The organism is Flavobacterium coralii (genome assembly GCF_019891545.1).
GTDB classification, from domain to species: domain Bacteria; phylum Bacteroidota; class Bacteroidia; order Flavobacteriales; family Flavobacteriaceae; genus Flavobacterium; species Flavobacterium coralii.
The window spans coordinates 1-57671 of record NZ_JAHDIU010000010.1 but is presented as its reverse complement, the minus strand read 5'-3'; the positions used below and the strand labels follow the sequence as shown (position 1 = coordinate 57671).

General features: G+C 43.1%; 56 protein-coding genes and 2 tRNA genes (1 of these 58 running past the window's edge). 39 read left to right on the top strand and 19 right to left on the bottom strand.

The window, feature by feature from the left end; genetic code table 11:
• From KJK34_RS13240 to KJK34_RS13225, 4 genes are all read left to right on the top strand, one after another.
• Positions 1-214, top strand: partial view of a BlaI/MecI/CopY family transcriptional regulator gene (locus KJK34_RS13240; RefSeq protein ID WP_223054372.1) — the 3' portion only. It extends 158 nt beyond the left edge of the window; the window shows 214 of its 372 coding nt (coding positions 159-372); its start codon lies beyond the left edge, outside the window; the stop codon is at positions 212-214.
• Positions 211-1890, top strand: coding sequence for a M56 family metallopeptidase (locus tag KJK34_RS13235; RefSeq protein WP_223054371.1), 1680 nt, complete (start codon positions 211-213; stop codon positions 1888-1890). The genes KJK34_RS13240 and KJK34_RS13235 overlap by 4 nt, the downstream gene beginning before the upstream one ends.
• A 118-nt stretch (positions 1891-2008) precedes the next feature.
• Positions 2009-3109, top strand: a complete 1101-nt coding sequence (locus KJK34_RS13230) for a DUF4407 domain-containing protein (RefSeq protein WP_223054370.1) — start codon at positions 2009-2011, stop codon at positions 3107-3109.
• Positions 3110-3160: 51 nt separating this feature from the next.
• The gene (locus KJK34_RS13225) at positions 3161-4024 is read left to right on the top strand and encodes a phosphatase PAP2 family protein (RefSeq protein ID WP_223054369.1); all 864 of its coding nucleotides are present in this window, start codon (positions 3161-3163) and stop codon (positions 4022-4024) included.
• 1 nt (position 4025) lies between these two features.
• Here KJK34_RS13225 and KJK34_RS13220 read toward each other — a convergent pair whose 3' ends face one another.
• Genes KJK34_RS13220 through ruvC form a run of 5 tightly spaced genes read right to left on the bottom strand, consistent with a single transcriptional unit; the run spans position 4026 to position 7288 of the window.
• The gene (locus KJK34_RS13220) at positions 4026-4388 is read right to left on the bottom strand and encodes an MmcQ/YjbR family DNA-binding protein (protein ID WP_223054368.1); all 363 of its coding nucleotides are present in this window, start codon (positions 4386-4388) and stop codon (positions 4026-4028) included.
• A gap of 6 nt (positions 4389-4394) precedes the next feature.
• Positions 4395-4757, bottom strand: a complete 363-nt coding sequence (locus tag KJK34_RS13215) for a DUF4260 domain-containing protein (RefSeq protein ID WP_223054367.1) — start codon at positions 4755-4757, stop codon at positions 4395-4397.
• Positions 4754-5518: a cyclase family protein gene (locus KJK34_RS13210; RefSeq protein WP_223054366.1), complete on the bottom strand. Its 765-nt coding sequence runs from the start codon at positions 5516-5518 to the stop codon at positions 4754-4756. The genes KJK34_RS13215 and KJK34_RS13210 overlap by 4 nt, the downstream gene beginning before the upstream one ends.
• A gap of 20 nt (positions 5519-5538) precedes the next feature.
• Positions 5539-6711: a radical SAM family heme chaperone HemW gene (gene hemW, locus KJK34_RS13205; RefSeq protein ID WP_223054365.1), complete on the bottom strand. Its 1173-nt coding sequence runs from the start codon at positions 6709-6711 to the stop codon at positions 5539-5541.
• Positions 6701-7288, bottom strand: coding sequence for a crossover junction endodeoxyribonuclease RuvC (gene ruvC, locus KJK34_RS13200; protein ID WP_223054364.1), 588 nt, complete (start codon positions 7286-7288; stop codon positions 6701-6703). The genes hemW and ruvC overlap by 11 nt, the downstream gene beginning before the upstream one ends.
• Positions 7289-7311: 23 nt before the next feature.
• Here ruvC and KJK34_RS13195 point away from each other — a divergent pair, with 23 nt between their 5' ends.
• Positions 7312-8253: a lysylphosphatidylglycerol synthase domain-containing protein gene (locus KJK34_RS13195; protein WP_223054363.1), complete on the top strand. Its 942-nt coding sequence runs from the start codon at positions 7312-7314 to the stop codon at positions 8251-8253.
• Here the strand turns inward: KJK34_RS13195 and KJK34_RS13190 are convergent.
• The 4 genes from KJK34_RS13190 to KJK34_RS13175 form a co-directional block, all read right to left on the bottom strand.
• Positions 8240-8716, bottom strand: coding sequence for a hypothetical protein (locus KJK34_RS13190; protein ID WP_223054362.1), 477 nt, complete (start codon positions 8714-8716; stop codon positions 8240-8242). The genes KJK34_RS13195 and KJK34_RS13190 overlap by 14 nt on opposite strands.
• A 258-nt stretch (positions 8717-8974) precedes the next feature.
• Positions 8975-9051, bottom strand: a tRNA-Asp gene (locus KJK34_RS13185).
• A gap of 120 nt (positions 9052-9171) precedes the next feature.
• Entirely contained in the window at positions 9172-10098 is a 927-nt protein-coding gene (locus KJK34_RS13180) for a DUF58 domain-containing protein (protein ID WP_223054361.1), read from the bottom strand.
• Between the two features lie 40 nt (positions 10099-10138).
• On the bottom strand, positions 10139-10933 hold the full coding sequence (locus KJK34_RS13175) for a DUF2797 domain-containing protein (RefSeq protein WP_223054360.1): 795 nt from the start codon (positions 10931-10933) through the stop codon (positions 10139-10141).
• 41 nt (positions 10934-10974) lie between these two features.
• Here KJK34_RS13175 and KJK34_RS13170 point away from each other — a divergent pair, with 41 nt between their 5' ends.
• The gene (locus KJK34_RS13170) at positions 10975-12504 is read left to right on the top strand and encodes a GH3 auxin-responsive promoter family protein (protein ID WP_223054359.1); all 1530 of its coding nucleotides are present in this window, start codon (positions 10975-10977) and stop codon (positions 12502-12504) included.
• A 46-nt stretch (positions 12505-12550) separates the two neighbouring features.
• Positions 12551-12742: a hypothetical protein gene (locus KJK34_RS13165; RefSeq protein ID WP_223054358.1), complete on the top strand. Its 192-nt coding sequence runs from the start codon at positions 12551-12553 to the stop codon at positions 12740-12742.
• Between the two features lie 47 nt (positions 12743-12789).
• On the opposite strand, the gene clpX is transcribed toward KJK34_RS13165, so the two are convergent.
• From clpX to KJK34_RS13135, 6 genes are all read right to left on the bottom strand, one after another.
• Positions 12790-14022: an ATP-dependent Clp protease ATP-binding subunit ClpX gene (clpX, locus tag KJK34_RS13160; RefSeq protein WP_223054357.1), complete on the bottom strand. Its 1233-nt coding sequence runs from the start codon at positions 14020-14022 to the stop codon at positions 12790-12792.
• Positions 14023-14100: 78 nt separating this feature from the next.
• On the bottom strand, positions 14101-14775 hold the full coding sequence (clpP, locus tag KJK34_RS13155; protein WP_223054356.1) for an ATP-dependent Clp endopeptidase proteolytic subunit ClpP: 675 nt from the start codon (positions 14773-14775) through the stop codon (positions 14101-14103).
• Positions 14776-14875: 100 nt separating this feature from the next.
• On the bottom strand, positions 14876-16201 hold the full coding sequence (gene tig / locus KJK34_RS13150) for a trigger factor (RefSeq protein WP_223054355.1): 1326 nt from the start codon (positions 16199-16201) through the stop codon (positions 14876-14878).
• 110 nt (positions 16202-16311) lie between these two features.
• Positions 16312-16659, bottom strand: a complete 348-nt coding sequence (locus tag KJK34_RS13145) for a phage holin family protein (protein ID WP_223054354.1) — start codon at positions 16657-16659, stop codon at positions 16312-16314.
• Between the two features lie 76 nt (positions 16660-16735).
• Positions 16736-18313 carry an SGNH/GDSL hydrolase family protein gene (locus KJK34_RS13140; protein WP_223054353.1) on the bottom strand — a complete coding sequence of 526 codons (1578 nt, stop codon included), beginning with the start codon at positions 18311-18313 and terminating at the stop codon, positions 16736-16738.
• 12 nt (positions 18314-18325) lie between these two features.
• Positions 18326-19576 carry an OmpP1/FadL family transporter gene (locus tag KJK34_RS13135; RefSeq protein WP_223054352.1) on the bottom strand — a complete coding sequence of 417 codons (1251 nt, stop codon included), beginning with the start codon at positions 19574-19576 and terminating at the stop codon, positions 18326-18328.
• A gap of 290 nt (positions 19577-19866) precedes the next feature.
• Between KJK34_RS13135 and KJK34_RS13130 the strand changes: the two genes are divergently transcribed.
• Positions 19867-21450, top strand: coding sequence for an AsmA family protein (locus KJK34_RS13130; protein WP_223054351.1), 1584 nt, complete (start codon positions 19867-19869; stop codon positions 21448-21450).
• Between the two features lie 69 nt (positions 21451-21519).
• Here the strand turns inward: KJK34_RS13130 and KJK34_RS13125 are convergent, their stop codons facing one another.
• Positions 21520-22533 (bottom strand): hypothetical protein, encoded by a 1014-nt coding sequence (locus KJK34_RS13125; RefSeq protein ID WP_223054350.1) that lies wholly within the window; start codon positions 22531-22533, stop codon positions 21520-21522.
• A gap of 371 nt (positions 22534-22904) precedes the next feature.
• Here KJK34_RS13125 and KJK34_RS13120 point away from each other — a divergent pair, with 371 nt between their 5' ends.
• The 22 genes from KJK34_RS13120 (at position 22905) to KJK34_RS13015 (ending at position 43736) form a co-directional block, all read left to right on the top strand.
• A complete protein-coding gene (locus KJK34_RS13120; RefSeq protein ID WP_223054349.1) occupies positions 22905-23099 on the top strand; it encodes a cold-shock protein in 195 nt (64 codons plus the stop codon).
• Between the two features lie 291 nt (positions 23100-23390).
• Positions 23391-23756 carry an NADH-quinone oxidoreductase subunit A gene (locus KJK34_RS13115; protein WP_223054348.1) on the top strand — a complete coding sequence of 122 codons (366 nt, stop codon included), beginning with the start codon at positions 23391-23393 and terminating at the stop codon, positions 23754-23756.
• A gap of 66 nt (positions 23757-23822) precedes the next feature.
• On the top strand, positions 23823-24374 hold the full coding sequence (locus KJK34_RS13110) for an NADH-quinone oxidoreductase subunit B (RefSeq protein ID WP_223054347.1): 552 nt from the start codon (positions 23823-23825) through the stop codon (positions 24372-24374).
• A gap of 7 nt (positions 24375-24381) precedes the next feature.
• Entirely contained in the window at positions 24382-24903 is a 522-nt protein-coding gene (locus KJK34_RS13105; RefSeq protein WP_223054346.1) for an NADH-quinone oxidoreductase subunit C, read from the top strand.
• A 28-nt stretch (positions 24904-24931) separates the two neighbouring features.
• Positions 24932-26167 carry an NADH-quinone oxidoreductase subunit D gene (locus tag KJK34_RS13100; protein WP_223054345.1) on the top strand — a complete coding sequence of 412 codons (1236 nt, stop codon included), beginning with the start codon at positions 24932-24934 and terminating at the stop codon, positions 26165-26167.
• A gap of 136 nt (positions 26168-26303) precedes the next feature.
• Positions 26304-26846, top strand: a complete 543-nt coding sequence (locus tag KJK34_RS13095) for an NADH-quinone oxidoreductase subunit NuoE family protein (protein WP_223054344.1) — start codon at positions 26304-26306, stop codon at positions 26844-26846.
• A 2-nt stretch (positions 26847-26848) separates the two neighbouring features.
• Complete coding sequence (gene nuoF / locus KJK34_RS13090) at positions 26849-28216, top strand: NADH-quinone oxidoreductase subunit NuoF (protein ID WP_223054343.1); 1368 nt, start codon at positions 26849-26851, stop codon at positions 28214-28216.
• 124 nt (positions 28217-28340) lie between these two features.
• On the top strand, positions 28341-29384 hold the full coding sequence (locus KJK34_RS13085; protein WP_223054342.1) for an NADH-quinone oxidoreductase subunit G: 1044 nt from the start codon (positions 28341-28343) through the stop codon (positions 29382-29384).
• Between the two features lie 2 nt (positions 29385-29386).
• Positions 29387-30418 carry an NADH-quinone oxidoreductase subunit NuoH gene (gene nuoH / locus KJK34_RS13080; RefSeq protein WP_223054341.1) on the top strand — a complete coding sequence of 344 codons (1032 nt, stop codon included), beginning with the start codon at positions 29387-29389 and terminating at the stop codon, positions 30416-30418.
• Positions 30419-30470: 52 nt separating this feature from the next.
• Positions 30471-31016: an NADH-quinone oxidoreductase subunit NuoI gene (gene nuoI, locus KJK34_RS13075; protein ID WP_223054340.1), complete on the top strand. Its 546-nt coding sequence runs from the start codon at positions 30471-30473 to the stop codon at positions 31014-31016.
• A gap of 1 nt (position 31017) precedes the next feature.
• Complete coding sequence (locus KJK34_RS13070; RefSeq protein WP_223054339.1) at positions 31018-31524, top strand: NADH-quinone oxidoreductase subunit J family protein; 507 nt, start codon at positions 31018-31020, stop codon at positions 31522-31524.
• Position 31525: 1 nt separating this feature from the next.
• Entirely contained in the window at positions 31526-31846 is a 321-nt protein-coding gene (gene nuoK, locus KJK34_RS13065) for an NADH-quinone oxidoreductase subunit NuoK (RefSeq protein WP_223054338.1), read from the top strand.
• Between the two features lie 6 nt (positions 31847-31852).
• Positions 31853-33733 carry an NADH-quinone oxidoreductase subunit L gene (nuoL, locus tag KJK34_RS13060; protein WP_223054337.1) on the top strand — a complete coding sequence of 627 codons (1881 nt, stop codon included), beginning with the start codon at positions 31853-31855 and terminating at the stop codon, positions 33731-33733.
• Between the two features lie 10 nt (positions 33734-33743).
• Positions 33744-35186: a complex I subunit 4 family protein gene (locus tag KJK34_RS13055; protein WP_223054336.1), complete on the top strand. Its 1443-nt coding sequence runs from the start codon at positions 33744-33746 to the stop codon at positions 35184-35186.
• A gap of 13 nt (positions 35187-35199) precedes the next feature.
• On the top strand, positions 35200-36600 hold the full coding sequence (locus tag KJK34_RS13050) for an NADH-quinone oxidoreductase subunit N (RefSeq protein ID WP_223054335.1): 1401 nt from the start codon (positions 35200-35202) through the stop codon (positions 36598-36600).
• Positions 36601-36781: 181 nt separating this feature from the next.
• Positions 36782-38053: a Y-family DNA polymerase gene (locus KJK34_RS13045; protein WP_223054334.1), complete on the top strand. Its 1272-nt coding sequence runs from the start codon at positions 36782-36784 to the stop codon at positions 38051-38053.
• On the top strand, positions 38044-38490 hold the full coding sequence (locus tag KJK34_RS13040; protein WP_223054333.1) for a LexA family protein: 447 nt from the start codon (positions 38044-38046) through the stop codon (positions 38488-38490). Before KJK34_RS13045 ends, KJK34_RS13040 begins: the two co-directional genes overlap by 10 nt.
• A gap of 103 nt (positions 38491-38593) precedes the next feature.
• Positions 38594-39040 carry a KTSC domain-containing protein gene (locus KJK34_RS13035; protein ID WP_223054332.1) on the top strand — a complete coding sequence of 149 codons (447 nt, stop codon included), beginning with the start codon at positions 38594-38596 and terminating at the stop codon, positions 39038-39040.
• 125 nt (positions 39041-39165) lie between these two features.
• Positions 39166-40176: a putative phage abortive infection protein gene (locus tag KJK34_RS13030; protein WP_223054331.1), complete on the top strand. Its 1011-nt coding sequence runs from the start codon at positions 39166-39168 to the stop codon at positions 40174-40176.
• A gap of 81 nt (positions 40177-40257) precedes the next feature.
• Positions 40258-40743 carry a biotin/lipoyl-containing protein gene (locus KJK34_RS13025; RefSeq protein ID WP_223054330.1) on the top strand — a complete coding sequence of 162 codons (486 nt, stop codon included), beginning with the start codon at positions 40258-40260 and terminating at the stop codon, positions 40741-40743.
• A gap of 4 nt (positions 40744-40747) precedes the next feature.
• Positions 40748-42190, top strand: a complete 1443-nt coding sequence (gene accC / locus KJK34_RS13020; RefSeq protein WP_223054329.1) for an acetyl-CoA carboxylase biotin carboxylase subunit — start codon at positions 40748-40750, stop codon at positions 42188-42190.
• A gap of 4 nt (positions 42191-42194) precedes the next feature.
• Positions 42195-43736 carry an acyl-CoA carboxylase subunit beta gene (locus tag KJK34_RS13015; protein ID WP_223054328.1) on the top strand — a complete coding sequence of 514 codons (1542 nt, stop codon included), beginning with the start codon at positions 42195-42197 and terminating at the stop codon, positions 43734-43736.
• Between the two features lie 37 nt (positions 43737-43773).
• On the opposite strand, the gene KJK34_RS13010 is transcribed toward KJK34_RS13015, so the two are convergent.
• Positions 43774-43853, bottom strand: a tRNA-Leu gene (locus KJK34_RS13010).
• 149 nt (positions 43854-44002) lie between these two features.
• Between KJK34_RS13010 and KJK34_RS13005 the strand changes: the two genes are divergently transcribed.
• From KJK34_RS13005 to pth, 3 genes are all read left to right on the top strand, one after another.
• Entirely contained in the window at positions 44003-44944 is a 942-nt protein-coding gene (locus tag KJK34_RS13005) for a ribose-phosphate pyrophosphokinase (protein ID WP_223054327.1), read from the top strand.
• A gap of 31 nt (positions 44945-44975) precedes the next feature.
• On the top strand, positions 44976-45590 hold the full coding sequence (locus KJK34_RS13000) for a 50S ribosomal protein L25/general stress protein Ctc (RefSeq protein WP_223054326.1): 615 nt from the start codon (positions 44976-44978) through the stop codon (positions 45588-45590).
• A gap of 125 nt (positions 45591-45715) precedes the next feature.
• Complete coding sequence (gene pth / locus KJK34_RS12995) at positions 45716-46336, top strand: aminoacyl-tRNA hydrolase (protein ID WP_223054325.1); 621 nt, start codon at positions 45716-45718, stop codon at positions 46334-46336.
• 70 nt (positions 46337-46406) lie between these two features.
• Here pth and KJK34_RS12990 read toward each other — a convergent pair whose 3' ends face one another.
• Entirely contained in the window at positions 46407-49652 is a 3246-nt protein-coding gene (locus tag KJK34_RS12990; protein WP_223054324.1) for a reprolysin-like metallopeptidase, read from the bottom strand.
• 143 nt (positions 49653-49795) lie between these two features.
• On the opposite strand from KJK34_RS12990, the gene KJK34_RS12985 reads away from it, so the two are divergent.
• Positions 49796-50296, top strand: coding sequence for a hypothetical protein (locus KJK34_RS12985; RefSeq protein ID WP_223054323.1), 501 nt, complete (start codon positions 49796-49798; stop codon positions 50294-50296).
• A gap of 46 nt (positions 50297-50342) precedes the next feature.
• On the opposite strand, the gene KJK34_RS12980 is transcribed toward KJK34_RS12985, so the two are convergent.
• Complete coding sequence (locus tag KJK34_RS12980; protein WP_223054322.1) at positions 50343-53003, bottom strand: zinc-dependent metalloprotease family protein; 2661 nt, start codon at positions 53001-53003, stop codon at positions 50343-50345.
• Positions 53004-53240: 237 nt separating this feature from the next.
• On the opposite strand from KJK34_RS12980, the gene KJK34_RS12975 reads away from it, so the two are divergent.
• From KJK34_RS12975 to KJK34_RS12955, 5 genes are all read left to right on the top strand, one after another.
• Positions 53241-54173 (top strand): bifunctional riboflavin kinase/FAD synthetase, encoded by a 933-nt coding sequence (locus KJK34_RS12975; protein ID WP_223054321.1) that lies wholly within the window; start codon positions 53241-53243, stop codon positions 54171-54173.
• Complete coding sequence (locus KJK34_RS12970; protein WP_223054320.1) at positions 54173-55495, top strand: HTTM domain-containing protein; 1323 nt, start codon at positions 54173-54175, stop codon at positions 55493-55495. The genes KJK34_RS12975 and KJK34_RS12970 overlap by 1 nt, the downstream gene beginning before the upstream one ends.
• 186 nt (positions 55496-55681) lie before the next feature.
• Positions 55682-56158: a hypothetical protein gene (locus KJK34_RS12965; RefSeq protein ID WP_223054319.1), complete on the top strand. Its 477-nt coding sequence runs from the start codon at positions 55682-55684 to the stop codon at positions 56156-56158.
• 61 nt (positions 56159-56219) lie between these two features.
• Positions 56220-57302 (top strand): biotin synthase BioB, encoded by a 1083-nt coding sequence (gene bioB, locus KJK34_RS12960; RefSeq protein ID WP_223054318.1) that lies wholly within the window; start codon positions 56220-56222, stop codon positions 57300-57302.
• 169 nt (positions 57303-57471) lie between these two features.
• The coding region (locus KJK34_RS12955) for a type IX secretion system membrane protein PorP/SprF (RefSeq protein WP_223054317.1) at positions 57472-57671 on the top strand (200 nt) is incomplete at its 3' end.

The window sequence follows — 57671 nt, the reverse complement described above, 5'->3', positions numbered from 1 at the left end:
ATATACCGAGTATGGTAAAAGCCGTGAATATTACCCGTTGGTAAAAAAATCTGATTACTTCAGCAAGCAGGTAAACGGAATGATTAAAAGCTTCTTTAATAACTCTGCCGCACAGTTTGCTTCTTTCTTTACCAAAGAAACCAACCTTTCGGCACAGGAACTTGAAGAACTCCGCAGTGTGATAGACAGAGAACTGGAAAAGAAAAAACAATGACAGCTTACATAATTAAATCGGCAATAAGCCTGCTGGTATTGCTTGTACTGTACCACCTGGCGCTTGAGCGTGAAAAGATGCACCGGTTCAATCGCTTTTACCTGTTGTTTGCGCTTGCCTTTTCGCTGGTACTGCCATTGATAACCATTCCCGTTTATGTAGAGGCAGAGGCTATTCCTGTTAGTTTTCAGGATGCAGGAACTACAGCCGCTATAGTATCCCCACAAGAACAACCGGAGGAAAGCATGCTCCCACTACTAATTATAATTGCTTATCTTTCTATAACACTTATTTTCTTTATCAGGTTTGCTATCAACATAAACAGCTTCCTCAGAAAAATCAGGAAGAATACCAAAATACCATTTGGTGCCGCAAAACTGGTGTTACTTAATGAAAGGGTACTGCCGCATACGTTTTTAAATTACATTTTTGTGAGCCGCGAAGAATATGAGAACGGACTTATAGAAGAAGAACTCTACACCCATGAGCTTACCCACGTAAGGCAACGCCATACACTTGATATATTATTCATTGAACTGCTTAAAACCATTTTTTGGTTCAATCCATTATTCTACCTCTACGGGCGATCCATCCGGCTAAATCATGAATTCCTTGCAGATGAGCAGGTAGTACACACTACCAGTAACGCTGCTTATTACCAAAACCTGTTGCTTCAAAAAGCATCGGGAGCCACGCTTGCACTGGCAAGCAACCTCAACTTTTCTATAACTAAAAAACGATTACAGATGATGACAAAAACCACAAACAAAACAAAAGCTTATGTACTTAAAGCAGGACTTGCACCAGTAGTAGCACTCATGCTTGGGCTTATGTGTACCGAAGAAGTTATTGCACAGCAAAAGCTTGCCGATATACCTTCTAAACAGGTAAGGAGCATTGAAGTGAAAAGCATTACACAAAAGGAACACGACTCTATTAAAAAGGCCAACCCGGGTAAGTACGACGGCAATTATAAAGAGTTTGGCATTGTTACAGTAAAATATACCGATGATAACAACAGGCATGTAACTATTAAAGATGTTGTGAAGAAAGATGCTGCTGCAAAACCGCAGCTATCTGAAGTATTCATTAAGGAGATTAAAGATATAGCCCCGGAAAGAATAAGGAAAATTGAAAATGAAATGGTAAGCGAAGTAGAAATGAAGCAGCTTAACGAAAAAAAATCCGGTATTGCAGACTGGGATCCTGATGCAAAGTACCGGAAGCTTACTGTTACCTATGTGGACGAAAATGGCAAAGAAGCTAAAAAAATTGATTATATAAAAGAAAAGCCGGGTGTTAACCCGACAAGTATAAGCGGTAATATCACTTCTAAAATGGGAAATGAGGATAACCTTATATATAAGGGAAATGAAGTTACCATACAACCCAATTTTGAAGGTAAAGGGCTTGCCGGGTTTTATGAGTTCATAAATAAAAACCTGATGTTACCAAAACTGCCTGATGGTACCCATCGTATTTATGTGAGCTTTGTTGTAGAAGTTGACGGCAGTGTATCCGATATAAAAATAATGCGCTCTCCCAACGAAGAGCTTAGTGCAAACGTAATATCGGTTATCAAACAAACAGGCGGAAAATGGATACCCGGCGAAGTTAAAGAAAAACCGGTGCGGGTAGGCTTTAACCTCCCAATTTCAATAAACATTAAGAACTAAAACTCAATCCGCCCCTTGTGGCGGATTTTTTTGTTAAACACAATTATATCAAACAATTACAACATCAACAGTAAAAACGCGTTATATTTGTGGTAATCATCAATCAAAATCAATCATCATGCTTAAGCGTTTTTTTATTACCTGCTCCGGTGCAGATAAAGCCATCATTGAAGGCTGCTCTGACGGAGAACAAAACAAATATGCCGGTATTGGCGCTACTGTTTTCTTTACAGCATTAATGGCATGGCTTGCCGCCTCTTATGCACTCTACACGGTTTTTGACAATGTTTATACCGCAGCCTTTTTCGGGTTGCTGTGGGGGCTCCTCATTTTTAATCTCGACAGGTTTATCGTTTCCACGATCAGGAAGCGTGAACGCTTTGGCCAGGAACTGCTTCAGGCTACTCCGCGTATTATCCTTGCGGTTATCATTGCCATTGTAATTTCCAAGCCTCTAGAAATAAAAATTTTCCAGAAAGAAATTGACACCGTATTACTGAAGGAAAAAAATGAACTGGCAATGGCAAATAAAAAGCAGGTTTCTGATTATTATGCCGGAGATTTAAATCGAAACAAAGCCACCATTGACAGCCTTAAGGCTGAAATAGCCAATAAGGAAAAAGAAGTAAACAGCCTGTATACTACTTATATTACCGAAGCCGAAGGCACAAAAGGCACCATGAAGCTGGGCAAAGGGCCTGTTTATAAAGAAAAGCGCGAAAAGCACGATGTTGCATTGGCGCAGCTTGACACACTACGCAAAAACAATCTTGCTAAAATAGCCGCTAAAGAAAAAGAAGCTGCAACACTTGAAGCGGGGCTGAACAAAAAAATTGACGAAACACAACCTGTTATAGATAATTTTGACGGGCTTATGGCGCGGATAAATGCACTTAACAAGCTGCCTTTCCTTCCATCATTCTTTATCATGCTGCTGTTCCTCGCCATAGAAACTTCGCCTATAATAGCTAAGTTGCTGTCGCCTAAGAGTGAATATGACTTTAAGCTGGAAGATGCGGAAACAGCCCTTAAAACCAACCTGCTGCAAAACACTTACCAACGCGAGCTGATGCGTACTACAGATGCAGGCATTTATGACGATGTTTACGCCGAAATAAGGCAGGATAGGGAATTGTACAATTACAAGAAAGATAAAGCAAAAGAGCTGCTGCAAATGCAGGCGGATGCTTTTTCTGAAAAGCAGAAAAGCGTAATGTAATTTCAATATAGGTTTTTGTCGTATATTTACTACACGATAAAGGCTTTTATAATGAACAGATATATACTTAAAACAATTACAGCAGGGGCAACCCTGCTTTTTTCAGTTTTTAGCGCAGCTGCACAGGACACGATTAGAGTAGCAGACAGTATCAGTAACAAAACTACTATATGGCAACGTTTAAAGCAGGATGCTTTTTACATGGGTGGCGGTGTTATACATGTTTATACCGGCCCTTTGCGCTGGAAGAAAGATGACCTGGCAACCATAGGCGGCTTTGCAGCGGGAAGCGCCATTCTTTTTGCTTCTGACAGGGAAACAAGCAGCTTTATGAGAAGGCAGAAAGAAGATATGCCCGAAACACTTAACGATATTGGCTGGTCTATGGGAAGCCCTGGCTACAATTATGCCATAACAGGTTCGGTATATCTTTTTGGGGTTATAACTGATAATGAAAAGTTCAGGAAAACAGGTGTATTGCTTTTCTCTTCTGCAGTAACATCAGGCGTTATGCAGACAGCTATAAAAAATATAGCAGGAAGGTCAAGGCCGGACAAAGAGCGTGGCCCTTTTCATTTTAGCCCATTCTCCAGCAATGCAGGCGACCATTCCTTTCCTTCGGGCCATGCCATGCTCAGCTTTACGACAGCCTATGCTATTGGTAAGCAGTTTAAAAACCCGTGGGTTAAGGCGGGCATTTATACAGTAGGGCTTATAACACCTGCTTCAAGGGTATGGAACGGCGCGCATTGGCTTTCTGATGTTGGCGTGGGCATGGGCTTAAGCGTACTTGTAGTGGAAAGTATAGACAAATACTTAAAGGCAAAAGAAACCTACACCCCTGACGACAAGAAAAAAGTATCCTGGAACCTTACTTTTGGTAATGAAAGTATAGGTGTCGTAGGGACATTTTAAATCAGCTCCCAATCTCTGCCTGTAGCTTTTTGGTAAGGCTGACAAAAACCAAATCATAGGAGTGTTTTATAAGTTCTTTCAGTAAAGCAGATGGAATATCACTGTTTACGACAACCGTGTTCCAGTGCACCTTGCTCATGTGATAACCCGGGTTAATGCCTTCATATTCGGCGCGAAGCTCAAGTGCACGTTCGGGTTCGCATTTCAGGTTAACCGAAGGGTTATTATTTTCCCAACCTGTTAAAGATGTAAGCGCAAACATTTTACCGCCCACTTTAAAGACAAGTGTGTCTTCATCAAAAGGAAAATGCTCTGTAACGCCTTTCATGGAAAGGCAGTAATCATAAAAATTTTGAATATCCATGATATATTATTTTTCAGGCTGCTTATCCAGATTACCTAAATGGGTAAATTTGAAACCCTGCTCGTATTTTAATCCATAACCGGCAAACCTGTCCATTCGGGAATGGGAGAACAGTATTATGCCTGTTAACATAAAGATTTGATTATCGAGATAAACCCCTGCTAAATATATAGCAATGGCTACACCTGTATGATGAAAAAGGTTATAGCCCCACGCGCCTGCTTTGTTACCAAAAGCATAACCAAGCATACCAAGATCAGGGGTAAGTATGAGAGCCAAAAACCACCACCACTCAAAATCGAGCAGGCTGAAAATGTAAATTCCCAAACCGAATAGCGCTAATTCTTCAAGTTTTAATAATGTTTTCATTCTATTGCATATAAAACAGGTTTACTTGGCGAAGCGTCATTCACAAACGAAGCTATCTGCAGGTTAAGCAGGTAAGCACCATCCGTAACCGAATCAGGCACAAATACCATTTCGGTAATCGTGGCATCATGCCGCGCACCGGCATTAAGTTCATCAACATCTTTTACGTTCCAGAATGCTTTATGGGCAAGCAGCCTGCCTTCATCCTTTTCCTTGTCAACGCTTGGCAGGTCAATTAAAAGGTGCTTTATTCCCAAACTTCTTATATAGTCCGCAGCGGCCTCTTCAAGATACGGCGGATTGGTATGGCTATAATTTTTGTGTAGCTTGGCTGCATCATTGGGCAACGTACGGATTATAATCGCTTCAGGCTTTTTACCGTTCAGTGCCTGCTCAATCTGTATTTTGGTTATAACATAATCTTCTCCCTGCTCCTCGGGTGATACCGAAACAAGCTCAGCTATATAAAAAAATCTCTTCAGCGCTTCATTTATGCTGTAAAAGTTTTTTGTTATATGCCCCAGGCATTCGGTATGTGTCCCGTGCCCGTGGGGGTTAAAGAAGATATTATTAAAGTTGGTGGTTGCCCCTTCGCTGACTTTGCCTGTCCAGTCACCCATCTTAACAGGCTCTATTATGGGTTTATCTATATACCATGCCAGAGGATTATTTTCTGTTGAAGAAAGTGGTATAGAAATATCTAAAGGCTCTGAAAGGTTAACTGTAAAGGATGTACCGTTACAGGATATAGTTGCTGTCATGTAATTACCGGATTGTATTGCTACTTCAAATTTATGAAAAACAGGTCGCTGGCAATGCCATCGGTAAGAAATTTACCCTTGCGCGTGGCTTTTAAGGTATCGCCTTCTAGCATCAGCAATTTCTCATTCAAGTAAGGTGCTGCCTGTTGTAAAAGGTATTTATGATAGTTGCCACCAAAATCTTTTTCAACCTTTTGTAAAGAAACACCCCAAATGGTGCGCAGCCCCGTCATTATATACTCGTTATACCTGTCGTTACGGCCAAGGGTTTCGCGTTCTAAAGGCAGTTCACTGTTTTCTAAAGACTTTATATATAAGGCATTGTTGGCAATGTTCCAGCTACGGGTGCTGCCATCATAGCTATGTGCCGAAGGACCTATACCCAGGTATTTTTTACCGAGCCAATAGGCCGTGTTGTTTTGCGAAAAGAACCCCGGTTTACCGAAATTAGAAAGTTCATAATGTATAAAACCGTTTTCCTGAAGCCTGTCGGCAAGCAGCAGGAACTGCTCTTGTGCCGCCTCATCGCTTGGCGGTGCTATTATACCTTTTTTCACGAAAGTATGCAGTGCTGTTTTTGGTTCCACCGTAAGAGCATAGCTCGATATATGCGGCACGCCGAATGCCAGTGCCTTATCAACGTTAGTGAGCCAGCGCTCATTGCTCATGCCCGGTATACCGTAAATAAGGTCGATAGAAATGTTGCCAAAATATTTTGTGGCTTCGGCAATGCAAACTGCCGCCTGCTCAGCGTTATGTGCCCGGTTCATGAGCCGGAGGTCTTCCTCATAAAAGGATTGTATGCCAATGCTCAGCCTGTTTACAGGTGTTGTTGCAAGCGCTTTTATACGTCCGGCAGATAAATCGTCAGGGTTGGCCTCAAGAGTTATTTCCGGAGTATCGGTAACTTTGAAAGAGCTATATACCGTATCAATCAAAAAAATTATTTCTGCATCAGAAAGTACCGAAGGCGTACCTCCGCCAAAATAAATGGTTTGAATGGCAACATCGCCCAACTCATTTTTACGCAGGGCTATTTCCTTAGCCAGCGCCGCTACCATTTCTTCCCGCTTTTTAAGCGAGGTAGAGAAATGGAAATCGCAATAATAGCAGGCCTGCCTGCAAAATGGTATATGGATATAGATACCCGCAGTTTCGGTATCAGTATGTATATATGAGCTTTTAGCCTCCATTTTTTAAACTGCCTTTTACCGAAGGGGCTACTACCCTGCCTTCGTTTTGCTTTATAAAAGCATCCCAGCCACTATAACTTTTACCTGACACTTTTTTACCTGAATTAAAAAAATGGCAAACCGCTGCGGCAAGTCCGTCAGTACTATCCAGGTTTTTGGGCAACTCACCTATATTCAGTAATTGCTGCAGCATTTTCGCTACCTGCTCTTTGCTTGCATTACCGTTACCTGTAATTGCCATTTTTATCTTCTTAGGCTCATATTCGGTTATCGGTATCTGGCGCGAAAGCCCTGCTGCCATAGCCACGCCCTGTGCCCTGCCCAGCTTGAGCATACTCTGAACATTTTTCCCGAAAAAAGGCGCTTCAATTGCTATTTCGTCCGGGTGGTGGGTATCTATAAGTTCTATGGTGCGTTCAAAAATTATTTTCAGCTTTACGTAATGGTCATCATACTTGCCCAACTGCAGTTCGTTGAGCTGCAAAAAGCGCATGGTTTTGTTTTCCACCTTTATAAGGCCAAAGCCCATAATGGTAGTGCCGGGGTCAATTCCTAATATAATACGCTCGTGTGCCAATTTAATTTCTTTATTTTGCAACCATGCTGTCACGCAAAGCTAAACAATTACTTACGGTTATTATCAAAATTTTGGTAGTGGGCGGCGCATTTTATTTTATTTACAATCGCCTTACCGGAGAGGATAGTCCCGATTGGGAACAGTTCAGTACCGTACTGACGCAGAAAAAGCCGATTGGTTTGCTTTTGGGAATACTACTGCTGACCTTTTTAAACCGCTTTATTGAAATATTAAAATGGCAAAACCTTGCAGCTACTGTAAGGCAAACCTCATTAGCCAAAGCTACAGAAGAGGTGCTTGCCGCAGTTACCGTAGCGCTATTCTCTCCAAATGGTATTGGCGAATATGCCGCAAAAGCTTTATATTATAGCAAAGCACAAACTAAAACCATTATTTTCCTGAACCTGGTTTGTAACGGTATCCAGCTTTTGTTTGCTGTTGCGGGCGGAATAACAGGACTCGTTATACTTAACAGTATCTATCCTGTTTTTACAGCTACAACAGTATTGCTGGCCTTAGGGGTTATTATTGCTCTTGCCATAATCATTTTTATGAGCCGGAATATAACTGTGAAAGGATATTCATTGGGTAAGCTGGGAGAAAAAATAAACAGCCTGCCTAAAAGCGTACACCGCAAGAATATACTGTTGGCGCTGTTACGCTACACTGTGCTGATGCACCAGTATTATTTATTGTATTTAGCTTTTGGCGTTAATCTATCCTACCCGCTTTTGATGGCTGCCATTGCAGGTACATACTTTTTGGGTTCGTCGTTACCTTCTTTCCAGTTTCTTGATTTTGCCGTTAAGGGCAGTGTAGCAGTTTATTTTTTCGGGCTGCTTGGTGTCAATGAATGGATAGTAGCACTTACTGCTACCTTAATATGGCTTTTAAATACAGTACTGCCTGTTACCATTGGCAGCTATTACGTGTTCAGGTTTAAAGCAGGTACTAATTCACATTAAGCACTACCGGCAGTATAAACTCTGTAGTAACAGGAACGCCTTCTTTTTGTGCAGGCTCAACCGGAGGAAAGTTTACCAAGCGGCTTTTAATGATGCTGTCAATAGCTACTGTATCATAACGCACGCTGTCTTTTTCAAAGCCGGGCTCAAATTCAAGTCTTGCATCCGAATATACTTTTACTTTTACCTTAATGGTATCCAGCCCGGGATATAGCATACTAATAGTGTCGTTATCCAGCCGTTCCTGAACCAGCCTTGCCATAGTTTCAAAAAAGCATTCTTTGCGCTGTTCTTTATCAATAATAACATTACATTCTGCAACAGAAGGATAGCTGCTCACCTCATTCCAGTTGATTTCTTTAAGGCGCTGCTGTAAAAGCTCCTCTTTATCGGGAACCTTGGCATCGAACCATTGGCAGGATTGTAAGAGTAAAAATGGTATAAGCAATGCTATCTTCTTCATTAAATGCCTTTAGCTTTAAAAATCAAAAATAAGAAAGTTTTTATGACATAAAGCAAAACCAGCCAATGAACGTAACGATTAGAATATACACAAAATCAAAAAAGCCCTCCAAACTAATGGAAAGCTTTTCATTGGTCTAACTACTAAACCTACCGCTCGCGCGGTATAAACAACACAACTATCGTGATACCCGAAAAAATTTCAGGTAATATATCTCGGCGCAAAAAGCCCCGCATAAAGCAGGGCTTTCTTTGCTACTGGCGGTCTGGACGGGACTCGAACCCGCGACCCCGTGCGTGACAGGCACGTATTCTAACCAACTGAACTACCAAACCAGCGTTCTTAATGATTAGCAGCTTATCGCTGTTTGTTTCATTATTACGGGTGCAAATATACAACCGTTTTTCAATTCTGCAAGTGTTTTCAAAATTATTTTTTACAATAATTTAATATCATTAACCAAACTTTTGTTTCTCAACAAGGTAGGTTGTCAGTATTTTTTCAAACTTCTCCTCTACCGATACCGGAACATACTTTATTTTGTACTGCATGCAGGTCTCCGCCACTTTTTTAAAGTAATTGTCAACCTGCTTTTCATATTCATCCTTTACATTTTCCGCAAACAGGTTTACCTGTTCCCCCGTTTCCATATCAATAAACTTTCGCGGGGCGTTATCAAAATTAAAGTTGTATTCGGTCTTACGGTCGGTTACATGAAACAGCACAACCTTATGCTTATTGTGCTTAAGATGTTGCAGCGCGTTAAATAGCGCGCTGTTGTCGCCCGGCTGAAACATATCAGTAAATAAAACAATCATAGACCGGCGGTGCATCTTTTGCGCTATCTGGTGCAAAAAGGCGGTTGTATCTGTCTGCTTTGCGCGCGGGGGTGTTTCAAGTACGCTTTCAAGCTTATCAATAAGCATCCTGTGGTGCCTCCCGCTGCCCTTCTCAGGTGCGTAGAACTCATAATTATCAGAATAGATACTAAGTCCTGCCGCATCGCGCTGTCGTTTCAGCAAATCCATCAACACTGCCGAAGCCAGTACCGAAAAGCCAATTTTACTTTCATAAAAAGGCTGCCCTTCTTTTAGTTTAGGATAATGCATTGATGATGAATTATCCAGTATTATATGGCAACGCATGTTTGTTTCCTCTTCAAAACGCTTGGTATAAAGCCTGTCGGTACGCGCATACAGCTTCCAGTCAATATGCCTTGTGCTTTCGCCGGGATTATATACCTTATGTTCGGCAAACTCTGACGAGAACCCATGAAAAGGGCTTTTATGCATCCCTGATATAAACCCTTCCACAATCTGGTTGGCCAAAAGCTCCAGATGCGAAAAAGCCGATATTTTTTGTAGTTGTCCTTCCAGCTTCATATATCAAATATAACGAATGTGATTGATAGAATTGATTACACTAAACATTAATCTGTACCGAAAAGCCTTCATAGGCACGCACATTCATAACAGTGCCATCTTCAAATATCAGATACTGCCCCTTAATGCCAATCAGCTTACCCGAATATACAGGAGTTGTAACAAGGTTGAGGCTTTTAATCTTAGCGGGATACTGCAACACCGGATATTCCAGCACATATAGCCTTTCGGGCGTGCTTTCAAAATACTCTTTAACTTCATCTGGTAAAAACGTACGCATCTCTTGGCGCTTGGCAGCAAGGTCAAAATCAGTAACCTGGTTTAAGAGCATTTTTTTCCAGTTTATCTTGTCGCCCAAGTGTTGTTTTAGCGCTACCTCTGTTATACCCGCAAGGTAACGGTTAGGCACTTCTACAAGCGGCATGGCGCTGCATGCCCCTTGATCAATCCAGCGTACCGGCACTTGTGTCTTTCGTGTTACACCCACCTTTAAATCGCTCGAGCAGGCAAGGTACACCACATGCGGCTGTAGCTGTACCCGTTTTTCATACTCAAGGTCGCGGTCTGCCACATCAAGGTGCGCTGTGCTCAGTTCGGGGCGCATTATCCAGTCGCCTGCCGCAGGAATGCTGTAAAAACAATCGTAGCAATAGCCCATGCGGTATATTTTTTTCTTTTTAGAACAGTTAAGGCAACTGTAGCCCATAAAATTAATTTCTACATCGCGGCCCAGTAACTGGTTCACATTCAAAAAGCTGTTTTCAAATACCAGGTAATATTGAATAGGACTTCCTGCCTCAGTTTGCATTTTTGTCAGTACGCCTTCGTATTGCATGTAATTTTCGTTATTTTTATGGCAATAAAGATACTATAATTATGCCGTTGCCCATAATCAACTCAATTGCCACGTGGTTTCTTAAAAAGCGAATCCATGACATGGAGCTTTTCCTTAAATATCCTAACGAAGTTCAGGAAGAGCTGCTCATGAACCTGATTCGGGCGGCAGAACATACTGTTTTTGGCAGGCAGTACGATTTTTCCTCTGTAAAAAACTATAATACATTTTCTGAACGTGTACCTGTTTCGGCTTACGAAGACCTCGAGCCGCTTATAGAACAGGCACGCCGCGGGGCGCAAAACATCTTGTGGCCGGGGCAGATAAAGTGGTTTGCCAAATCGAGCGGCACTACAAATGCCAAAAGTAAGTTTATACCCGTAAGCAGCGAAGCGCTTGAAGATTGCCACTATAAAGCCGGTAAAGACCTGCTTTGCCTGTACCTCAACAACAACGAAGATTCACAGTTGTTTACCGGCAAAAGCCTTCGCCTTGGGGGCAGCAAACAGTTATATGAAGATAATAACACCTTTTTTGGCGACCTTTCTGCTATCCTGATAGACAATATGCCGATATGGGCAGAGTTCAGCAGTACTCCAAGCAATAAGGTTTCCCTTATGAGCGAATGGGAAACCAAGCTGGATGCCATAGTTAAAGAAACCATACAGGAAAATGTTACCAGTTTTGCCGGTGTACCCTCGTGGATGCTGGTACTGATGAATCGTGTGCTGGAAACAACAGGCCGCGACAGCCTTACCGAAATATGGCCTAACATGGAGGTTTACTTTCATGGCGGGGTAAGCTTTGAACCCTACCGAGAGCAATATAAAAAGATAATACCAAAGGCTGACTTTCGTTATTATGAAATTTATAATGCATCTGAAGGTTTTTTTGCCATACAGGATACCAACGAAAGCAATGAGCTGTTGCTGATGCTGGACTATGGTATTTTTTATGAATTTATACCGATGGATACTTTCGGCACATCAAACCAAAAAATAATACGACTTGCCGAAGTTGAGCCTAATAAAAATTATGCCGTAGTGATAACCACAAACTCCGGGTTGTGGCGTTACCTGATTGGCGATACCATAAGGTTTACCTCTGTAAACCCATACCGCATAAAAATAACCGGGCGCACCAAACATCACATCAACGTTTTTGGCGAAGAACTGATGGTAGAGAATACAGATAAGGCTATAGCCAAAGCCTGTACCGAAACCGGACTGGAAGTAATAGATTATACCGTTGCACCTGTGTTTATGGAAGGCCGAGAGAAGGGCGCACATGAATGGGTTATCGAGTTTAAAGAATCACCCAAAAATCCGGAACATTTCAGGGAAGTGCTGGATAAGGCGCTTCAGTCTGTAAACAGCGATTATGAAGCTAAGCGTTACAACAATATGACATTAAACCCTTTACTTTTGAATGTAGCCCGGCCTAAGCTTTTTTATGACTGGCTGAAAGCTCAGGACAAGCTTGGTGGGCAGCATAAAATTCCGCGACTAAGCAATGAGAGGCATTATGTAGAGGAATTGAAGGTTATGAATGAGCGAAAGGTTATGGCATAATAGTTGTGCAATATAACTGGATATAAAACAGTAATTTACGTTAAAAATGAAGCTGAACAAAAAGGTGATGATGAAGAAAAACTATTTTATAATGTTAGGTTCGGCGTTGGTGTTGCTGGCTTCGTGTAATGCGCCAAAGCGTTACGGCTGCAACAAAAGGCGCTGTATAGTGATGCAGACAACGGCTGCTGATGCCGCACAAAAATCAGCAATGACAGTTAATAAGAAGAATGCATAATAAAGAATCCCGCTTATGGCGGGATTTTTTATGTTTTGTAAACAAGGCTACGAAGCCGCTTTTAAGCGCTTCAGCAGCGTTTTATTTAAATGATGTTCTACATACTCCCTGTCAATATAAAGTTCTGTTTCGTCAGAGCTTGGCAGTTCATACATGGCTTCATTCAGTATAGCTTCGCAAAGCGAGCGCAGCCCCCTTGCTCCAAGCTTATACTCTAAAGCCTTATCTACAATATAATCAAGTGCATCATCTGATACGGTCAGCGATACATCATCCATTGTAAAGAGCTTTTGGTACTGCTTTATAAGTGCATTTTTAGGCTCTGTAAGTATAGCCCTTAGTGCATCCCTGTCAAGCGGATCCATGTGTGTAAGTACCGGGAGCCTGCCTATAATTTCGGGTATAAGCCCGTAATCTTTCACATCTTTAGGTATGATGTACTGCAACAGGTTTTCCTTATCTATATTATCAGTGTTTTTAGAGGCACTGTAACCTACAGCCTGGCGGTTAAGCCTTTTAGATATTACGCGGTCTATACCATCAAAAGCGCCTCCGGCAATAAACAATATGTTTTGCGTGTTAACCTCGATAAACTTCTGGTCAGGGTGCTTGCGGCCGCCTTTAGGCGGAACGTTAACCACTGTACCTTCCAGCAACTTAAGCAGCGCCTGTTGTACCCCCTCACCCGATACATCGCGGGTAATAGAAGGGTTATCGCTTTTACGCGCTATTTTGTCTATCTCATCAATAAACACTATACCACGCTCGGCTTTTTTAACATCATAATCAGCAGCCTGAAGTAAACGCGTAAGTATGCTTTCAACGTCTTCACCCACATAGCCTGCTTCGGTTAACACTGTTGCATCTACTATGGTAAGCGGTACGTTAAGCATCCTTGCAATACTTTTAGCCACAAGGGTTTTACCGGTACCGGTTTGCCCTACCATTAAAATATTACTCTTTTCTATCTCAACATCATCATCACCCTGCTGCTGCATAAGCCTCTTGTAGTGGTTGTATACCGCAACAGAAAGCACTTTTTTGGTCTGGTCCTGCCCTATTACATACTGGTCCAGAAACTTTCTTATCTCTTTAGGCTTTTTCAGCTCCAGCTCGGCTGTAATAGCCGATGAGCTGCTCTGCCTTAGCTCTTCCATAACAATGCCGTGCGCCTGCTCTATACACCTGTCGCATATATGGGCGCTTATACCTGCAATAAGCAGGTTAGTCTCCGGCTTTTTCCTGCCACAAAACGAGCACTCTAAAACTTCTTTTGCCATATTAAAAACGGTTATCCATAAACAGGGATTCAGCACCCTGCTTACGGATAACGCAAAAAATATAATTTATTATTCTTATTATTCCCTTACAAGCACTTCATCAATCATGCCATACTCTTTGGCCTCTTCCGCCTTCATCCAGTAATCGCGCTCGCTATCTTTGTGAACCCTGTCATAGCTTTGCCCAGAATGTTTAGAGATAATCTTATAGAGTTCCTCTTTCAGCTTAAGCATTTCACGCAGGTTAATTTCCATATCGGTTGCAACGCCCTGTGCACCGCCAGACGGTTGGTGTATCATTACCCTTGAATGCGGCAGCGCCGAACGCTTGCCTTCTGCACCTGCACAAAGCAGTACAGCACCCATACTGGCAGCCATACCGGTACATATTGTAGCCACATCAGGCCTTATATACTGCATGGTGTCATACATACCCAAACCGGCATAAACGCTTCCGCCGGGAGAGTTAATATATATCTGGATATCCTTGCTGGCATCTGTACTTTCCAGGAACAATAGCTGTGCCTGAACAATATTTGCCACCTGGTCGTCTATACCTGTGCCAAGGAATATGATCCTGTCCATCATAAGGCGCGAAAAAACGTCCATTGCAACGGCGTTCATCTGGCGTTCCTCAATAATGTTAGGCGTTAGGTTTGTCGGTGTAACGCGTGTTACAAGCTTATCATAATACAAGCTGTTTACGCCATGGTGCTTAGTAGCATATTTCCTGAATTCTTTACCGTAATCCATTTTTTTAAATCAATTTCTTTTAGCTGTTTATACTATTTCGAGAAACAAAAAGCGCCAACCGGACGGCTGACGCTCAAAGATACTCAAATTTTATCAGAAATTATTCACCGTACATTTCTTTAATAAAGTCTTGGTAGGTAATTTCTTTCGTTTTGTATTTTACGTTTTCTTTGTACAGAGCAAGCATCTTTTCGCTCATTATCTGCTCAGAAAGCCTTTTCACTTCGTCTTTGTTAGAAAGCACCCTTGCAACAATGTTCTCTACATCAGCATCGCTTGGGTTGGTTTGCCCAAACTGTGCCATCTGCATTTTGATAAGGTTAGAAGTATAGGCTTTAAGATCTTCAAAATTAACCTGAAGGTTATTGCCTGTAACAATTTTACCTTCTATAAGCTGGTAACGAAGGCCTTTTTCAGATTTATTATATTCTTCCTCAGCCTGCTCCGGTGTAAGCGGGCTTTCGCCTACAGTCTGTATCCATTTTTTCAGGAATTCAGCCGGAAGCTCAAATGAAGTGCTTTCTACAAGCCACTCCGTTACATCGTTAAGAAACTTCTGGTCGGCCTGCTGTGCAAACTGGCGCTCTGCATCTTCCTTAATTTTTTCTTTTACTTCTTCTACAGATGTTACCGCACCTTCGCCAAACAGCTTATCAAACAGCTCCTGGTTAAGCTCAGCTTTTTCTGTAGTGGTTATTTCTTCAATAGTAAAGTTAACTTCTATGTCAAGCCCGTGCACCTCGTCATGGCTTACTTTAAGGTAATCCATCAGCTTATGGTCGTCATCAAAAAGGCCTTTTGTAGAAACAGTAACTACATCGCCAACCTTTTTACCAATAAACTTCTTAGCTACGGTTTTCGTTTTAAAGTCGGCAGTATTAAGGGTAACTTCATTGTTTATGCCTTTCTCCTCGTTAGAGAATATACCGCGCATATCGTCACCTTCCTCTACCTTATCTTTAGAAATCATTTTGCCATATTGCTTCTGGATGCGCTCTACCTGCTCATCAAGCATTTTGTCATCGGCAACAATGTTATATTTGGTTACTTTGTTTTTACCGGCAAGGTCAACAGTAAATTCAGGAGCAAGGCCAAGTTCAAATTCAAAAGAATAATCATCAGCATCCCAGTTAAAATCTTCCGTAACTTTAGGAAGCGGGTTACCCAGTATATCAAGCTTCTCCTCTACAAGGTAATCGTTTAATGACGATTGAAGCAATTTGTTAACCTCATCAAGAAGCACAGCCTTGCCATACTGCTTTTCTATAAGGCTCATTGGTACAGCGCCTTTCCTGAAACCAGGTATGCTGGCGTTTTTCCTGTAGTCTTTTAATACCTGCTCAACCTTTGGCTTATAATCTTCTTTTGTGATAGCTACTGTTACAACAGCATTAAGTGCATCAACCTGCTCTCTGGTAATATTCATCTATTTGATTGTTTAAATAAGAAAATTGGCTGCAAAATTATTGTTTTTTTACAACCTGCACAAGTTTTTAATGTATTGTGTTGCAAGTACTGAAGCAGCAAAAAAGACAGCTATTTTGCATCGCGTTCGGAAACTCCCGAAACGAGCGACTGGCAAATTGAAAGCACTATGCTAAACAGCAATGCACTCCAGAAGTTACGGACATCAAACCCCGGCACCAGCGCATCGCACAACACAATAATTATAGCATTTATTACCAGCAAAAATAAACCCAGTGTAAATATGGTGGCGGGCAGGGTGAGTATTATAAGTATCGGCTTAACAAAGATGTTGAGAAGACCCAGAACCAGTGCTACCAAAAGGGCAGCCTCCCAGCCTGTTACCCTTACACCCGGCAAAAGGTGCGACAGTATAAGCACAAAAATAGTAGTAAAGAAAATTTTTATAAGCGTTTTCATACTGTTCAATTTATCGTAAAATTAAAAAAAGCACCCTTTTTACAGGGTGCTTTTAAGAAAAATTTATTTACAGGTATTAATTTGCATTGCTTGGCAATACCGTTGCACCCGGATAATTACCCGCGCTTACAAGCGGCAGTTTTGCATTATAATGGTCATTGATAACCTTAAGCACTTCATTAGCTATAACCGCATAGCCCCTTGCGTTAGGGTGAATGCCGTCAAGCGAGAAAAGCACTGTGCTGATTGTAGAGGTACTGAAATAATCAGCAGTATAAATCTGCCCATCTTCTGTCCTTAAGCCTGAAACCAACTGGTTAAGTATCTGGTTCATATCGGCAACAGCAAGGTTTTTAGAAGCAGCAATCTGCCTTATCGACTGGTTAAAGCTGGCGGTAGCAGTTGCCACAACCGAAGTTTCTGAAGGGATAAGTATGTGCTGGTCCTGAAGCGGGTAGGTTATACCAAACAGGTTAAACGGCGCAGGTGCCCCCTGAGGAGCCGCACCGATAGCTGCCCTTGTAGATAAAAGTACAAGATCTGAAGCGGTAGCCTGGCGTGCACGCCCGTATGCATTACCTAAAAATGCCGCAAGTTGCGGATCGAAACCTCCAAGTGTAAGTGCTCCCGTTATCTGAGGGCCAAAATTAGTAAGTGTTTCATCGGTAATTAACAGCGGGTTATTGCCATTAGGGTTTAACAGGTTTATCCTGCTACCCTGCCCTAAAGCTGTAAGTATCTGCTTTAGCGGCCCATATAGCTGCTGGTTTAACTGCTGTATGGTAGCCTGGCCAACAGCCGCGTCGCCATCACCAATAACAGAGGCTGAAAGCGGGTTGTATGGTACCGTTGTAAAGAAAGGTATAGAGGTAACATCGGGTATTGTAGCCACAACACCTTTAGCCCCGTTCGATGTAAGGGTATTTATTATCTGAGAATATACTCCTGCAAATACAGTTGGGTCGGTAATATCATTAGAGCCGTAAGTAGCAGGGTTCATGTTACCCTCCTGGTTAACGCCTGTACCGCCAGAGGTTGCAAATGCAAGCACATCGTTATTACCAATCCAGTTGGTAAAGAAAGTCGGGTTTTTAGACATTGCGTCACCCAAAACAGTAGCAGTAGGCGAAGTTGCCGTACGTGCAAAATAAGGGTTAGCCTGCCCCAGCGGCACACCTGCTATGTTACCATAGCCTTCAGCCAACAGGTGGAACGACTTAGCTCCCGGCACACCCATATTGTTATATGCCGTTGCAAACTGGTTGGTTATATCTACCGTTGGTGTACCGGCTATATTTTCAGGGCCGCCGTCTCCGGCATCTATAATAAGCCTTGTAGGCTGTATAACATTACCATTGAACAAAAGCCCGCCAAGGTTATCAGTATCGGCATCAAAAGGAGGCTGTGTAAACTCTCCGCCACCCACTACGGCAAACTGCTGTGCCAACAGGTTAGGGAATGAGTACTGCTGCCCTACGCGCGACATGGTTCCGTCCATAAATCCGGCGGTAAGCGAGTTGCCTATAGCCACATAAGAACTAAAGTCGGCATCGCCTGCGCTGTAGTTGCTGTCGCTCAGTTCATTTTCAAATTCCGGTTCGCAGCCGGCAAACACAAACGCCAGCACTGACAGGTATATAAATTTATTTTTCATCATCACTATTTTTTAGAAGCTGTAGGTTAAGCCAATACCCGGAGAAAACACAACGTTTTTATATGTACCGCCAAATGTTACATCATCCTGTGTACCTTCGGTATAATGGTTGTAAGAGTTATCGGTTTCGTCAAAGTGCAGGTAAAGGAAAGATACATCCACACCCAGTTTGTTTGTTACCTGATAGGTTAAACCACCTGTAAAGCCCATAGAGTCGTTACGCGGTGTTTCAGGAGCGAAATAGCCATCCTGCACCGGGCTTTCATCAAAGTACCAGCCGGCACGGAAAGCAAACTTATCATTAGGCTTAAACTGTGTACCTAAACGGTATGTGCTTGCATCTTTATAATTACGCGGGTTAACCGATGTAGGTATACCGTCTGCACCAAAATCTACAACAAGCGCATCATATACATTCCAGTAAGCACGGTTGTAATCGAACGCCACAAGCCACTTATCACTGAATTTATATGATAAACCAACAGTAAGCTCAGCAGGTAAAGGCAAGTCGGCGCTAAAGGTTGTATTAGGGTAAGCGCCCTGTGCAAATGCAGGCAGGTCGTTAAAGGTAGCATCGCCATCGCGGGCTTCCATAGTAATTTCAGAACGGTAGTTAAAACCTATCATTAAAGGATCGATAGGATTAAACATAAAGCCTGCAGTATAACCCCATGCATTTACGCCGGCGGCATCAATGGTAACGTCAGAGCGTTCTCCCTGCTCATTGGTAAGACTCCTGGTAAGGTTCCTGTTAAACTCTACACTACCTGTAACATATATTGGGCCACCGCCAAAGCTAAGCCTGTCGCTGATTTTGAACGATACGGTAGGCTGTATGTAAATAGCCTGAAGGTCGATATTGTTTACAAGGTGAGAACCCTGCCAGTCTTGGTCCCACTCCACGGCGCTGCCGTATGGAGTATAGACCGCAAGGCCCGCCGAAAACCAGTCGGTTACCTTATACGATACATAAGCATTAAACGGCGTACCCACATTTTCTGTAGAAGCCTTCCAGTTATAGGTTTCGTTCTGGAATTTGGTACGTGCAAAAAGGGCGCTGCCCCCTACCGATACGTTAAAGCGGTCTTCTAAAAACGCCATACCCGCAGGGTTAAAGAACAGGACCTCGGCACTGTTAACCACCGCTACACCTGTATGGCCCATAGCAAGCTGCTTTTGCCCCTGGAGGGAAACACGGTATCCTCCCGCAAAGGCAGAAGACGCTGCTAAAGCCGCAATTGTTAAGGATAAAATTTTTCTCATTGCTATTAATTAGTGTTAGTTTTTGATTTTAAGAATCTCTTATTCAAAATTACTATAAAATATGAATTACACAACATTTCGGCTCAAAATATTATGAATGCATAATATATATTATTTAACATTAAAAACCTTTAATTGATTTTTAGTTAAGTAAAACTGTTAAAATATAATATTATCTGTTAACAATTACCTATTTATTATGCGGAGCCACTCTTTAAACTCCTAATAAAAACTTAAACCTTAATAGGTTAGGTGTTTAATGCTTATCTTTCCTCTACTAAATCTTGTTTATGAAATTTTTAAAGAGGCTCGGCATCACGTTGATAGTAGTAGCACTACTACTTGTTGCCGTTAATTATGGTGCTGCATGGTATATAGAGAAAAAGCTGCCCGAAACGCTGCAATCCGAGAAAGATTTTCCTTACAACATTAATTACAAAGATGCCGACGTGCAACTGCTTAGCGGCAGCATTACCATTACCGAAGCCTATATAGCACCCAAAGACACCGCGGCGGCCAGCATGAACAGGGGTGCTTACGGAAAAATCAAGTCTATAGAAGCTAACCATTTTAATCTTTGGGGCATTTTGTTTGAAAACCGTATAGAGGTTAAAAATGTTACAATTGATACCCCTGAAATAATACTGTATCCACGCGAGAAAAAATATAACGCAAATGATGACCTTGTACAGCCATTTAAGCAGACTATCAAAACCGAAAGTGTAGCCGTTAAGAACGGGCGCTTCAGGATGCTTGACACCCTTCATGAGTTTACAGCGAAAGCTGATAATATCAATTTTGAAATAAATAACATAAGCATCGACAGCAACACCGTAGAAAAAAACATACCCCTGCGCTACCGCAATTATACGTTTAGCTGCGACAGCATTTTTTACCATGTCAACGATTTCTATAACATTACAGCAACAGGAGTTAACGCTACCGACAGCAGCATTACAGCCAAAGGCTTCAACCTTGTGCCACTGCAAAAACGCCTGCAGTTTAACCGCATGATACCTGTTGAGCGCGACCAGTTTACCATTTCTGCGAAAAGTATAGCTATCCCTTCTACCGACTGGGGTTTTGTTAACGACACGCTTTATTTTCATGCCCCGGAGGTAGTACTGGATAAGGTAAATGCAAATATTTACAGAGGAAAAATGGTTAAAGACGACCCAACAATAAAAAAGCTGTACAGCCAGATGCTGCGGGAGCTTAACTTTGACCTTAAAGTTGATAAGCTAATGCTGAAAAACAGCAGTATCGTTTATGAAGAGCAGCAATCGTATGACAGGAAACCAGGCAAAGTTTCATTTACCAGCTTTTATGCGAGCGTATATAATGTTTACAGCCCTATCCGTAAAGAAAAATTTCCTGAAACCAATATAGATGTGCAGTGCAAGTTTATGGGTACTGCCCCGCTTAAAGTAAACTGGCATTTTAATATTACTGATAAAACTGATGCCTTTACCATAAAGGGCCATCTGCAGAATATAGATGCCTCGCAAATAAATACTGTATCCGGAGCACTAATGAATGTACACACAACAGGTAACATTAAAGATGTTATGTTTACCTTTCACGGCAACAGGAATAATGCACACGGCAGCTTTGCCATTGCTTACAACAACCTTAAGCTCAAAGTGCTGGAGAAAGACGGTAAAGGCAAAAGAGGACTGCTGTCGTTTTTGGGTAACCTTGTGGTTAAGAACAAGAGCGGCAACAGCAATAATGAGACCGGTCTGAAAGAAGCTGATGATGTAAAAACCGAAAGGGATAAAACAAAATCGGTTTTCAACTTTTTGTGGCGTTTTGTACAGCAGGGCTTAAAACAAACTATACTGCCCAAAGTGGTACAAAAGGTTGCCGGTTAACATAAAAGTCCCCGCTGCATGGCAGCGGGGACTTGCTTAACTAAAAACTACAAAATCCTCTTACGGATATTAAGGAAGAGTGCTCAGCAGGCTGATAAGGGCAGGATCTGAAACCGAAGCGATATCAGAATTATTAATAACAATTACATCGTTACCTACAATGGTTACCTGCTTAACTGCTATCAGCCAGTTATTGCCCGATCCCGAAACAAATATTACATTAAACTGAGCGCCAACCGGTATATAATTACCAAGCTGCTCAAACATATCAATACCATAGTTGAAGGACTGTATATCGAACAGCATGTTTTGAGAACCACCCTGATAAGAAAGATATACAGCTGAGTTTGTATCATTAAACCCGTCAGGAACATCAACCCATATATCAGTACGCTCGCCTTCAACTTCCATCAGCTTGTCAATATTGCACCAGCCGAAAGAAAGCATTTCCATGATGTATTTACCGTCTTCAACCCTAACGTCTCTCGGATTGCCGTCTTCGTCGGTGTCTTTTTCCCACACAACATCGCCGTTTTCATCTTCCTCACCTGTCCACACAATCATATCATTGGTGTCGGTATCCTCGCCACCTGTAAGCTCTGTAGGTACTTCTAAAGTATAAGAAGCGCCATCATCAACAACCTGGCCTTCCTCTGTAGTTATTTCCACAAAAAACTCACCTCCGGTAATTAATGGGCTAATTTCAGAGTCAGGAGTAACTTCTCCCTCTTTTACCCCTACTGTTGGCATACCGGTGGCAACCATGTCGGCAATACCAAAAATTTCAATAAACTCAATTTGTACGGTTCCGCGAACAGGCCTGCCGTTTGCTGTTAGTGTGCGGGTATCCACATTAATTTTCACTCCTTTTTCAGAAGCAACAGTTGCACGTTCACCATTAGCTTCAATAGTAAAATACTGTTTCAGGTTGTCGCGGTTGTTTTGCCTTAATTCGGCAAGGTTACCTTCATTAAACTCGTTTTTAAGATTGTCGGAATTGCCCGATTTAGATGAGTCTTCGCTGCTACAGGCAGTAAAAATCAGTGCCGCCACGGCAGCTTTTAATAATAGTTTAGTTTTCATAAATTAATTGGATTAAGTTAAACGTTTAGTAACAAATAGCCGGCTTTAGTTCTTGTAATAAAGTTAAATAAAATAAAAATACTAACCCATAAACGACATTATAATCGATAAAAAGCATTTTTTTAAGTTAAAATACATGAATTTCGTAAAATATGTAATTATTTTACTGTTAAGATATTCTTAAGAATTTATGTATTTGATGATATTTTCGAATAAAAATCAATAAATATACTTGTTGGAACAAGATTTTACAGCAAACAGCGCATATTGTTTAAAGAATAAAAATTTTTTTGTAATTTTTTTAATAATCTTTTTGCTACTTGATAAATAAGTTTACCTTTGGTGATTATTAATTTATTTTTTATTACAAAATGCGAACAGGCAAAATCAAATTCTTTATTGAATCCAAAGGTTACGGATTTATAACAGACGACGAAACAGGCAAAGATATCTTTGTACACGCATCCGGCCTTAATGGTGCCGAGCTGCGTGAAGGCGACAGCGTTAGCTATGAAGAAGAAGAAGGAAGAAAAGGTAAAGTAGCAGCAAAGGTAGCTGCTATTTAAGGATATACATATTTCTTGTTACCTGGTTAAAAAATCTGCCGCCCATCCGGGCGGCTTTTTTTTGAGATACTGCTAAATAAACAACAAGGATTTTGCTTTATTTTGCAGGAGATAAACCACATTATTACAATAAAAATATTTTTTTAAGATTTCGGGATTTCATATTGTTTGTAATTTTTATTCGTTCTAAATAAAAATTAAACCAATGTAATCAATACATTTTAAAAAGGATTATTCATTTTAAAGTTTCGCGTGTATATTTGTGAATTATTTACTAAAATTAGCTGACAAATGGAGACTACTCAGGTAGACTATTTCCCGATACTGATGCAATTGCTGCTGGCTGTAGGTTTTGTGGGCGGCACAATAGCTGTTTCTAACTTTCTTGGCCCAAAGCGCAATTCGGTTAACAAAGACAAAAACTTTGAGTGCGGTATAGAATCTATAGGTAACGCACGTATACCTTTTTCAGTAAAATATTTCCTTGTTGCCATACTTTTTGTTTTGTTTGACGTAGAAGTTATTTTCATGTATCCGTGGGCGGTTAACTTCCGTGCAATGGGTATGGAGGGCTTCCTTAAAATGGGCATATTCATGCTGCTGCTTGTGGTGGGCTTCTTCTATGTTATGAAGAAAAAAGGCCTTGAGTGGGAATAAATTGAAATACTGCGTGTTCGGAACGCTTTTTGCACCGTTACAACAGTAATCAAAAATTAAAGAAAAATGAGCAAATCAACAGATATAAAAATGGTTGGCGCACCTGCCGGTGTAGAGGGGCAGGGCTTTTTTGCCACCAAGCTTGACGAGGTTGTGGGCCTTGCACGTGCCAATTCGCTTTGGCCGCTGCCTTTTGCAACTTCTTGCTGCGGTATAGAGTTCATGGCTACAATGGCATCGCACTATGATGTGGCACGTTTTGGTTCAGAGCGGATGAGTTTTTCGCCACGCCAGGCCGATATGCTTCTGGTAATGGGTACCATTGCGAAAAAAATGGCACCAATATTACGCCAAGTATATGAGCAGATGAGCGAGCCGCGCTGGGTTATAGCCGTAGGCGCCTGCGCATCATCGGGTGGTGTGTTTGATACCTATTCAGTGCTTCAGGGTATAGATAAAGTTATCCCTGTAGATGTTTATGTACCGGGTTGCCCGCCAAGGCCTGAGCAGATATTGCAGGGCATAATGGAGCTGCAGGAAATAGTAAAATCCGAATCGGTAAGAAGAAGGAATTCACCGGAGTATAAAGAGCTCCTTGCATCATATAATATTTCATAAAGACAGTATGGCTTTAGAAACATCTGTTATACAAGACAGGCTTACTCAGAAATTCGGCGAAAACGTAACCGGATTTATTCAGATAAAAGATATTTTTTCTTTCGAAGTAGCTGCATCAAGCGCTAACGAGGTTCTCCGTTTTCTTAAAGAAGACCCGCAAATGCGCTTTAATTTCCTTACAGATGTATGCGGCATCCATTATCCGGATAACGATAAAGAAAGGCAGTTTGCCGTAACCTACCACATGCACAACTGGGTAGATAACGTGCGCATAAGGTTTAAGAGCTACCTTAACGGAGACAATCCTGAAATTGATACTGCTACCAACCTGTTTTTAAGCGCTAACTGGCAGGAACGCGAAACGTATGATTTTTACGGCATAGTGTTTAATGGCCACCCGCAGCTTAAGCGTATCCTTAACATGGATGAGATGGATGTTTTCCCGATGCGCAAAGAATATCCTCTTGAAGATGGCGGAAGGACCGATAAGGACGACCGTTTCTTTGGAAGGACTATAGACAATAGATAATAATGAACCTGAAATAACTTTGATATAAATGTCAGACCTGTTATTACCACCGGAGCACCGCTATGCCGAGATGATCAAGAAAAGGCAGAATGAGGATGGTAGCGAGCTGTCGATACTTAACCTGGGGCCAACACACCCTGCCACGCACGGTATTTTCCAGAATATACTGCTTATGGATGGCGAAAGGGTACTGGACGGCGAAGGCACAGTGGGCTACATTCACCGTGCTTTTGAAAAAATAGCCGAGAACAGGCCGTTTTACCAGATAACACCGCTTACCGACAGGATGAACTACTGCTCTGCCCCCATCAACAACATGGCGTGGTGGATGACACTGGAAAAGACACTTGACATTGAAGTGCCTAAAAGGGTGCAGTACATGAGGGTTATTGTTATGGAGCTGGCACGTATTGCCGACCATATAATATGTAACTCGGTACTTGGTGTAGATACAGGTGCACTTACAGGTTTCCTTTACGTTTTCCAGTACAGGGAGAAAATTTATGAGATATATGAAGAAATATGCGGTTCCAGGTTAACAACCAACATGGGCCGTATTGGCGGTTTTGAAAGGGACTGGAGCCCTGCTGTATGGAAAAAACTGGATGAGTTCCTCAATGAATTCCCGGGTATTTGGGCAGAGTTTGAAAACCTGCTTAGCCGTAACCGTATATTTATGGACCGCACCATTGGTGTTGGCCCTATCTCTGCCGAAAAGGCAATAAGCTACGGCTTTACAGGCCCTAACCTTCGCGCAGCCGGTATAGATTATGATGTGCGTGTTATGACGCCGTATAGTTCTTACGAAGATTTTGAATTTGATATCCCGGTTGGAGAATCGGGCGATACATATGACAGGTTCTGCGTGCGTAACGCAGAAGTTTGGGAAAGCTTAAAAATAATCCGCCAGGCTATTGACAAGATGCCTGAAGGGCCTTTCCACGCAAACGTGCCTGATTATTACCTGCCGCCAAAAGAAGATGTTTACAACAACATGGAGGCGCTTATTTACCATTTTAAAATAGTAATGGGTGAAGTACCGGTACCGAAAACCGAAATATACCATGCGGTAGAAGGCGGTAACGGGGAGCTGGGCTTTTACCTGATAACCGATGGAAGCCGCACCCCTTTCAGGCTGCATTTCCGCAGGCCGTGTTTTATATATTACCAGGCGTTTAACGACATGATAAAGGGCCAGATGCTGAGTGATGCCATTGCAACCCTGTCAAGCCTTAACGTAATTGCAGGCGAGCTGGACGCTTAAACTGCAATTTTAAATTATAAATTCTGAATTTTAAATTTTTAAAGTTCACACTGATAAAGGAGAAATATTTGAGTTGGGTTTTGGATGGAGGCATTCAGAATTTAAAATTCAAAATTCAAAAATAGAAAATTAGCGTATGGAAGTTAGTCACATACACCAGGACATAAATATTACACCTGAGCTTCAGGCGAGGATAGATGAGCTTTTGAGCCACTACCCTGACGATAAAAAGAAATCGGCCTTGCTGCCGGTACTGCACGAAGTACAGGATGCCCACAACAACTGGCTTAGCGTTGCCCTTCAGGACAAAGTTGCTGAGTTGCTTGAGATACAGCCGGTAGAGGTTTATGAGGTGGTAACGTTTTACACCATGTACAACCAAAAGCCTATCGGTAAGTTCATGTTTGAGTTTTGCCGTACATCATGCTGCGCCGTGCGTGGTGCAGAAGACCTTATGGAATATACCTGCAATAAACTTGGTGTAAAAGTTGGCGAGGTTACGGCTGACGGCCTGTTCCAGGTAGTGGGTGTTGAGTGCCTTGGCGCGTGTGGCTATGCACCAATGCTTCAGCTGGGCGACTACTATTATGAGAAGCTTGACCAGGCAAAAATGGACCAGCTTATAGAAGACTGCCGTGCCGGTAAAATAGATTTACATAAAATGACCATTACACAATAAAAATGGGACGCAAAATATTATTAGAACACATAAATGTACCGGGTATAAAAACCTATGATATATACCGCAAAATGGGCGGCTATGCTTCTGTGGAGAAAGCCCTTAAAAGCATGACGCCGGACGAGGTAGTGGAAGAAGTGAAAACTTCGGGGCTGCGCGGCCGTGGCGGTGCTGGTTTCCCTACCGGTATGAAATGGAGTTTCATCGACAAGAAATCAGGTAAGCCAAGGCACCTTGTATGCAATGCCGACGAGTCGGAACCGGGTACTTTTAAAGACCGTTTCCTTATGGAATACATTCCCCATCTTTTAATTGAGGGAATGATAACGTCGAGCTACGCACTGGGCTGTAACTTATCGTATATATACATCCGTGGCGAATATATGTGGGTTTTCCGTATACTGGAAAATGCCATTAAAGAAGCCTATGCTGCCGGATGGCTTGGCAAGAACATAATGGGTACTGGCTGGGACCTTGACCTGCACGTACATTGCGGTGCCGGAGCCTACATTTGTGGCGAGGAAACCGCACTTATAGAGTCGCTGGAAGGTAAAAGGGGTAACCCAAGGATAAAACCGCCATTCCCTGCCGTAAGCGGTTTGTGGGCTAATCCAACCGTGGTAAACAACGTAGAGAGTATTGCCGCTGTGCCATGGATAGTGAACAACACCGGTGCAGAATATGCTAAAATAGGCATAGGCCGCTCTACAGGAACAAAACTGATATCAGCCTCGGGGCATTGCAAAAACCCGGGTGTATATGAAATAGAACTGGGCCTTGGTGTAGATGAGTTCATGAACTCTGATGAATACCTTGGCGGAATGATGGATGACAGGCCATTAAAAGCATTGGTTCCGGGAGGTTCTTCGGTGCCGATTTTACCTGCCAACCTGATATTTAAAACTGCTGAAGGCAACGACAGGCTTATGAGCTATGAATCGTTGAGCGATGGCGGTTTTGCAACAGGCTCTATGCTGGGTTCAGGTGGGTTTATTGTGTATAATGACACTACCTGTGTAGTGCGCAACACATGGAATTTCTCACGGTTTTACCATCACGAAAGCTGCGGGCAGTGCTCGCCGTGCCGCGAAGGTACAGGCTGGCTTGAAAAGGTGTTGCACCGCATAGAAACAGGCCACGGCCGTGAAGAGGATATTGAACTGTTATGGGACATACAACGCAAGATAGAAGGTAACACCATTTGCCCGTTGGGCGACGCGGCGGCATGGCCGGTAGCGGCGGCAATACGCCACTTCCGCGATGAGTTTGAGTACCACGTGCGTTTCCCTGAAAAGATAAAGAACCGCGACCACTTTGTAGCCGAACCTTTTGAAAAGGTAAAGCACCTGGTAGCGAAACAGGAAGTATAACAATTAAGTCAAAAAGTCTAAAGTCGTAAAGTTTAAAGTAAACGCTTTAGCAAAATAAGGTTGTAATGTTAGTGCAAAGGGGAACCTTAAACATGAAACATGAAACTTTCAAACAAAATTGAAGATGAAAGTAACAATAGACGGCCAGAGTATAGAAGTAGAACCGGGAACAACCATCCTGCAGGCTGCGCGAATGATAGGCGGCGAATCCGTTCCGCCGGCAATGTGCTATTATTCCAAACTAAAAGGCAGTGGCGGTAAATGCCGTTGCTGCTTAGTCGAGGTTAGCAAAGGTAGTGAGGCCGACCCAAGGCCGATGCCTAAGCTGATGGCATCGTGCGTAACCGGTGTTATGGACGGTATGGAGGTAAAGAGCATCTCATCTGAAAGGGTATTGGATGCAAGGAAATCAGTTACTGAGTTCCTGCTTATCAACCACCCGCTGGATTGCCCTGTGTGCGACCAGGCAGGCGAATGTGATTTGCAAAACCTTAGCTTTAAGCATGGTGCTGCCAAAACACGCTTTATTGAAGAGAAGCGCACATTTGAGCCTGAAAATATTGGCCCGTACATACAACTGCACATGAACCGCTGCATACTGTGCTACCGCTGCGTTATGACTGCCGACCAGCTTACAGACGGCAGGGTGCACGGCGTAATGAACCGTGGCGACCACGCGCAGATTTCTACATATATATCGAAAGCTATAGATAACGAGTTTAGCGGCAACATGATAGATGTTTGCCCGGTAGGCGCGCTTACTGATAAAACGTTCCGATTTAAGCAAAGGGTATGGTTCAATAAGCCATACAATGCGCACAGGGATTGTGATAAGTGCTGTGGCAAAACTACGCTTTGGATGTTTGGTGATGAGATACAAAGGGTAACTGCCCGTAAGGATGTGTACCACGAAGTGGAAGAATTCATCTGTAACGAGTGCCGCTTCGAACATAAAGACCCGGCTGACTGGGTTATTGAAGGCCCGAGGAAATTTGAGAAAGATTCGGTTATCAACCAGAATAACTATACAAGGGAACTTAAGCCGGTTAAAATCGAGACTGAAAAGAATATCCTTTTAGGGCGCGATATAGACAGGAAGAAGATCAGTATGAAAGATGTTCCGCTTGACGCTGAAGAAATGAAAGAACTTAAAGAAGGAAACGTATAGGTATGGATCAGGCTATAATTATAGAGAAAAGTGTTATTATAATTGCGGTATTTGCCCTTACCATGCTAATGGCAATGTACTCTACCCTTGCCGAGCGTAAGATAGCCGCATGGCTGCAAGACCGTATAGGCCCTAACCGTGCCGGTAAAGGTGGTATATTACAGCCGCTTGCAGATGGTTTAAAGCTGTTTGCCAAAGAAGAGTTCTTCCCTAACACGCCAAATAAATTCCTTTTTATAGTAGGCCCGGGTATATCTATGGCTACTGCGCTTATGACGAGTGCTGTTATACCATGGGGTGACAGACTGCACCTTTTCGGGCGCGATATTATATTACAGGCTACCGATATTGATGTGGCTATACTATATGTATTTGGTGTTTTATCTGTAGGTGTATATGGCATTATGATTGGCGGCTGGGCTTCTAACAATAAGTTCTCGCTTATGAGTGCCATGCGTGCCTCCTCCCAAATGATATCATATGAAGTAGCAATGGGTTTATCTATCATTGCACTTATTATGATGACAGGAACGCTTAGCCTTCGCGAAATTGCAGCAGGGCAAAGCGGCATGAACTGGAACGTGTTCTACCAGCCGGTAGGCTTCCTTATCTTTTTAGTATGTTCGTTTGCGGAAACCAACCGTACGCCTTTTGACCTTGCCGAGTGTGAGGCCGAGCTTATTGGTGGTTACCACACCGAATATTCGTCAATGAAAATGGGCTTTTACCTGTTTGCGGAGTATGCAAGTATGTTTATATCATCTACCATACTTGCCGTACTTTACTTTGGCGCTTACAACTATCCGGGTATGGACTGGGTAGAGAACAACTGGGGCATCAACATCGCCAACATTTTAGGTATAATAGCTTTGTTTATTAAACTTTGCGGTTTCATATTCTTCTACATGTGGGTAAGGTGGACAGTACCGAGGTTCCGTTACGACCAGCTTATGCGCCTGGGATGGAAAATGCTTATTCCGCTTAGTATAGCTAACATTATTATAACCGGACTTGTAATTTTATTAGCCGACTAACCGTAAGATAACAGATTACAAACACCTGCATTCAGGTTAAACAATATTAGAAATGTCAATAGAAACCGTATCATTATCGGGAAGGAAGAAGGAGGTATCTAACAAAAAGATGACCTTTGCAGAGAGCCTTTACCTTGTTGCCATCTTCAAGGGGCTGATGATTACCATAAAACACCTTTTCAAGAAAAAGGTTACCATACGCTATCCGGAGCAGGCAAGGCCGCTTAGCCCTGTTTACAGGGGCCAGCACATGCTTATGCGTGACGAGGAAGGCCGCGAGCGCTGTACTGCCTGCGGGCTTTGCGCGCTATCGTGCCCTGCAGAAGCCATTACCATGAAGGCTGCCGAAAGGACTCCGGAGGAGAAGCACCTGTACAGGGAAGAGAAGTATGCCTCGATATATGAAATAAACATGCTGCGCTGCATTTTTTGCGGGCTTTGCGAAGAGGCATGCCCTAAGCAGGCTATTTACCTTACCAAAAGCAGGGTTATGGTTAAGCCAAGCAGCGACAGGGAAGATTTTATTTATGGCAAAGATAAACTGGTTATGCCGTTAGAAATGGCTATTAAGAACACTCAAAACCAAGCGGCTAATTAATATGATAACAACATTATTCTATATTTTATCGGCCTTTACCTTAGCGACTGCGTTTTTAACCATCTTCAGTAAAAACCCTATTCACAGCGCTATCTACCTTGTGCTTTGCTTTTTCTCTATTGCCGGGCATTATCTTATGTTCAACGCACAATTCCTTGCTATAGTACACATTATAGTATATTCGGGAGCTATCATGATATTGATGCTCTTTACGATAATGCTCATGAACTTGAATAAGGAAGACGAAAAAAATAAAACCCTATGGTCGCGGCTTGCGGCTGTTATATCATTTTGCCTTGTAGCGCTTGTATTGCTTGCCGCTTTCATAAAAGCACAGCAAACAGGATATACTTATGAAGTATCAGGAGAAGACTACCAGTCTATAAAAGTGCTGGGGCAGGTATTGCTTAACGACTATATGGTTCCGTTTGAGTTTGCCTCTGTGTTGTTGCTGGTATCAATGATAGGGGCAGTACTATTGTCTAAAAAAGAACACATCAACAACTAATATGGAAAATATCTTACAGGAGATAGGCATCGACAATTATATATACCTTTCTGCATTATTGTTTTGTGTGGGTGCCTTTGGGGTTCTTTACAGGAGGAATGCCATTGTAATGTTCATGTCTATAGAAATTATGCTGAATGCCGTTAACCTTTTGCTGGTAGCTTTTTCTACTTACCACCAGGATGCCGCAGGGCAGGTTTTCGTGTTCTTCTCTATGGCGGTTGCAGCAGCCGAGGTAGCCGTAGGGCTTGCCATACTGGTAGCTGTGTACAGAAACATCAGTAACATTGATATCGATAACTTAAAGAAACTAAAAGGATAACGCCTGATGGAGACAAATTTGGCATTACTACTACTATTAGCGCCCTTAGCCGGGTTTTTAATCAACATATTTGCAGGGAAAAAACTTAGCGGTAATCTTTCTGGGACTCTTGGCTCGCTTGCTGTTGCCGTATCGTTTGCTGTAACCCTGTTTTTCTTCCTTCAGGTAAATAATACCGGAGAGCCTGTAATGGTTAACCTGTACACCTGGATGAAAATGGTAAACTTCGACATTAATTTCGGTTTCCAGCTCGACCAGCTTTCTTTACTATGGCTGATGTTTGTTACCGGTATTGGTACGCTAATACACATCTACTCTATCAGCTATATGCATGATGATGAGAACATCCATAAGTTCTTTGCTTACCTGAACCTGTTCGTATTATTCATGATGATACTGGTTATGGGCAGCAACCTGCTTATTATGTTCATCGGTTGGGAAGGCGTAGGGCTTTGCTCTTACCTGCTTATCGGCTTTTGGTATAAGAAACAGGAATATAACGACGCTGCTAAAAAAGCCTTCATCATGAACCGTATTGGTGACTTAGGTTTCTTAATCGGTATCTTTATTATAGGCTATCTTTTCCACAGCGTTGAGTATAATGATATACGCAACATTATTGCAAGCGGTGAAGCAGATATAGATATGGCATGGCTTGGTATAGCTGCCCTGTGCCTGTTTATTGGTGCATGTGGTAAAAGTGCGCAAATACCGCTTTATACATGGCTGCCCGATGCAATGGCGGGGCCAACACCGGTATCGGCGCTCATACACGCTGCAACCATGGTTACGGCCGGTATCTTCATGATAACAAGGCTAAACTTTGTTTTCGACCTTACTCCGGATATCCAGCATATTATAGCCATTGTAGGTGCCATTACATCACTAATGGCGGCAACCATTGGCCTTGCGCAAAACGACATTAAAAAAGTACTTGCTTACTCTACCGTATCGCAGTTAGGGCTCATGTTCATGGCACTTGGCTTTGGTGCTTATGAGGTTGCTGTTTTTCATGTGATAACACACGCTTTCTTTAAAGCATGTTTGTTCCTTGGTTCAGGTTCGGTTATACATGCTATGCATGGTGAACAGGATATGCGCAACATGGGCGGACTTAAAAAGGTTATGGGCATTACCTTTGCCACCTTTATGATTTCTACACTTGCCATTTCGGGATTGCCGCCTTTCTCGGGCTTCTTCTCTAAAGATGAAATTTTAATGACTGCCTTTCATCACGATAAAGTATTGTGGATAATAGGCTCATTAGCTTCTATAATGACAGCATTTTATATGTTCCGCCTGGTATTCCTTACCTTCTACAAAGACTTCAGAGGTACAGAGGAGCAAAAACACCACCTGCACGAATCGCCGGGGTTGATAACGTTCCCACTTATAGTCCTTGCTATACTGGCATTAGTGGGTGGCGCTATAAGCCTGCCGGGCAGCAGCTGGCTAAACCACTACCTTGCACCGGTAATTGCTAACCCGGCACAACACCATGCGCTTGGTACTACCGAGTATATGCTTATGGGCATTGCCGTTGTGGGTGCGCTTATAGGTATAGGCCTTGCTTACACCAAATACATCAGTAAAGCGCAGGTACCGCCACAGGACAGCGAGATTACAGGATTCACAAAAGTGGTATATAACAAGTTTTATGTAGATGAAATATATATGGCTGTTATAGTCAAGCCTATTTATGCCATAGGCAGCTTCTTTAAAAATGTTACCGAGGCAGCCATTAGCGGCTTCGTATTTGGGCTGGGCCGTGCCGCCACACTTATAGGGGCGCAGGGCAGGTACATACAAAACGGAAGCGTAGGCTTTTACCTGCTGATATTTGTACTGGGCATGTGCTCTGTTATAGCTTATATTTTCTTAAAATAATCATTACCTGATGGACGTATCTTTTATACTTATTACTTTACTGTTCGGGGCGGCTGCTACCTACTTTGTCGGCGATAAATGGGCCTCCAGGGCTGCATTGATTTTCAGTACGGCAGCATTTGCGGCAACCCTTTATGTAATTTACCGTTACAATTTGGGCGAAGGCGTAAGTTATGCCCATAAATGGATAAGCAACCCACGGGTAATATTAGGCTTTCAGGCAGACGGCATGTCGTTATCAATGGTTTTACTTACCACTGCGCTAACGCCAATTATAGTACTTACCTCTTTTGGAAACCTTTTCCCAAAAAGCAGGGCTTTTTATGCGCTTATACTTTTCATGGCATTTGCAATGGCAGGTACTTTCCTTGCGGTAGATGGCATGGTTTATTACATATTCTGGGAATTATCATTAATACCAATATATTTTATTGCACTGCGCTGGGGCAGCGGCGATGCCGAAACCAGGAAAAAAGATGTGGTTAAATTCTTTATCTACACTTTTGCAGGGTCGCTTTTTATGCTTGTAGCGTTTATATACCTGTACACAAAAGCAGGCGATTTCCTTGATATCCACCTTTACAATATTCAGTTGAGTAAAACAGAAGAGCTGTTGATATTCCTTTGCTTCTTTTTGGCTTATGCGATAAAAATCCCGGTTATACCTTTCCACACATGGCAGGCTAATGTGTACCAGAAAGCACCTGCTGCGGGTACCATGCTGCTATCAGGTATCATGCTTAAAATGGCACTATACAGTATTGTAAGGTGGCAGTTGCCTATTGCACCAAACGCCGCTAACGAGTACAAGTACTTTTTTATAGCGCTTTGCGTTGCGGGTGTTATATATGGCTCTGTACTTGCGCTTAAGCAAACCAACCTTAAAAAACTGCTTGCCTACTCATCTCTTGCACACGTTGGGCTTATTGCAGCGGGCGCTTATACGCTTACGCTTGATGGGCTTCGTGGTGCGTTTCTGCAAATGATTGCTCACGGCTTTGTGGTTGTAGGATTGTTTTATGCCGCAGAGATCATATCGCGCAGGTATGGCACCGAAGAAATTTCAGAAATGGGCGGTATAAGGATACAGGCTGCTAAATTTGCCAGTATGTTCATGATACTGGTAATGGCATCGGTAGCATTGCCTACAACTTTTAACTTTATTGGTGAATTTGAACTATTATACAGCCTTGCGCAGGCCAATATATGGCTGGCAGTATTGGGCGGTACTACTATTATACTGGGTGCTTTTTATATGCTGAGGATGTTTCAGCAGGTTATGCTTGGCGATAAAGGAGGTAAAGTATTTGCAGATGTTACATTTGGCGAAGGCTTTACATTCATAATCATTATTGCCATACTGATCTTTTTCGGTCTGTACCCAAAACCGATAATAGACTTTTTGACACCTGCCTTACAAAAGGTATTACTGAACATTAACCCGATAAATTAAGCCAAGATATAAAATGAACACATTAATAGCTATTGCGGGATTAGGGATTGTTTGCCTTATAGCTGAAATTTTCAACCTCAGGAAAGCCATAGTACCCGTTACTATTATAGGGCTTATGGCAATACTTGGCCTTACCGTAAATGATTATTTTGGGCTTGGGCTTGATAGTGCAAATACAGAGCGTACTGAAGCATTTTACAACAACATGATTGTAAACAACAGCTACGCCATGGCGTTTACCGGATTGTTTATAGTATTGACTATATTCCTTGTTGCCCTTACACCTGAATTCCATAAAAACCATAAAGCAAAATTATCTGACTTTGTTGCCATAAAGCTGTTCCTGCTTGCAGGCGCTGTAGCAATGGTATCGTTCGGGAACCTTGCCATGTTCTTTTTGGGTATAGAAGTGCTTTCTATAGCATTATATGTACTTGCCGCAAGCGAGCCAAAGAACATAAAAAGTAACGAGGCAGGTATGAAATACTTCCTTATGGGTGCATTTGCATCGGGCATACTATTATTTGGTATAGCGCTTATATATGGCGCTACAGGTTCATTTGATAATACCGCCATATATGCAGCCGTGCTTACAGGTAACCTGCCGGGCTGGTTCTTTATGGGTATAGTAATGCTTAGTATAGGACTGCTGTTTAAAATAGCCGCAGTGCCATTCCATTTTTGGGCACCGGATGTTTACCAGGGTTCTCCTGCACTAACTACCGCAACCATGAGTACACTGGCAAAAGTTGCTGCTATGGCTGCCTTCTTTAAGCTGATGAGTAACCTTAACCATACTGTTCCGGGTGCATACATCACTATTATTATAATTGTTTCGATACTAAGCATGACTGTGGGTAACCTTATGGCATTAAAGCAGGACAGCGTGAAGCGTATGCTGGCTTTTTCGGGTATATCTCATGCCGGGTTTATGCTTATGGTGTTCTTAAACCCAATGGTAATGAAAGGCGTGCTGCTGTATTATGCCGCTGCCTATGCGCTTGCGGGTATTGCAGCTTTTGCAGTAATACTTTATGTAACCTCAGGTAAAGAAAATGAAGATGTTTACCAGTTTAACGGGCTTGGCAAAACCAACCCGTTAATGGCTGCAGTACTTACCTGCTCGCTGCTTTCTATGGCGGGTATCCCAATATTCTCAGGCTTCTTCGGTAAGTTCTTCCTGTTCGAAAACGTACTTGAAAACGGTTTTGTATATGTTGTTATAGCAGGCGTGATCAACTCGATTATCAGCGTTGGTTACTACTTTAAGCTTATACTGGCTATGTACAACAAAGATGCAACCGGCGAAGCCGTAAAAGTACCGGTATCATACAGTATTGTTGCCGTTGCCGCAATACTGCTTAACCTTGCAATAGGGCTTTACCCTGATGCGGTGCTACATCTTATAAAATAAAACAAACACATATAAATACTAAGGGCTGCCAAATGGCAGCCCTTAGTATTTATGGTATCAGCTATTATATAAAGATATAGTTGAGCATTGGTACCTGTTTAACGACTAAGTGATTTAAGACTATAATATTTTAATCATTGTTTAATAAGATTATTTTCTCATACTGATTATATTTGCTCTTATGTTTGCCCTGATTGACTGTAATAATTTTTATGCTTCCTGCGAAAGGGTTTTTCAGCCTGAGTGGAACAACAAGCCCGTTGTGGTACTCTCCAACAACGATGGCTGTATCATTTCGCGTTCAGAAGAAGCAAAGGCACTCGGCATAGGCATGGCATCACCTGAATTTAAAATTCGCGAACAGTTAAAGAAAAATGGTGTAAAAGTATTTTCAAGCAACTACTCGCTCTACGGCGATATGAGCAGCCGCGTGATGGGTATAATGGAAGAATTTACCCCCAATGTAGAAAGGTATAGCATTGATGAATCTTTTCTTAATCTTGAAGGCATACCCATAGCCAATTACCATGACTACGGTATGCAGATGCGCGAAAGGGTGCTAAAACAACTCAGCCTGCCCATATGCGTGGGCATAGCCCCTACCCGCGTACTGAGCAAAGTCGCCAACAGGATAGCCAAAAAGTTCATGGAAAAAACAAGAGGCACGTATGTAATCGATACCGAAGAAAAACGCATAAAAGCCCTCAAGTGGATAAAGATAGGCGATGTCTGGGGCATTGGGCGGCGGTATGCCCGAAGGCTTGAGGCACGCAATGTAAAAACAGCCTATGACTTTATTCAGCCGCAAATGGACGGCTGGATAAAACGTGAAATGGGCGTTATCGGCATGCGGCTAAAAATGGAACTCGAAGGTCTGCCGGTGCTGGAACCCGATCCGATAACCGAGGTAAAGAAAAGCATTGCCACCACCCGCAGCTTCCCGAAACAGTTAGAAGATTATGACCTCATCCGCGAGCGTGTATCTACCTTTGCCACAGTAACCGCCGAGAAACTCCGCAAGCAGGGTTCGCTCTGCCATACGGTAATTGCCATGCTGGTGGCAGATAAACATCGTATAGAAGACATAAAATACCACCACAGCCGAGCCGTTACGCTGCCCTATGCCACACAGAGTGCCATTACCATAAATACCGCCGCCATACAGCTACTGAAGGAAATTATGGAAAGTACCGACACCCGCCGGTTTAAAAAGGCAGGCGTAATTGTAACGGGGCTGATTCCGCAGGGCAGTAAGCAGTTTAACCTGTTTATAGACGAAAACCCGAGGCACAACGCCCTGATGCGCGCCATAGACAACACCAACGGCAAAATGGGTACGCGCATAATACGCTTCGGGGCGCAGGCCGACAAGACATGGGACATGAAGCAGGAAATGCGCTCACCACGCTATACTACCGATATTAACGATATACCCACAGCAAAATGCAGGTAAAAAAACTACACAGCCCCGGGCTTACCTTTTTTAAGCCTGAAACAGAGAACACGCTCCGGCTTCCGTTTGTGCCGGTAGGCGTTAAGGCGGGCTTCCCCTCGCCGGCGCTCGATTTTATGGAGTACACCATAGACCTGAACAAGTATGTGGCAAAGCATCCGCACACCACGTTTTATATTAAAGCCGACGGGCACTCGATGCGTGATGCGGGAATAGATGATGGCGACATACTGGTAACCGACCGCAGCCTGGAACCCGCCAACGGCAAAATAGCCATTTGCCTGATAGACGGCGAGTTTACCGTTAAGCGCCTAAAATTGGAAAAAGGCGAATTGTACCTGATGCCCGAAAACCCTGCTTACCCCCCGCTACCCGTAACCGAAAACAGCCAGTTTAGCGTTTGGGGTATTGTAACGTTTGTAATTAAATCACTGTAAGCCAACAGATTTAACACCAATCTAACCGATTATAATTGTACATTTGCGCCCTTTAAGCCAAACTGCCATATAAACAGGCAGTTATAACACGGAGTATATGAACATGAAAAAAATTGTTGAGTATCGCAAGCTGCTCAACGTTACCAAGGCAGCCACTTTAAAGGAGCTGAAGACCATTTACAGGAACAGCATGAAGGAATGCCACCCGGACACCTGCACTACCGATGAGGAAGCGCGTGCCGCAGAAGAGCAAAGCAAGGCGATTATTGAAGCCTACCACTTTTTGGTAAGCGTTGCCCCTGAAACACTGGATAAGACCAAAGCGGAATATACCAAGACCACAACCACCAGCGGCATACTCGACTTTTATATGGACAACCAGGTGCTGTACATAAACTTTGTTGATGGTAGCTGCTACGAGTATTTTGGTGTGCCCAAAAACACCTATATAAAAATGATAAATGCTGAGTCGCCAGCACGTTTTGCCCGCAGGCATATTTATGGCACCTACCTGTACCGCAGTGCCGTTAAAATAGTGGCGGAGGTTTAATTAGCCTTTGTAAAGAATTATAAAGCCCCCCATGCATGAAACTGTTTGGGGTGTTTTATTTTGGGGTAGAAGATTGATTTAAATATTAACTAAATTGTTAAATTGCAATCTCTAAAACTTACTAAATGAAAAACGAGCCTAATCAAAAATTCAATTTGGACAAAAGAGAAATCCTCATTTTTCTTATTGTAGGTATAATGATTTTTTTACTTCCACTACTGTTTACCACTACTTGGGGAGCAATATCATTTGATAAGACTGGGCAAATTGGAGATACAATTGGGGGAGTTACCGCGCCATTTTTGAGTTTTTTCGGGGCAATCCTAGTATACCTTGCTTTGAAAGCACAAATTAAAGCAAACTCACTAATCCAAGAGCAGTTTGAGGAGCAAAGGCAAACTGATTATAGGCAAAATTTCGAAAATACTTTTTTTAATCTACTATCAATACATCACCAAATAATAGAAAATATTGATTTTGAAACGATTAGACTAATCAAAGGTAATGATCATTTAGACCATTATTTTAGGAATAATATTGTATACGAAGATTATTATAATGAAATATCAGAAGAAATCATCCACCATTCGAGAGATGTTTTTGAATTCGGGAACAAATTTCTTCATAGCCTTATTGAGGACGACTTAATTTTCAAAAACCATATACCATTAAAATATTATAAAAGTGAGAGTGAATTAAGTAAATTTAATAAACTATTAGAAGATATTCCGAATATTGAAGTTGAAAAAATTTTAATATCCGATAATATTGTAGATAGTAGGTTAAACTCAATATACAAGTTAGTGTATGGAAGGTTTAATGCTGATTTTGGTCACTATTTTCGAAATTTATATCGACTAATAAAACTTATTGATGAAAAGAAATTTTCTGAAGATTTCGAAAGTGATTATGAAATTAAATATTCTTACACAAGTATCATTCGAAGTCAATTATCTGACGGTGAATTAGGATGGCTATTTTTTAACTGTCTTTCAGAATATGGATCAACAAAGTTCAAGCCATTAATTGAAAAATATTCATTATTAAAAAATTTAAAAAAATCCGACAACGTTATCAATTTTTATAAAAAACTCTATTCACCATCTGCATTCCAAAAGGCAACAATAGTGAAATGACCCACCCCCAACTCCCAAAACTTCCCTTTCCTCAAACGTTTTCTTTTGCCTATCTTTACGGCAACAAAACAATTTTTGCACATGAGTAACGCTTACAAACTTACGGTAAACAATGGCACCGCCTTTGATGTTACCGAAGAGGGGCTTTCGCAGCTAGACGCTATCAGCACAGGGCCCGCGCACTACCACATACTTAAAGGCAACAAGCCTTATAAAGCGGCAGTTACCCACGCCGACTTCCTCGCAAAACAATATACCGTAACCGTTAACAACAACTCCTACACTGTAGATATTGCCAACGCGCTCGACCAGCTTATAAAAGCTATGGGCTTTGAGGTAGGCGCATCTAAACAGGTAAACGAAATAAAAGCACCCATACCGGGGCTTATACTGGAGATAAACGTTACCGTAGGGCAGGAAGTAAAAGAAAACGACAACCTTTTAATACTGGAAGCCATGAAGATGGAAAACACCTTTCAGTCGCCGCGCGCGGGCGTTATTAAGTCCATTGCCGTGAGCAAGGGCGACGCGGTAGATAAAGGCCAGTTACTAATAGAATTTGAATAGCACCATGAAAAAAATACTTGTAGCCAACAGGGGCGAAATTGCCATAAGGGTGATGCAAACGGCAAAAAAAATGGGCATTAAAACCGTTGCCGTTTTCAGTACTGCCGACAGGAATGCGCCCCACGTAAAATTTGCCGACGAGGCCGTTTGCATAGGCGAAGCGCCATCGAGCCAGTCGTACCTATTGGGCGATAAGATAATAGAAGTAGCCAAAGAGCTTAACGTAGACGGAATCCACCCCGGTTACGGCTTTTTGAGCGAAAACGCCAACTTTGCCGAAGCGGTAGAACGCGCCGGAATTACCTTTATAGGCCCGCGCAGTAAAGCCATAAAAATTATGGGTAGCAAGCTTGCCGCTAAAGATGCGGTTAAGGCGTATGACATACCCATGGTTCCCGGCATAGACGAAGCCATTACCGATGTAGAGAAAGCCAAAAAAGCCGCTGTAGAAATAGGCTTCCCGATACTGATAAAGGCATCGGCAGGCGGTGGCGGTAAAGGTATGCGTGTAGTTAACGAAGAAAAAGATTTTGTTCCGCAAATGGAACGCGCCATTAGCGAGGCTACCTCAGCCTTTGGGGATGGTTCTGTTTTCATAGAAAAATATGTAGGCTCTCCACGCCACATCGAAATACAGGTAATGGCCGACAGCCACGGCAATATACTCTACCTGTTCGAACGCGAATGCAGCATTCAGCGCCGCCACCAAAAAGTGGTGGAAGAAGCGCCAAGTGCGGTACTTACCCCGGAAATTCGCCAAAAAATGGGCGAAGCTGCCGTTAAGGTAGCCAAAGCCTGCGACTATCTGGGTGCCGGTACGGTTGAGTTCCTTTTAGATGAGAATAAGAATTTTTACTTCCTGGAAATGAACACCCGCCTGCAGGTAGAACACCCTGTTACCGAAATGATAACGGGGCTTGACCTTGTAGAGCTTCAGATAAAGATAGCCCGTGGCGAAAAAATGGATATTAAGCAGGAAGACCTTACCATAAAAGGCCATGCATTAGAATTACGTGTATATGCCGAAGACCCGCTTAACGACTTCGCGCCAAGCGTGGGCCACCTTGATGTGTACCAACTCCCAGTTGGCGAAGGCATACGCGTGGATAACGGTTTTGAGCAGGGCATGGATGTGCCTATTTATTATGACCCGATGCTTGCCAAGCTTATTACCTACGGTAAAACCCGCGAGGAGGCTATAGAGCTGATGATAGAAGCCATTGCAGATTATAAGGTTGAAGGCGTGAGCACTACCCTGCCGTTCGGTACGTTTGTGTGCGAGCATAAGGCTTTCCGCAGTGGCGATTTCGATACACATTTCGTAAAGAAATACTACGATGCCGAAAAGCTGAAAGGGCAAATGGATACCGAAGCTGAAATAGCGGCTTATATTGCCCTGAAGCAGTACCTGGAAGACCGCAAAGTGTTAAGACTCCCAATACAGTAAACCCATGGAAGACAAAATAAAAGTATTAAACGATAAGATAGCCGAAGCCCGACTGGGCGGCGGACAAAAAAGGATTGAGAAGCAGCACGAAAAGAAAAAGCTTACAGCCCGCGAGCGTGTGGAATACCTGATGGACGAAGGCTCTTTTGAGGAAATTGGTATGCTGGTTACCCACCGCACTACTGATTTCGGGATGGAGAAAGAGCAGTATCTGGGTGATGGGGTTATTACAGGCTATGGCACTGTAAACGGCAGGCTGGTATATGTTTTCGCGCAGGACTTTACCGTGTTCGGCGGAGCATTATCAGAAACGCATGCCGAAAAAATATGCAAGGTTATGGATATGGCACTCAGGAATGGCGCCCCCATGATTGGCCTTAACGATTCGGGCGGTGCGCGTATTCAGGAAGGTGTACGCTCGCTTGGCGGCTATGCCGATATTTTTTATCGTAATGTGCAGAGCAGCGGTGTAATTCCGCAAATATCCGCTATCATGGGCCCTTGTGCGGGTGGAGCGGTTTACTCCCCCGCCATGACCGATTTTACCATGATGGTAGAAAACACCAGTTATATGTTCGTTACCGGGCCTAACGTGGTAAAAACCGTAACCAACGAAACCGTAACCAGCGAAGAGCTGGGCGGGGCGAGTACCCACAGCACTAAATCGGGTGTGGCGCACATTACTTCGGCTAATGATGTAGAGTGTTTGGAAGATGTAAAAAGGCTATTGAGCTACCTGCCGCAAAACAATAGGGAAACTACGCCAAAGCTGGAGTTTAACCCGGCTGATGAAATACGCGAACAACTTTCGGACATTATCCCGGACAGCGCCAATAAGCCGTATGACATGCACAAGGTTATAAGCGGTATTATTGATGAAGATTCGTTTTACGAGATACATAAAAACTATGCTGAGAATATTATTGTGGGCTTTGCACGCATAGGTGGGCGCAGCATAGGCATAGTGGCCAACCAGCCGATGCACCTTGCCGGTGTGCTGGATGTAAACAGCTCGGTAAAAGCGGCACGGTTTACCCGTTTTTGCGACTGTTTCAACATTCCGCTACTGGTACTGGTAGATGTACCGGGCTTCCTTCCGGGCACTAACCAGGAGTGGAACGGTATTATTGTACACGGAGCAAAACTGCTGTATGCACTTAGCGAAGCTACCGTGCCACGTGTTACCGTAATTACCCGTAAGGCTTATGGTGGTGCCTATGACGTGATGAACTCAAAACATATTGGCGCTGATATGAACTTTGCCTGGCCAACTGCCGAAATTGCGGTTATGGGCGCTAAAGGGGCGAGTGAGATCATTTTTAAAAGAGAAATATCAGAAGCGGAAGACCCTGCTGCCAAACTGCTGGAAAAAGAAGCAGAATATGCCGAAAAGTTCGCCAACCCCTACAGGGCAGCGCAACGCGGCTTTATAGACGAGGTTATCCTGCCGAAAGACACCCGCAGGAAACTGATAAAAGCATTCAGCATGCTCGAAAATAAAAAGGTGGAAACACCACAACGCAAACACGGTAACATTCCGTTATAAAATAAAAAAAGCTGTTTCTAATGAAACAGCTTTTTTGTACCTGGAGTGGGAATCGAACCCACACACCGTAGTACACGAGTTTGAGTCGTGCGCGTCTACCAATTCCGCCATCCAGGCGTTAGCATTAAGTGGCTGCAAATGTAAAAAATATTATTTAATTTCAGGAAAATAACATGATAAATTACTTCCGTACTTAAATTAAATTCCTAAATTTGCACCTCGTTACACAACACAACACTAACTAACTACAAAACAAGCGATTAAAAATGTCATACCACGAGCCGGAAGCAAAGATATTTGCATGTTCTCAAAGTGTGTACCTTGCCGAAAAAATAGCCAAAAGCTATGGTGTTGAGCTGGGTAAAATTACGATTTCAAAGTACAGCGACGGTGAGTTTCAGCCATCGTTTGAAGAGTCTATCAGGGGGTTAAGGGTATTCTTAATATGCTCTACCTTTCCGAGTACGGATAACCTGATGGAACTGTTATTAATGATTGATGCCGCAAAAAGGGCTTCTGCAAGGCACATAACCGCAGTTATACCTTATTTTGGATGGGCAAGGCAGGACAGGAAAGACAAGCCACGTGTGCCGATAGGTGCAAAGCTGGTTGCAAAGCTGCTTGAAGCGGCAGGCGCAACAAGAATAATGACAATGGACCTGCATGCCGACCAGATACAGGGCTTTTTTGAAAAACCGGTTGACCACCTGTTTGCATCAACTATATTCCTGCAGCATGTAAGGGATATGAAACTGGACAACCTGACGATAGCTTCGCCGGACATGGGTGGTTCTAAGAGAGCTTATGCTTATTCTAAGTTCCTCGGGTCTGACGTGGTGATATGCTACAAGCACCGTAAGGCTGCGAACGTGGTAGAGGGCATGGAGCTTATTGGCGAGGTTAAGGGCCGAAATGTAATACTGGTGGATGACATGGTTGACACCGGAGGCACACTGACCAAAGCGGCAGACATGATGATGGAAAGGGGCGCAATAAGTGTAAGAGCGATATGTACACACGCCATATTATCGGGCGATGCATATGAAAAGATTGAAAAGTCGCAGATTACGGAACTTATTGTTACCGACAGTATTCCGCTGAAAAAGCAAAGCAGCAAGATACGCGTGGTTACCTGCGCCGACCTGTTTGCCGATGTTATGCACAAAGTGCACAGCAACAGCTCTATAAGCGGTAATTTTTTAATGTAGAATTTTATTTATTAACTATATATTTTTTGTAATGAAATCAATTACGATCAAAGGATCTGAAAGAGAAAGCGTGGGCAAAGCGGCAACGCGTGCGGCACGTAATGCTGGAATGGTTCCTTGCGTGTTATACGGAGGAGAACAACCAGTACATTTTGTAGCAGAAGACAAGGCTTTTAAAAACCTGGTTTACACTCCTAACGTGCACACTGTGGTAATTGACCTTGAAGGTGGTAAGCAATTTAACGCTATCCTGCAGGATATACAGTTTCACCCGGTAAACGACCAAATCCTGCACATCGATTTCTACCAGCTTCACGAAGACAAAGAAATCACTATGGATGTTCCTGTAAAAGTTATAGGTAACTCTAAAGGTGTTATGGCCGGTGGTGTACTTCGTCTTAACCAGCGTAAACTTAAAGTACGTGCGCTTCCTGCAAACCTTCCTGATTTTATAGAGGCTGATATTACAGACCTTGAAATGGGTAACAAGCTTTACATCACTAAGCTTCCTCAGGAAAACTACAAACTGTTACAGCCGGAAAACACTGTTGTAGCTCAGGTACGTATCTCTCGTGCGGCTATGAAAGCTGCCCAGGAGGCTGCAAAAGCTGCAAAAGGCGGACCAGCAAAAGGAAAGAAAAAGTAATTTATCTTATCAAGATATACAGAAAGCGCCCTCTCACGGGGCGCTTTTTTTTATGGATTTGCATTACGGGGCGGTATAGCATCCTGCTGATTTTAAAATAAAATGAAACTATTATCTTTGCCCTCATGAAATGGCTTACCAATCTTTTTAAGAAAGAAGCACAAGAAGAAACAGACCCGATGAAGAAATATCTTATTGCAGGGCTGGGCAACCCCGGTGCCGAATATGTAAATACACGCCATAACATAGGCTTTAAAGTACTGGACAGGCTGGCACAACAGGAAGGCTCCGATTTTAACACCGCCAAACTGGGCGCAATGGCAGAAGTAAAACTAAAGGGCCGTACAGTTTACCTGCTCAAGCCCAATACGTATATGAACCTTAGCGGCAAGGCCGTAAAATACTGGCTCGACCAGGAAAAAATACCTTTAGAAAATTTGCTGGTTGTTACTGATGACCTTAACATACCTTTCGGCACCATACGCATTAAAGCCAAAGGCAGCGATGGCGGGCATAACGGCCTTAAAAGTATTCAGCAGGTACTTACTACTACTGAATATGCACGCTTTCGTTTTGGCATTAGCGATGCTTTTAAAAAAGGGCAGCAGGTCAACTATGTTTTAGGTGAATGGGATGAAGAAGAAAAAGCAAAACTTTCGGAAAGGCTTGACATCTCATCTGAAGCAATAAAATCTTTTGTACTGTCAGGGCTGCCTAATACAATGAGTAGTTTTAACGGCAAGTAACCTGCTGTAGCCCAAAATAAAAAAGCGGCCCGAAAAACTTCGGGCCGCTTTTTTTCAAACTTTACATTATCTAATTTACTATCACTTTCTTTGTAACGCTCCTTTCACCATCCTGCAGGGTAACAAGATAAACTCCTGCTTCTGCATTTCCGAGTGAAACAACCTCTTCCGTTTGCGCGGTATATTTCTGGTTCACCAGCTGCCTTCCCCTTATGTCATGTACTGTTACAAAAACATCATTTTGACCGTTTGGAATATATTGTATTGTAAAGTTTCCGTTGTTAGGGTTAGGATATAATACAAAATCTGTAGTCTGCTTTTGCCCGTTAGCAAGTGGTGCCTGCTGTACAGTGCATATAGTAAGGCTCCAGTTGTTAATAGCACCGCCATCTGCCGCAAAACTGTCAGATACCTGCAACGTCCATACACCCGCTGCCGGCTCACCGTTTAATACAGAGAGCGCTTCATCCGGTGCAATAATACCCGATATAGCAGGGTTTATACCGCAATTAAGCGGATTTCCGTCATCATCAAACGTAGCAAAAACATTATCCTGGTCGCCACACTCATCGCTGAAAAGCTGAACTGTTGTACCCTGCGGGCTAACCAGTACCGCGGTAAGGTCGGTTACCCAGGTATGGGTAATATCAAGATTTACACTAATTTTTTGTACAGAACCATCAGCCGTAAGCGCCAGTACGGAACTTACATCTCCTGCATTCTCGTCGGGAATTACAACAGGCACATCGGCAGAGGTATATTCATTACACTCGGTTATGCCGGTTATAAACATATTCGCCTCACCATAGCTCCCCGCGCAGCCTTCGTTCAGAGGGCGCACCCGCCAGTAGTATATGTTAGCCTCCTCAAGCAGCGCTGTATAACTCGTTTCCTGAATTGTGGCAGTAGCCACAATATTTTCAAACGCTTCGTCACCGGCAACCTCTATTTGATAGCCGGTTGCATTTGCAGCAGCTGTCCAGTTAAAAGCTACTTGGTTAAATACTGCATTATCACCGTTGGCAGGTGCCGTAAGTGTAATAGTCCCAAAATTGGTATCAAGCAGGTCGAGATATACATTGGCTGCTTTAATAACGCTGCCGGAAGTTGCCAGCACATTTAATGTGTAAAGGCCGGGAGACGCACTTTCAGGAGCGGTAATGGTCATGGTTACCAAAGTTCCGTCAGCGGTTGCGGTTGCAGGGTTAAAAATAACGGTAGAGCCTTCCGGGTTACCCGTTACTGAAAATACAGCTGTACCACTAAAGCCTGCATAAGCATTATAAAGAAACGTAAAGCTGGTTTGTGTGCCAACGCAGCTTGTAATGTTTTGCTGCCCCTCAACAGTTATTGCCATGGTTTGTTCGGGTGCGCCAATGGTAAAGTTACTGTTGCCTAAGTCGTAAAAAATATTTTCATGCCCCTTAACCATAATCCGGTTATTGGTGCCTGTACTGTTAGGAATGGTTACTATTTCTGTTCCGTCATTTGGTACTTTAGATGCCAGTATTACAGGATAGGTAAAACCTCCGTCTGTAGAAAGGTATATATCAACATAAGGTGTGTTCACACCATTGGCTGTAGTCCCGGCTACATTCCATGTTACACTATGGTTGCTGCCCGCAAGCCACGAAACATTATTATTAGGCGATGTAACCGCAAAAGGCCCCGCACTACCAGATACATTTACCTTCATAAAATCAGTTACTACCTGACCACCCAAAATATTATTATCGCGCACGGTAAAAGCAAAATTATATTCGCGCGCTACATTGGCAATAACTTCCCATGTCGGGGTAAGGTTATTATTCAGCACTTCTTCTATATCCGGCATAAAGCGTTGCGGCACTTCTTTGCTTGGTAATGATCGGAAGTTTGGCCCCTCATCCGATTCAGGTACCGGGGGCTGCTCGCTTATTTCGTTATCCATCTGTTCCCAGTTGTAGGTCATAGCATCATTATTGGCATCTGTTGCGTTACCCGAAAGTATAAATGCAGTGCCGCGCGGAATGGTATAATCAGGGCCTGCATCAACAACAGGCGGAACATTGCCTGTTACTACGCTTTCGGCACAGTTGCCCCCCGTACTTATAAAAGCCGACATTTCGGCAATGCTGTTGGCATGAAAGTGGGCATCGCTATTGCTCTGCACGTTAGGCGGACAAATACCTGCATAGGCCATTATGGTTGTACCACTGCCCGGTTCATAGGCATTCTCGTTGCTCCTGTTGCCACTGCACGAATTATTAAAGCTATGGTTACCGCCAAACTGGTGCCCCATTTCGTGCGCTACATAATCTATATCAAACGGGTCGCCCACAGGAGAAGGCAAGCCTGTAATACCTCTGGCCTTGCTGCCGGAACACGGCGAGAACAGCTGGGCTACGCCACCGCCACCTGTACTTACCGTATGGCCTATATCGTAATTATCAAAACCAATTACCTCATCTATAACCTCCTGGCTTTGGTCGAGCAGTACAAAGCCTTCGTTTTCATTGTTAAATTCATCCGATTCTATAAATATTAGTTCATCATTGTTCGGAATCAGTTCTAATGTTATAGAAAGGTCGCGTTCATATACACTGTTAACCCTTGTAACAGTAATATTCATTGCGGCAAGTACAGCGGCCTTCTGCTCTTCAAGTGGTGCGGCTGTAAGGCCTGCTGCATTTATATGAAATGCCGCATACTCTATAGTACACGCCATTGCAAGGCGGTAGGTGCGCAGCACTCCATCGGTAGATTGTGCGCTTAATGGCGTAAAGGCACTTTTGGTATTGGGTTCGGATGTATCGGTAACACCACAGTGAAAGGAACGCGATGTACTCAAGCCTTCACGCTTGTACACAATATAGTATTGTAAATCTGTTGTATATGGGTCGGTGTAAGTGGTACCGCCTGTAGCCAGTGCCATATTATGAAGCCCAAATGGTGTAACGCTAAAGCGTATTGTAGCAGCAGCTTCTTCTATTCCCTGCCCCACATAGCTTTTTATACCGGGATATTTAGCTGATAATGCAGCATCCATAACCGGAGCCTCATAAATCCGATATTGTTTTATTACGCCATCAGCATCAGGAAAGGGCAGCACAAGCTGGCTTATCCCGCCGCTACCCCTTAAAGGTGCCTGCTGTAATAGCTGCTTAAGGTTATTTAAGTTTAAATGGTAGATTGTAAAATGCTTCGGCACAGATGCCCTCTCCAGCTTTTGAAGCCCCGAAACACCTTTATCGGAAGCGCGCTCCCAAAGGTTCTGCTGCGCCACAGCCGGAAGTAATGCCAGGAGGCAAATGGTTAAAAGTAGTTTTCTGATCATGTTTCCCGTTTGTTAAAGTTCACGAATATAATAAATTATGACATGCCTAATGCTTTGGCAATATGATATAACAGCATAAAGTTTAAATGTTAAATTTTTGTTTGGCTTTAAATTTGTATTTTAGTAAACATTAAAACAACCGTATGAAAAACTTTGCTGTTTTAAGCCTTGCCCTTTTGCTTGCATCCTGTGCGGGCCAGAACCTGCAGCAGGCACTGGATAAAAATAACACCTCGCAAACCTGCCCGGAAACGGGGAGCTGTACCGTAGAAATTATGCGTAATACCACGTTAACAATTAAAGATGATATTGAAGGCAAGTTTTATTATAAAACAGAGCGTAATACAGATTTTACTGTTATACGGTATAAGTATGTAAAAGATACCAATCCGGCACTGGCAGATGCAGGCTATACCGAAGAGGTAGTTTTTGAAGTAGATAACAACACTAAAACTTTAAGCTATACCGGCAAGGATATGCAAAAAACAAACATGCTTCTTGGTGTGATGTGTTTTTGCAAAGGCAAAGCCGGTTTTTATAAAGTTGAAGGCGGCAGTATTGATTATAAAAATGAAAAACTAATTATAATGCTTCCTGATATTGTAGAAGGGCAAAAGCTTAAGGACATTAGTATTTCTTTTTAATAACAAAGGCGCTTTAAAAGCGCCCCTGTTATAAATTCATTTTGTCTTATTGAATTACAATTTTACGTACTGCCCTGGCAGCACCATCGCTAACTGAAACCAGATATACACCCGACTGTAAATCCTGTGCATTTACAGTTGCTGTAAACACACCCCTGTTTTCATATTGCTTTTGGTAAACCTCACGCCCTCTCATATCATATACCGCAACAGTTATATTGCTTTCACCGTTAGGTGTGAATGAAACTGAAAAAGAGCCATTGTTCGGGTTTGGATATACAGTAAGGTCGCTCAATGAAACATCATTAGTGCCCGCAGTCCCCTGCCTGCAAATATTTAAAGACCATGCGTTTAAAGTACCTGTGTCATTTTCTGCACCGTCTCCGTAAAGCAGCGTCCACGTACCCTCAGCTTCCTCGCCGGCAAAACCTGCAAGCTGCTCTAAAGGCAAAACTATACCTGTAGTAGGCGAAGTACAGTTTATTGCGCTACCCTCATCACTAAAGGTTACATTAAGGTCATCCTGGCTGCCGCAGTTCCCAAAATAAAGCGGAATTATTGTCCCGGCAGGGCTTTGCATCAACAACGCCAAATCCTGAATATAGGTATGGGTAATATCAACGCTTACTTCTACCGACTGTACCAGTCCCTCGTCAGTAATTTCAATTTCTGATACTGAGTAAACTGTTCCGTTATCCGGTATCGGAGCATTGGCTATATTTTCATAATCAGCACAAATGGTAGTAACTTCAACACCCACAGAAAAAGCTTCATCATTCACGGCATAAAAGATATTGCCCGCCCCTTCAATCATTATACGGCAAAAAGGAGCCGATAAGTCAGGAACGGTAATTGTTTCGCTACCGTCATTAGGCGTGTTAGCTGCCAATACGGTATCAAAAGTAAGCCCCGCGTCTGTTGAGAGTAATATGTTTACATTAGATGTATTCACATTATTGGCTGTTGTGCCTGCAACATCCCATGTAATGGTCTGCTCACTGCCACCTTCCCAGGTAATGCCGCTTTCATTTTGGGATAATACCCTGAAAGGCCCTGCATTACTGCTTACAGTTACATTTATGTTTTCACGGCTTGTCTGCCCCCCGTTAGGTGTCTGGTTGTCGCGTACCGTAAGTGCAAAGTTGAACACACGCCCAAGTGAAGATGTTACCTCCCATGTTGGTGTTAAATTACCGGCAAGTACACTTTCCAGCGCAGGCATATATCGGTTCGGCGATAAAGACGGCGGCAGCGAACGGAAGTTCGGGCCGCTGGTATTAAATGGGTCAGGCACTTCATCTACTGTGGTGAATGAACCATTGGCATTGGTTTGCTCCCAGCAATAGGTAAGCTCATCACCATCGGCATCGGTAGCGTTACCCCTCAATACAAAGGCGGTTGCGCGTGGTATCGTATAATTAGGTATATCTGCAATTACAGGAGCCGAATTGCCGTTAGGTGTTTCAACAGGGCAGTTGCCACCGGCGCCATTTATAAAATTTTCCATTTGTGCTATACTCACTGCATGGAAATAATCATCAGAATTATTCTGCACGTTAGGCGGGCTGATACCTGCATAGGCCATTATAGTGCTTCCGCTGCCCGGCTCTACCGCTGTTGGGCCATTACGCTGAAATGAATTATTAAAAGTATGCGATGCGCCAAACTGGTGCCCCATTTCGTGGGCTACATAGTCAATATCAAACGGGTCGCCAACGGGTGCAAAGCTGCCTGTTACGCCACGAGCCTTATCAGAGGTACACACACATGCAAGAGAAGCAAGCCCCCCGCCGCCTGTAGATACCACGTGGCCAATATCATAATTGGTAAAGCCTATTGCATTGTTTATCACAGTCTGTATCTGGCTAATCAGCGTACCGGCATTATCATTGGCAAGATTGTCTGATGTTATGTATATGATATTTTCGTTATTGGGTACTATCTCCATTGTAATAGCCATATCCCTTTCATATACCCCGTTAACGCGGGTCATGGTAACATTCATGGCAGCCAGCACGGCAGCCCTTTTTTCGGCTGTTGAAGCATTATTAAGTCCCGCAGCATTAACATGAAAAGCTGCATACTCTACAGTACATGCCATTGCAAGGCGATATGTACGCAAAATACCGTCACTCGCATTAACCGACATCGGCTGTCGCTGTGCAGTGTCTTCTTGCTGCATCTCCTCATTCACAAGGCAGCCGAAGTTACGCGGGCCTTTCAGGTTTTCACGCTTGTAGGCAATATAGTAGTTACCATCTTTCGTGTAAGGGTCTATATAAGATGTGCCCTGTGCAGAGAACATCATGGCGTGCAGCCCGAAAAGTGTTATACTGAAACGTATGGAAGACGAAGGGCTTTCAACACACTGCCCCGCATAGCTTTTTATATCCGGGTGCTGCGCAGCAAGATCTGGGTGCATAACTGATGCCTCAAATATCCTGAAATGCTTTATGTTACCATCTCCGTCAGGAAACGGCACAATTACAGAAGAACCTGTAAAGCTGCCCCTTTGCGGTGCGCCTTCAAGAGCTGCTTTCAGCGCAGTAACGTCAAGGCTGAAAACAGTACTCTTGGTAGGATAAGATACCCGTTCTGTTTTCCCGGCAGTTGCCAGTTTTTCCTTATCGGCTCTGTTCCAGAAGTTTTGTGCAAAGCTGTTGGCAAACAACATGACCATGCAAACAACAAGTAAACTTTTACGCATATTTTATTGTTTTTAAAAGAATTACTAAATTATTAATTTATGTTTTATTAAAAGCCACACCGTAGCAATATTTATAGATAAAAGCTGAAATATCACAATTTTATGCAAAGAAAGGCTGTTAAAATAAGAACGGTTACTACTATATACGGCAAAAGGGTAATCTGCAGATTAAAAACAGGTGCATTTCTCTTCATTTTAAAAACAGATATTTAAATTTGCTGTTCAAAACTTTTCAGTTTGAAAATATACAATTCCATACAAGAGTTCGCGCCATCAGGAAAAACAACCGTTACCCTTGGCACTTTTGACGGCGTGCACAAAGGGCATAAAACAATCCTGGATAAGCTGCTTAACAGCAGCAGGGCTTCAGGACATGAAAGCGTGGTGCTTACATTCTTTCCGCACCCGCGCATGGTGCTGCAGCAAAACAGCGATATAAAACTGCTGAATACTATGGCTGAAAAAGCGGCGTTATTGGAGGATTACGGAGTAGAAAACCTTATCATCCATCCGTTTGACCATGCCTTTTCGCGCCTTACTGCCGAAGAATTTGTAAAGGACATACTTGTAGGAAAGCTTAATATCAGCAAAATAATTATAGGCCACGACCACCGCTTTGGGCGCAACCGCACCGCCACCATTACCGACCTGCTTCAGTTTGGGGAAGAATATGGTTTTGAAGTCGAGCAAATTTCGGCTTTAGAGGTAAACGAGGTTTCTGTAAGCTCTACCAAAATACGCCACGCCTTGGAAAGCGGCGATATAACTACCGCCAATGGATATCTGGGCTATAATTATTTTTTAACCGGCATTGTGGTTCAGGGCAGGCAACTTGGGCGCACTATCGGTTTCCCCACAGCTAACATACATATAAAAGAAGATTATAAGCTGATACCTGATAACGGCGTATATATTATCAGTAGCAAGATAGACGGCGAAACAGTGCAGGGCATGATGAATATTGGTGACAACCCTACTGTGGGCGGTACAGAGCGCACCATAGAAGCTAATTTTTTTGATATAGATAAGAACCTGTATGACACTGAGCTTACAATAAGCCTGCACAAAAGGGTGCGTGACCAGGTTAAGTTCCCCTCTGTTGACGTTTTAAAGATGCAGCTTGAGCAGGACAAAGCTGCGGCGCTTGATTACTTTAAACAATCTGACTAATGAAAAACCGCCTTTTTGCTGAAATTGACAATGCACCTTTAGTAATTTTCAGGATATTCTTTGGTTTCCTGCTGGCCTGCGAAACCTATGGCGCCATTCTTACAGGCTGGGTTAAGAGTAATTTTATAGATCCTGAATTTACCTTTTCGCATATAGGTATGGACTGGCTGCAACCCCTGCCGGGCAATGGCATGTATTACTACTTTATTGCTATGGGAACGCTGGGGCTGCTGGTAATGCTGGGTTATAAATACCGGCTGTCATTGGGGTTGTTTACCCTGCTCTGGACAGGTGTTTACTTTATGCAAAAAACATCTTATAATAATCATTACTATCTGCTGGTACTTATCTGCCTTATCATGCTGTTCCTGCCCGCGCACAGGTATGCCTCTTTAGATGCAAAGCAAAACCCTGCCCTGAAAAAACTTACTATGCCTGCCTGGTGCTCGCTGGTTATGATAGTGCAGGTAGCCATAGTATATTTTTACGCTACTATTGCCAAGTTCTACCCCGGCTGGCTTACAGGCACATTTACTAAAAACCTGCTTGATGCCAGTACAAGCGGCTTTTTTCATGAAATAGCCATTAAAAAATGGTTTTATCTTTTTATTGCTTATGCAGGTATCGCATTCGATCTCTTGGTAGTACCGTTGCTGCTTTACAAGCGCACCCGCACCTGGGCGCTGGTAGCCTCATTGATTTTTCATATATTTAATTCCATAACTTTAGAGATAGGCATATTCCCTTATTTCGCATTAAGCTTTGCGGTGTTCTTTTATCCGCCGGAGACGATGCGGAAGATATTTTTCAGGAAAAAGCCTGCTGTAGAATCATACGGAGTTACTACAGAAGGTAAAAACATACTGTGGTATTTTTTTGTACCTTATATGATAATACAGCTCTTACTGCCCATAAGGCATCATTTTATTAAAGGGGACGTTTTATGGACGGAAGAAGGACACCGCCTTAGCTGGCGCATGATGCTGCGCAGCCGTAGCGGCTTCACTACCTTCAGGGTTATTAACAAGGCAAATAATGAGCAACTGCCCTACCGCCTTGCAGACGACCTTACGCAGAAACAGATAAACAGCATGGACACCAAGCCCGACATGATATGGCAGATGGCGCAGCGCATAAAGCAAAAGTATAAGGAACAAGGGGTTGATGTAGCGGTATATGCCAATACAAAAGCAGGCATTAACGGAGAACGCTATAAAACACTTATAGACCCTGAAACCGACCTTGCCGCTGCTGAATGGGATTACTTTTTCCACTGCAACTGGGTGCTGCTTTATGATGAAGAAGGCAATGTAATTCAGTAACTTATCTTACACTTTTAATCATACTTCTTTTATTAAAGTTTTATTAATTGATATTCACCTTTTCTATTTTATAGCTAAATTCGGGTATAAATCTTTTACAAAAAAAACCTTTGCGCAAAAGGCAGGTAACTAAGTAACTGTAAAATAATTTATTAAACGAACGATAACCTAAAAAACAGAAAAGCTATGAAAGTGTCGAGGATAGTAATTAACGGCTTTATTATTTACATAGGCATTGCACTATTCTTTGTGATAATGGAAGCATTAGGCCTCTCAGACCAGATTTACCTGAGGCTCGTAAACTTTGTATTTGTAATTTATGGTGTTAACCGCACTATAAAGCAGGATTATAACGATGGCACCTATGGCTACTTCACCAATCTTGGCTCGGCATTCCTAACCGCCTTTACCAGCCTTGTGCTTACCCTGGTAAGTTTTCTTATATATGTAGAGGTACAGGGGGGCGAAGCCTATCTTGACCGTTATGTAGCCAGCTATATTTTTGGCGGCGACCCATCATTACCGCAATTTGTTATGGGGCTTATGATAGAAGGGCTTGCGGCCTCTGCCATAGTATCTTTTGCACTTATGCAATGGTGGAAAGACAAGGTGGAAAAAATTAACCAGGTAGATGATGCCGACCACACCAACCAAAACACATAACAGCTTAATGCGGTAGTTATAGCGGAATTTGCTACTTTTGGAGCAACAATAAATTTCCGTTATGAGTATAACAAGGCACAATTGGACGAAAGAAGAAATAATTGAGCTATACAACCAGCCGCTTATGGACCTGCTGTACAGGGCCGCAACCGTTCACCGCGAATATCATGACCCTAATGTAGTGCAGGTTTCTACACTGCTTTCTATAAAAACAGGGGGCTGCCCCGAAGATTGCGGCTATTGCCCGCAGGCTGCGCGCTATCATACCGATATAGAGGGGAACGACCTTATGAGCGTTCAGCAGGTAAAGGCACAGGCGCTTCGCGCTAAGTCTTCAGGCTCATCACGTGTTTGTATGGGCGCTGCCTGGCGAAATGTAAAAGACGGCCCTGAGTTTGACCAGGTACTGGAAATGGTCCGTTCCATCAACAAGCTGGATATGGAAGTATGCTGCACACTGGGCATGCTTACCGAAACACAGGCTAAAAGGCTTGCAGAGGCAGGTTTGTATGCCTACAACCACAACCTTGATACATCTGAAGAATATTATAAAGAGGTAATTTCTACCCGTGGTTATGAAGACCGCCTTAAAACCATAGAGAATGTAAGGAAAACCAACGTTACTGTTTGTAGCGGGGGGATTATAGGCATGGGCGAAAGCACAGAAGACCGGGCAGGCATGCTGGTTGCGCTTGCATCGTTAAACCCACAGCCGGAGTCGGTTCCTATTAACGCGCTTGTAGCGGTAGAAGGGACCCCGATGGAAGATGAAAAACCGGTAGAGATATGGGAAATGATACGCATGGTAGCCACTACCCGCATTGTAATGCCGCAAACACAGGTAAGGCTTTCGGCAGGGCGCACGCAAATGAGCCGCGAAGGTCAGGCCATGTGCTTTTTTGCAGGTGCCAACTCTATCTTTGCAGGCGACAAGCTGCTTACCACCCCTAACCCGGATGTGAACGAGGATATGAAAATGTTCGAAATGCTTGGGCTTATTCCGCAAAAGCCATTTACCAAAGTATCGCAACCGCAAACGGTGGAAGCAGAAGAATCGCAATACCAACCGCTTGGCGAAAAGCCAAAATGGTCGAGGCCCGCACATAAAATCGAAAGAAACCTGAAGGCTTCAGGGAAAAAATAACGTTGATTTAGAGCTAAACCCTAAAGGCTGCCGAATGGCAGCCTTTTTTGATTTTTATTGTTAATTATGCATGTACCAGTGCAGGTTTAACATAATTTAACACCGAACGCATTCATCTTCTTAAGATAATGTTATATTTGCCTATATATTGCTCATTAACCCATAGACCATGAAAAAATTATACTTTGCTGCCATATTGGCCTTATTGAGCCTTGCCGAAAGCACGGCCCAGCAGGACCCTCATTACACACAGTACATGTACAACATGAACGTGATCAACCCGGCCTATGCCGGATCAAAGGAGAACCTTGCCTTCGGCTTGCTTTACCGCGCCCAGTGGGTAGATGTGGAGGGGGCACCCACCACAGG

Bases quoted from the DNA above. Each gene is read 5' to 3' on its own strand.
- KJK34_RS13235 (WP_223054371.1), top strand. From the start codon at position 211: ATGACAGCTTACATAATTAAATCGGCAATAAGCCTGCTGGTATTGCTT.
- KJK34_RS13230 (WP_223054370.1), top strand. From the start codon at position 2,009: ATGCTTAAGCGTTTTTTTATTACCTGCTCCGGTGCAGATAAAGCCATC.
- KJK34_RS13225 (WP_223054369.1), top strand. From the start codon at position 3,161: ATGAACAGATATATACTTAAAACAATTACAGCAGGGGCAACCCTGCTT.
- KJK34_RS13220 (WP_223054368.1), bottom strand. From the start codon at position 4,388: ATGGATATTCAAAATTTTTATGATTACTGCCTTTCCATGAAAGGCGTT.
- KJK34_RS13215 (WP_223054367.1), bottom strand. From the start codon at position 4,757: ATGAAAACATTATTAAAACTTGAAGAATTAGCGCTATTCGGTTTGGGA.
- KJK34_RS13210 (WP_223054366.1), bottom strand. From the start codon at position 5,518: ATGACAGCAACTATATCCTGTAACGGTACATCCTTTACAGTTAACCTT.
- hemW (WP_223054365.1), bottom strand. From the start codon at position 6,711: ATGGAGGCTAAAAGCTCATATATACATACTGATACCGAAACTGCGGGT.
- KJK34_RS13195 (WP_223054363.1), top strand. From the start codon at position 7,312: ATGCTGTCACGCAAAGCTAAACAATTACTTACGGTTATTATCAAAATT.
- KJK34_RS13190 (WP_223054362.1), bottom strand. From the start codon at position 8,716: ATGAAGAAGATAGCATTGCTTATACCATTTTTACTCTTACAATCCTGC.
- KJK34_RS13180 (WP_223054361.1), bottom strand. From the start codon at position 10,098: ATGAAGCTGGAAGGACAACTACAAAAAATATCGGCTTTTTCGCATCTG.
- KJK34_RS13175 (WP_223054360.1), bottom strand. From the start codon at position 10,933: ATGCAATACGAAGGCGTACTGACAAAAATGCAAACTGAGGCAGGAAGT.
- KJK34_RS13170 (WP_223054359.1), top strand. From the start codon at position 10,975: ATGCCGTTGCCCATAATCAACTCAATTGCCACGTGGTTTCTTAAAAAG.
- KJK34_RS13165 (WP_223054358.1), top strand. From the start codon at position 12,551: ATGAAGCTGAACAAAAAGGTGATGATGAAGAAAAACTATTTTATAATG.
- clpX (WP_223054357.1), bottom strand. From the start codon at position 14,022: ATGGCAAAAGAAGTTTTAGAGTGCTCGTTTTGTGGCAGGAAAAAGCCG.
- clpP (WP_223054356.1), bottom strand. From the start codon at position 14,775: ATGGATTACGGTAAAGAATTCAGGAAATATGCTACTAAGCACCATGGC.
- tig (WP_223054355.1), bottom strand. From the start codon at position 16,201: ATGAATATTACCAGAGAGCAGGTTGATGCACTTAATGCTGTTGTAACA.
- KJK34_RS13145 (WP_223054354.1), bottom strand. From the start codon at position 16,659: ATGAAAACGCTTATAAAAATTTTCTTTACTACTATTTTTGTGCTTATA.
- KJK34_RS13140 (WP_223054353.1), bottom strand. From the start codon at position 18,313: ATGAAAAATAAATTTATATACCTGTCAGTGCTGGCGTTTGTGTTTGCC.
- KJK34_RS13135 (WP_223054352.1), bottom strand. From the start codon at position 19,576: ATGAGAAAAATTTTATCCTTAACAATTGCGGCTTTAGCAGCGTCTTCT.
- KJK34_RS13130 (WP_223054351.1), top strand. From the start codon at position 19,867: ATGAAATTTTTAAAGAGGCTCGGCATCACGTTGATAGTAGTAGCACTA.
- KJK34_RS13125 (WP_223054350.1), bottom strand. From the start codon at position 22,533: ATGAAAACTAAACTATTATTAAAAGCTGCCGTGGCGGCACTGATTTTT.
- KJK34_RS13120 (WP_223054349.1), top strand. From the start codon at position 22,905: ATGCGAACAGGCAAAATCAAATTCTTTATTGAATCCAAAGGTTACGGA.
- KJK34_RS13115 (WP_223054348.1), top strand. From the start codon at position 23,391: ATGGAGACTACTCAGGTAGACTATTTCCCGATACTGATGCAATTGCTG.
- KJK34_RS13110 (WP_223054347.1), top strand. From the start codon at position 23,823: ATGAGCAAATCAACAGATATAAAAATGGTTGGCGCACCTGCCGGTGTA.
- KJK34_RS13105 (WP_223054346.1), top strand. From the start codon at position 24,382: ATGGCTTTAGAAACATCTGTTATACAAGACAGGCTTACTCAGAAATTC.
- KJK34_RS13100 (WP_223054345.1), top strand. From the start codon at position 24,932: ATGTCAGACCTGTTATTACCACCGGAGCACCGCTATGCCGAGATGATC.
- KJK34_RS13095 (WP_223054344.1), top strand. From the start codon at position 26,304: ATGGAAGTTAGTCACATACACCAGGACATAAATATTACACCTGAGCTT.
- nuoF (WP_223054343.1), top strand. From the start codon at position 26,849: ATGGGACGCAAAATATTATTAGAACACATAAATGTACCGGGTATAAAA.
- KJK34_RS13085 (WP_223054342.1), top strand. From the start codon at position 28,341: ATGAAAGTAACAATAGACGGCCAGAGTATAGAAGTAGAACCGGGAACA.
- nuoH (WP_223054341.1), top strand. From the start codon at position 29,387: ATGGATCAGGCTATAATTATAGAGAAAAGTGTTATTATAATTGCGGTA.
- nuoI (WP_223054340.1), top strand. From the start codon at position 30,471: ATGTCAATAGAAACCGTATCATTATCGGGAAGGAAGAAGGAGGTATCT.
- KJK34_RS13070 (WP_223054339.1), top strand. From the start codon at position 31,018: ATGATAACAACATTATTCTATATTTTATCGGCCTTTACCTTAGCGACT.
- nuoK (WP_223054338.1), top strand. From the start codon at position 31,526: ATGGAAAATATCTTACAGGAGATAGGCATCGACAATTATATATACCTT.
- nuoL (WP_223054337.1), top strand. From the start codon at position 31,853: ATGGAGACAAATTTGGCATTACTACTACTATTAGCGCCCTTAGCCGGG.
- KJK34_RS13055 (WP_223054336.1), top strand. From the start codon at position 33,744: ATGGACGTATCTTTTATACTTATTACTTTACTGTTCGGGGCGGCTGCT.
- KJK34_RS13050 (WP_223054335.1), top strand. From the start codon at position 35,200: ATGAACACATTAATAGCTATTGCGGGATTAGGGATTGTTTGCCTTATA.
- KJK34_RS13045 (WP_223054334.1), top strand. From the start codon at position 36,782: ATGTTTGCCCTGATTGACTGTAATAATTTTTATGCTTCCTGCGAAAGG.
- KJK34_RS13040 (WP_223054333.1), top strand. From the start codon at position 38,044: ATGCAGGTAAAAAAACTACACAGCCCCGGGCTTACCTTTTTTAAGCCT.
- KJK34_RS13035 (WP_223054332.1), top strand. From the start codon at position 38,594: ATGAAAAAAATTGTTGAGTATCGCAAGCTGCTCAACGTTACCAAGGCA.
- KJK34_RS13030 (WP_223054331.1), top strand. From the start codon at position 39,166: ATGAAAAACGAGCCTAATCAAAAATTCAATTTGGACAAAAGAGAAATC.
- KJK34_RS13025 (WP_223054330.1), top strand. From the start codon at position 40,258: ATGAGTAACGCTTACAAACTTACGGTAAACAATGGCACCGCCTTTGAT.
- accC (WP_223054329.1), top strand. From the start codon at position 40,748: ATGAAAAAAATACTTGTAGCCAACAGGGGCGAAATTGCCATAAGGGTG.
- KJK34_RS13015 (WP_223054328.1), top strand. From the start codon at position 42,195: ATGGAAGACAAAATAAAAGTATTAAACGATAAGATAGCCGAAGCCCGA.
- KJK34_RS13005 (WP_223054327.1), top strand. From the start codon at position 44,003: ATGTCATACCACGAGCCGGAAGCAAAGATATTTGCATGTTCTCAAAGT.
- KJK34_RS13000 (WP_223054326.1), top strand. From the start codon at position 44,976: ATGAAATCAATTACGATCAAAGGATCTGAAAGAGAAAGCGTGGGCAAA.
- pth (WP_223054325.1), top strand. From the start codon at position 45,716: ATGAAATGGCTTACCAATCTTTTTAAGAAAGAAGCACAAGAAGAAACA.
- KJK34_RS12990 (WP_223054324.1), bottom strand. From the start codon at position 49,652: ATGATCAGAAAACTACTTTTAACCATTTGCCTCCTGGCATTACTTCCG.
- KJK34_RS12985 (WP_223054323.1), top strand. From the start codon at position 49,796: ATGAAAAACTTTGCTGTTTTAAGCCTTGCCCTTTTGCTTGCATCCTGT.
- KJK34_RS12980 (WP_223054322.1), bottom strand. From the start codon at position 53,003: ATGCGTAAAAGTTTACTTGTTGTTTGCATGGTCATGTTGTTTGCCAAC.
- KJK34_RS12970 (WP_223054320.1), top strand. From the start codon at position 54,173: ATGAAAAACCGCCTTTTTGCTGAAATTGACAATGCACCTTTAGTAATT.
- KJK34_RS12965 (WP_223054319.1), top strand. From the start codon at position 55,682: ATGAAAGTGTCGAGGATAGTAATTAACGGCTTTATTATTTACATAGGC.
- bioB (WP_223054318.1), top strand. From the start codon at position 56,220: ATGAGTATAACAAGGCACAATTGGACGAAAGAAGAAATAATTGAGCTA.